Genomic DNA, 57,671 nt, shown 5'->3' on the forward strand with positions numbered 1-57,671 from the left:
GCTGGAAGCGGTGGATACCCGTTTGGAACAGGCAGCCCGCACCTTGGGCGCCAATCCGTGGCGGGTGTTTTTCACCATCACCTTACCGCTTTCGCTGCCCGGTGTGATCGTTGGCGTGGTGCTGGCCTTTGCCCGCTCTTTGGGCGAGTTTGGCGCTACTATCACCTTTGTTTCCAATATCCCTGGTGAAACCCGTACCATCCCGCTGGCAATGTACACCCTGATCGAAACGCCAGGGGCCGAGGCGGCGGCGGCGCGTTTGTGCGTGATTGCCATCGTGCTGGCACTGGCTGCCCTGATGGTTTCTGAATGGCTGGCCCGCTGGGGCCGCAAGCGTATGGGCCTATAGATGTTAGAACTGGATTTCTCCCAGCAGCTTGGCGATCTCAATCTCAATGTGCAGGCTAATCTGCCGGCTCAGGGGATCACGGCGATCTTCGGGCTTTCCGGGGCCGGTAAAACCTCCTTGATCAATGCCATCGGTGGCCTGACGCTGGTGCAGCAGGGGCGTATTGTGCTGAATGGCCGCACGCTGGTGGATACCGCCAGCGGTGTCTGTTTGCCACCGGAAAAACGCCGGGTTGGCTATGTTTTCCAGGATGCGCGCCTGTTCCCGCATTATCGCGTACGAGGCAATCTGCAATACGGTATGGCGGCCAGTATGCGCGGCCAGTTTGACAGCATTGTCGAGCTGTTAGGAATTGCGCCTTTGCTGAACCGCTTGCCTTTGACCCTGTCCGGCGGTGAGAAACAGCGCGTCGCGATTGGTCGGGCGCTGCTGACCGCGCCGGAACTGTTGCTGATGGATGAACCGCTGGCCTCGCTCGATATGCCGCGCAAGCGTGAACTGCTGCCGTATCTGGAACGGCTGGCGCAGGACGTCAACATCCCCATCCTCTATGTCAGCCACAGCATGGACGAGATCTTGCGCCTTGCAGAGCAGGTGATGGTGTTGGATCACGGCCAGGTGCGGGCGTACGGTGGGTTGGAGGAGGTTTGGGCCAGCAGCGCGCTGCGGCCTTGGCTACAGCGTGAAGATCAGAGCAGCGTGTTGAGTGTGAGCGTGATTGAGCATCACCCACGCTATGCCATGACCGCGCTGGCACTGGGCGATCAGCGGCTGTGGGTCGGCGGTATTGAAGCGCCGGTGGGCAGCCAAATGCGTATTCGTATCAACGCCGCCGACGTTTCTTTAGTGTTGCAACCGCCAGCCAACAGCAGCATCCGTAATATTCTGCCCGCCAAGGTGGTGGAGTGTCTCGATGTAGCAGGGCAGGTTGAGGTGAAGCTGACGGTCGGGGAAAACATTCTCTGGGCGCGGATCACCCCATGGGCTCGTGACGATCTGGCTATCAGGCCCGGCCAGTGGCTGTATGCACAGGTCAAGAGCGTGTCGATCAGCCGCGATGGCCCCTCACCCCAACCCTCTCCCACAGGGAGAGGGAGCTATTAGCCCCTGCTCTTTTGGAAGTAAAGAGGTCACCTCAGCAAACTCGATCGCCCCTTCAACCAAGCTGAATCTGCCGGTGCTCATGAAGAATCACGATACTTTCAGTCCAACTCGATCGGTTCCCTCTCCCTGTGGGAGAGGGTTAGGGTGAGGGGTATCTTGCTAATTCAGCACGCGAGAACGGATCACTTCGGCAATCCCCGGCTGCAGGTGATCGGCAATCACCAGATCCGCACGTTCCTTGATGGCATTATCGGCATTCCCCATGGCAACGCCCAGCCCAACGGCTTCCAGCATGCTCAGGTCGTTGTAGTTGTCACCAAAGGCGACCACCTGATCCATGCTCAACCCCTGTGACTCCACCCACTGCTGCAGGCGTTTGCCCTTGCTGTTGCCGCCTTTGGCAATGTCCACCTGATCGTGCCAGGACCATTCGCAGGCCAGGCCCAGCTCTTTTTCTACCATTTCGGCAAAGCTGCGCAGCGCCGGGAGATCGCTATGTGAAGTGGCAAACTTCCAGATGGCCTGCGCGTCATCCGCCGCCTGCATCAGGCTGTTGACCTGCAACAACGTTGGGCGCTGGGCTACCGGCAAAGTCTCTGACCAAGCCAGCGAACGGATCACATGACCGCTTGTCTCCTGATACAGCATGGCGTCGTCCACATACATCAGGCCGTGAATATCGTTTTGCTTGAGCAGTTGCAGTACCTGCTTGGCCTGCTCTTTTGCCAGAGGATCGGAGGCCAGTACCTTTTTCTGCTGGAAGTCATACAGATAGGTGCCGTTACAACAAATGGCTGGCGTATCGATTTGCAGCGCCTGATAGAACGGGTGGATAGCCACGTGATGGCGGCCGGTGACCACCACGACTTTCACTCCGGCGGCACGGGCTTCCTCCAGCGCGGCCAGCGACTGCGGTAAGATACGTTTCTGGTTGTCTAGCAAAGTGCCGTCTAAATCGAGGGCAATAACACGGTAGCTCATAGCGGTCTCATTATAGTTAGCAACAAAATTAGCTCGATGGTACACCGGATAACCATTCGATAAAACCGCGTTGAGGGACGCAGCCTAGGGTTGCCATGTCACAAATGTCGCGTAAGCTAGAACAAACTGAAACCGGTTACCCTTTCTCATTAAGGAGAGCAAATGAAGCAAATCGTTTATGTCGCCAGCCCGGAGAGCCAGCAGATCCACGTATGGCAGTTAGACGACAAGGGCTCACTGGCACTGCTGCAAACGGTCGAGGTGGCGGGGCAGGTACAGCCGATGGCGATCCACCCGGATAAAACCCACCTGTATGTCGGGGTTCGCCCGGCGTTTGGCATTGTCAGCTACCGTATTGCGGAAGATGGCACGTTGCATGAGGCAGGGATGGCACCTTTGCCAGGCAGCCCAACCCATATTTCCACCGATTTGCAGGGACGTTATCTGTTCTCCGCGTCTTACAGCGGCAACTGTGCCAGCATCAGCCCGATTGGTCATGATGGCGTAGTGCTTGCGCCTACCCAGCAGATCGATGGCCTGACCGCGCCGCATTCAGCCAATATTGACCCTACCAATCAATTGCTGCTGGTGCCGTGCTTGAAAGAGGACCGCATCCGCCTGTTTAATCTGAGCCAGCAGGGCCAACTGACGCCACACGGCCAAGAAGCCGTAGCGACGGCAAGCGGAGCAGGCCCGCGCCATATGGCATTCCATGGCAACGATAAATTCGCTTACTGCGTCAATGAACTGGATGGCACGGTGGACGTGTTCGCCATCGAAGCCAACGGTGGCAAATATACGCTGGTGCAAAGCCTGGACATGATGCCTGCCGATTTCACCGGCACCCGTTGGGCGGCGGATATCCACCTCACGCCAAACGGCCGTTTCCTGTATACCAGCGATCGCACCGCCAGCATCCTGACCGTATTCAGCGTCTCGGAAGACGGCGGCAAGATTGCGGTGGTTGGCCACCATGCCACAGAAGAACAGCCGCGTGGTTTCAATATCGATCACAGCGGTCGCTTCGTGATTGCGGCAGGGCAGAAATCTGGCCATATCGGTGTGCATCAGATTGACCAAGACAGCGGTGAGCTGACGGACGTGGCGCGTTACCCGGTGGGGAAAGGCCCAATGTGGGTGAGCGTGCTGGCAAAATAGTGGGTTAAAAAATGGGGCGAAGTGCTTCGCCCCTCAATGTTTCTCAGCTGTATTTTACCGTCAACGTCGCTTTGCCAAGGCTATGGAAGTGGATGTTAAAACCGACCATTGCGCCGCTCGCCTCTGCGTCCACTGGAATGCTTTCCACGTCCAACGCATGCACGGTGAACTGATAACGATGGCTTTCACCCTGCGGCGGAGCCGCGCCACCATAGCCTGCCTTTCCAAAATCGGTACGGGTTTGCACTGCGCCAGCCGGTAGCCCCGGTTTGCCGGAACCTGCACCTTGTGGCAGTTCATGCACGTTTGCCGGGATATTGGCGACCACCCAGTGCCACCAGCCGGAGCCGGTAGGGGCATCGGGATCGTAAACCGTGATGGCAAAGCTCTTGGTGCCCGCTGGTGCATCTTCCCAGGCCAGATGAGGGGAGAGGTTGTCCCCGTGGTAGCCCATGCCGTTAAATACCTGCCGTTCAGGCATTTTTGCGCCGTCTTGCAGATCGTTGCTGTACAAACGAAAAGCCATAATGACTCCCAGTTGTCTGAAATACCGAACCCCTAAGCTAGATCGGTTTGCCGACACAATACAACCTTAAAACCGTTACTCCACCGCAGCGGCGATCGCCGCCGTTAGCCGGGTGAGCTGTTCTGGCGTGATGATATAAGGCGGCATCAGGTAGATCAGTTTACCGAAGGGCCGGATCCACACGCCGCGTTCGACAAATCCGCGTTGCAGCAACGCCACATCCACCGGCTGATACATTTCCACCACGCCAATTGCCCCAAGCACCCGCACGTCGGCCACCTTGGGTGATTTCACCAGCGGTAGCAGCTGCTGTTTAAGCTGTGCTTCAATAGTGGCGACCTGATGTTGCCAGCGATTTTCCTCCAGCAAGGACAGGCTGGCGCAGGCGACGGCACAGGCCAGCGGGTTACCCATAAAGGTTGGGCCATGCATAAAGCAGCCTGCGGCCCCGTTACTGATCGTTTCTGCAATGTGGCGCGTGGTCAGGGTGGCGGAAAGGGTCATATAGCCACCGGTTAGTGCTTTGCCCAGGCAGAGAATATCCGGCACCACGTCGGCATGTTCGCAGGCAAACAGTTTGCCGGTGCGGCCAAAACCGGTGGCGATCTCGTCGGCAATCAGCAGGATTTGGTAGCGATCGCACAGTTCCCGCACGCGTTGCAGATAGGTTGGATGATAGATGCGCATCCCACCGGCTCCTTGCACCACCGGCTCCAGGATCACGGCGGCTATTTCCCCGGCGTGCTGCTCCAGTAATTCGGCAAACGGGACAATGTCCTGTTCGTCCCAAGGCTGGTCAAAACGACACTGCGGTGCGGTAGCAAACAGATGGGTGGCCAAATAGCCCTGATACAGGCTGTGCATGGAGTTATCTGGATCGCAGACCGACATCGCGCCAAAGGTATCGCCATGATAGCCGTGGCGTAAGGTCAGGATCCGCTGCCGCCGTTCGCCACGGGCCTGCCAATATTGCAGCGCCATTTTTAACGCCACTTCAACCGCCACCGAGCCAGAATCTGCCAGGAATACGCACTGCAAAGCCTCCGGCGTCATAGCTACCAGCTTGCGGCACAGTTCAATAGCGGCGGGATGAGTGATGCCGCCGAACATCACGTGCGACATTTTCTCCAACTGTTGCACGGCTGCCTGATTCAGTTGCGGATGATTGTAACCGTGGATCGCCGCCCACCAGGAAGACATGCCATCCACCAGCAGGCGGCCATCGTCCAGTTGCAGCTCGACGCCGTTGGCGGATACCACCGGATAGCAAGGCAAGGGTTGGGTCATGGAGGTGTAAGGGTGCCAGATGTGGCGCCGATCGAATTCAATATCGCAGGGAGAAACAGACATTAACCGTAAACCAAATTTTAATAGAATGGTTGACAGTATAATCGCAAACTTTACACTGACGACACTTTTTTCCCTTTTGGAGACGCCGTAAATGGCCGATCGCATTCGCTGGACAGTGGGGCAAGCCCAGGCCCTGTTTGACAAACCCTTACTCGAACTGCTGTTTGAAGCACAAACCGTTCATCGCCAACATTTTGATCCGCAACAGGTGCAGGTCAGCACACTGCTGTCGATCAAAACCGGTGCCTGCCCGGAAGACTGTAAGTACTGCCCGCAAAGTTCGCGCTATAAAACTGGCCTGGAATCCGAACGGCTGATGCAGGTGGAACAGGTGCTGGAATCGGCGCGCAAGGCTAAAGCGGCCGGTTCGAGCCGTTTCTGTATGGGAGCCGCCTGGAAAAACCCGCACGAGCGCGATATGCCTTATCTGCAACAGATGGTGCAGGGCGTCAAGGCGATGGGGATGGAAACCTGCATGACGCTGGGCACGCTGGATGGTGCGCAGGCCGAACGGCTGGCCGAAGCGGGGCTGGATTATTACAACCATAACCTGGACACCTCGCCGGAATTCTACGGCAACATCATCACCACCCGCAGCTATCAGGAACGCCTGGATACCTTGGATAAGGTGCGTAACGCTGGGATCAAAGTCTGCTCCGGTGGGATTGTCGGGCTGGGCGAAACGGTACGTGATCGCGCTGGGCTGTTGGTGCAATTGGCCAATCTGCCCAAGCCGCCGGAGAGCGTGCCGATCAATATGCTGGTAAAGGTGAAAGGTACGCCATTGGCCGATAATGACGACGTCGATCCGTTCGACTTTATCCGCACCATTGCCATTGCCCGCATCATGATGCCAACGTCCTATGTCCGCCTTTCGGCAGGCCGTGAACAGATGAGCGAGCAGACTCAGGCGATGTGCTTTATGGCCGGAGCCAACTCCATCTTCTATGGCTGCAAGCTGTTAACCACGCCCAACCCGGAAGAGGACAAGGATCTGCAATTGTTCCGTAAGCTGGGCCTGAATCCGCAGCAAACTGCCACCGAACAGGGTGACAATCAGCAGCAGCAGGTGCTGACCGAGCAGTTGCTGCACGCCGATACCGCTGAATTCTACAACGCGGCGCTGTAATGAGCTGGCAGCAACGGATCGAACAGGCGCTGGAGGAGCGGCGAGGAGCAGCCGCTTATCGACAACGTCAAGTGAATCAAGGCGGCAATGGCCGTTATCTGCAACTTGACGGCCAGCGCTATGTGAATTTTTCCGGTAACGACTATCTGGGCCTGAGCCAACATCCTGAGGTGATCGCCGCCTGGCAGCAGGGTGCACAACGGTACGGTGTTGGCAGTGGCGGTTCCGGCCACGTTACCGGTTTTTGCCATGCTCATCATGAGCTGGAGCAGCAACTGGCGGAGTGGCTCGGCTACCCGCGTGCGCTATTGTTTATTTCCGGCTATGCGGCCAATCAAGCATTGCTTGCTGCCCTGATGCAGGCCGACGATCGCATCTTGGCGGATAAGCTCAGCCACGCTTCTATATTGGAAGCGGCCACTCACTCACCGGCGCAACTGCGGCGTTTTCGCCATAACCAGCCCCAGGCGTTGGCCACCTTGCTGCAAAAAACCTGTGCAGGCCAACAGTTGGCGATCACCGAAGGGGTGTTCAGCATGGACGGTGATAGCGCACCGCTGGCCGAACTACATCGGTTGACGCAGCAGGCAGGTGCCTGGCTGATGGTGGATGATGCGCACGGGATTGGTGTTCGTGGCGAGCAAGGGCGTGGCAGTTGCTGGCAGCAAGGTGTACGCCCGGAGGTGTTGGTCGTCACCTTTGGCAAGGCATTCGGCGTCAGCGGTGCGGCGATCCTCTGCGATGAAACGTTGGCTGAGTATCTGCTGCAATTCGCCCGTCATCTGATTTACAGCACCGCGATGCCGCCCGCTCAAGCCTGTGCCTTGCAAGCGGCCTTAAGCTGTATTCAGCAAGGGGATGAATTACGTAGTCGGTTGCAAAAACACATTCAGCATTTTCGTGCCGGAGTGGCGGGTCTGCCGTTAACGCTAACCGCGTCAGATACCGCTATCCAACCGTTGTTGGTGGGGGATAACCAACAGGCGCTGGATTTGGCGCAGCGCCTGCGAGAGCAGGGGTTGTGGGTCAGCGCCATCCGTCCACCGACGGTACCACCGGGGGGCGCGCGGTTACGCATTACGCTCACTGCGGCACACCAGCCACAGGATATCGATCGCTTGCTGGAGGTATTGCATGACGTCTGTCATTGATACGGTGAACAAGCAGGCGGTGGCGGCGGCCTTCAGCCGGGCAGCGGCGAGCTACGATACCGCAGCGGTACTGCAACGGGAGGTTGGTGAACGCTTACTGGGGATGGGGCTGTCTCATCCAGGCCAACAGGTATTGGATGCCGGTTGCGGCACGGGCTATTTCAGCCGTCGTTGGCGCGATCTGGGCAAGCAGGTCAGCGCGCTGGATCTGGCTCCGGGCATGCTGGCTTTTGCCCGCCAGCAGCAAGCGGCGGATCGCTATCTGCTCGGGGATATCGAGCACATCCCTTTGCCGACCGCCTCGGTGGATATCTGTTTTAGCAGCCTGGTGGTGCAGTGGTGCAGCGACCTGCCTCTTGCGTTGGCAGAGTTGTATCGGGTGACGCGGCCCGGTGGACTGATCCTGTTTTCTACTTTGGCTGAAGGGGCTTTACACGAGTTAGGCGACGCCTGGCAGCAAGTCGATGGTGAGCGTCATGTTAATGACTTCCTGCCGCCAGCTCACATCGCCGCCGCCTGTCATCCCTACCGGCACCAGCTTACGGCAGATTGGCAAACGCTTAATTATCCCGACGTGATGACGCTGATGCGATCGCTAAAGGGCATCGGTGCGACTCACCTGCATCAAGGGCGCGAGGCTGGCCTGCTTTCACGCCAAAGGCTTGCCGCATTGCAGGCTGCTTATCCTTGCCGGGACGGGCAGTTTCCTCTCAGTTATCATCTGGCTTATGGAGTGATTTATCGTGATTAAGCGCTGGTTCGTCACCGGAACCGACACCGAAGTGGGCAAAACCGTGGTCAGCAGTGCCTTGCTACAGGCCGCCCGCGCGGCAGGATGGCGCTGTGCTGGTTATAAACCGGTAGCGTCAGGCAGTGAGATGACCGATGAAGGGTTACGTAACAGCGATGCGTTGGCACTGCAGAGAAACAGCAGCGTAGCGCTGGATTACGCCGTAGTGAACCCTTACACCTTTGCAGAACCGACCTCGCCGCATATCGTCAGCCAGGCCGAAGGGCGGCCCATCTCGCTAACACGGCTTTCCACCGGTTTACGTCATCTTGAGCAACGTGCAGACTGGCTTTTAGTCGAGGGCGCAGGCGGGTGGTTTACGCCGCTTTCTGAGCATGAAACCTTTGCCGACTGGGTGCAGCAGGAGCAACTGCCGGTGATCCTGGTGGTGGGCATCAAGCTGGGCTGCATCAATCATGCTCTATTGACTGCGCTGGCGATCCAACAGTCAGGTCTGACCCTGGCAGGCTGGATCGCCAATGACGTCACTCCGCCGGGAAAACGACATCAAGAGTACCTTGCCACTCTTTGCCGCCTATTGCCCGCGCCCCTGTTGGGCGAGATCCCACATTTACCGCAGGTAGAGCAGCAGGCATTGGGACAGTATCTCGATTTAACCAGGTTGAACCCTTAACCTGATGGCCCACGGAGGGGCCAGAATCAGTCCGTCAGATAGGCATCAATCAGCCCCTTATCCAACTGCCCCAGCGTGCCATTGGCCACGTTACGGCCTTTATCCATCAGACAGAAGCGGTCAGCCAGATGGCGGGCAAAGGGGAGTTGGTGCTCAACCAGCAAAATGGTCATGCCCAGCTCCTGATTCAGCTTACGGAGCACCAGGCCGATCTCCGTCGCCAGGGAAGGTGACATACCGGCGGTGGGTTCATCCAGGATCAGCAGTTCCGGTTCCAGCATCAGAGCGCGGCCTAAGGCCAACTGCTGTTGCTCACTTTGGCACAGGTCGCCCGCACGGCGCATACGCATCGCCTGCAGCCGTGGGAACAGATTGTAAATAATAGGGGGCATACGGCGGACCTTGCCACGCCCGGCCAGCAAGGCTACCTGCAGGTTCTCTTCTACGCTCAGTTGGGAAAAGATTTGCCGCCCTTGTGGCACGTAACCAATGCCCAGTAATGCCCGGTTTTCTACCGGCTGTGGCAACAGGTTTTGCGGTGGCTCATCCGCCAACTGCCAGGTCATACTGCCGCTGACGATCGGCAGGTGTCCCATGATGCAATTGATCAGCGTGGTTTTGCCCACCCCATTACGGCCAAGCAACAGGGTGCATTGCCCACGAGGCAACTCAAGGCTGACATCCCACAGCGTATGCTGTTGTCCATAATATTGGTTTACCGCCCGTAAGCTTAACATTTGGCATCTCCTCCAAGACCGATATTCACGTATGGGTAACGTTGACCGCAGCAAGCGGTGTCTCTCCCGGGTGTGGCAAATGCTGTGCTGATTACCTTAATCGCGGCTCAGGCTAAAAAATTGAAAAATGGCCGCTACCGGTCGTTTGGCGGCTCTAGGGGGGCTTTTTGGTATGCAATGAACTTTTTCGCCGAAGATAACCTTGTAGGCTCCAGCCGGTTTTGGCCAAAATTTGCCAGTTCTTCCGCAAGGTCAAGCCCCTGAATAAGTAAATGCAATTACCAGGCCATCAGGCGTTGCGCAACGAAAAAGTCAGTTTGTTACTGTTTTGTTAATTGAATTGAGCCCGGTGAGCAAGGGCTCTGCTAGGGCTTGAAGGTTAACTTGGGCGTTTTTTGCACCGTTACCGTGCGGCAGGGCAAGCTGTTGGTGCAAGCCCTAAAGGTTGTTGCCGCAACTTGCAACCCCTGGCAAGCGAAATAGGTAAAAGAAGAATTTTGTTATCACGGCTTTTAGCATTAATCGGCATAACCAAAGCGATAATATTGTCAAAAAATAACTAAAAAACCGGCTCCGTTGACGTTTCATTGGGAAAAGCGTTCTTTCCGCAACTCCCGCCCCCCGTGGGGTAGTGAGAGTTATCCACTATTCCTGTGGATAACCTTGTGCATTATACTTAGAAAAGCGGTGTGAACAGAGAGCGGGCGCGGGTTGTATGCAGGTTGTCCGCATTCTCGTCTTTTTATTAAATATATTTAATATCAATAAGTTAATTAAAATCAAGCCAACGAATACCGTTAACGTACCGATGGGCGATTTTTTAGCGTATTGACGGCCAAAAGTTAATTCGTGACGCAATCTGGGGATAACAGAGTGATTGACAATAAAAATGTCATGGTATTGTCACCTTGCCGGTGCGTTCGCGCCCCGTTAACGGACGCAATAGCGTAAATCCGCTTGAAGCTGGTTTTATATCCAGTATCATGGGCACTGGCGGAAATCTTCCGGTCTTTCCATAATTAGGCCGCTACCGTCTGGCCGCAAACCTGAAAGATGATGGGGATATGAGCAAACATTTCAAACTGCATTCCGAATTCAAACCGGCCGGCGATCAGCCACAAGCCATCCAAAAGCTGGAAGAGGGCCTGGAAGACGGCCTGGCGCATCAAACGCTGCTGGGGGTTACCGGCTCGGGTAAAACCTTTACCATCGCCAATGTGATCGCCGACCTCAACCGGCCCACCATGGTGCTGGCGCCCAACAAGACTCTGGCGGCGCAGCTGTATGGCGAGATGAAAGAGTTCTTTCCCGAGAATGCGGTGGAATATTTTGTCTCCTACTATGATTACTACCAGCCAGAAGCCTATGTGCCTAGCTCCGATACCTTTATCGAGAAAGATGCCTCGGTCAACGAACATATCGAGCAGATGCGCCTGTCGGCCACCAAAGCGCTGCTGGAGCGGCGTGACGTAGTGGTGGTGGCTTCGGTTTCCGCGATCTACGGCCTGGGCGATCCGGATCTGTACCTGAAAATGATGCTGCACCTGACCAAGGGCATGATCATCGATCAGCGTTCGATCCTGCGCCGTCTGGCCGAGCTGCAATATACCCGCAACGATCAGGCCTTCCAGCGTGCCACCTTCCGCGTGCGTGGCGAAGTGATCGACATTTTCCCGGCAGAATCGGACGAGTTGGCGCTGCGCGTTGAGCTGTTCGACGAAGAGGTCGAACGCCTGTCGCTGTTCGATCCGCTAACCGGCCAGATTGAGCAGGTGGTGCCACGCTTTACCATTTACCCCAAATCTCACTACGTTACCCCGCGTGAACGTATCGTGCAGGCGATGGAAGAGATCAAGGTGGAACTGGCCCAGCGGCGTAAAGTGCTGCTGGAAAACAACAAGCTGTTGGAAGAACAGCGGTTGACGCAGCGTACCCAGTTCGATCTGGAAATGATGAACGAGCTGGGTTACTGCTCCGGTATCGAAAACTACTCGCGCTATCTTTCCGGGCGCGGTGAGGGCGAGCCACCGCCAACCCTGTTCGACTACCTGCCCGCAGACGGATTGCTGGTGGTGGATGAATCCCACGTCACCATCCCGCAGATCGGCGGTATGTTCAAAGGCGACCGTTCGCGTAAAGAGACGCTGGTGGAGTACGGCTTCCGTTTGCCTTCGGCGCTGGATAACCGGCCGATGCGTTTTGAAGAGTTTGCCGCTGCGGCACCGCAAACTATCTACGTGTCCGCCACGCCGGGCAAATATGAGCTGGAGAAATCCGGCGGCGATATTATCGATCAGGTGGTGCGCCCAACCGGCCTGCTGGATCCGATCGTCGAAGTGCGCCCGGTCACTACTCAGGTGGACGATCTGCTTTCCGAGATCCGCAAGCGCGTGGCCATCAACGAGCGCGTACTGGTCACCACGTTGACCAAGCGTATGGCAGAAGACCTGACGGAATACCTGGAAGAGCACGGGGAGCGGGTGCGTTATCTGCACTCGGACATTGATACGGTAGAACGTGTCGAAATCATCCGTGATTTGCGTCTGGGCGAGTTTGACGTGCTGGTGGGGATCAACCTGTTAAGGGAAGGCCTGGACATGCCAGAGGTATCGCTGGTGGCGATCCTGGACGCGGACAAGGAAGGGTTCCTGCGTTCTGAGCGCTCACTGATCCAGACCATTGGCCGAGCGGCGCGTAACCTTAACGGTAAAGCGATCCTGTATGGCGACAGGATCACCGACTCCATGGCCAAGGCGATCGGTGAAACCGAACGCCGCCGCGCCAAGCAGCAGGCGCATAACGAAGCCAACGGTATCGTACCTCAGGGCCTGAACAAGAAGGTTTCGGATATTCTGCAACTTGGGCAACCAAGCAGCCGTGGCAAGCACAAAGGGAAGGGTAAAGCGGCAGAGAGCGCGGCGCAATACAAACTGCTCACCCCCAAAGCGCTGGAGCAAAAAATCCAGGAGTTGGAGGCACAGATGTATTCTCATGCGCAGAATCTGGAGTTCGAACAGGCCGCTGCGGTGCGTGATGAAATCCACCAACTGCGCGAGCAGTTTATCGCGCTATCATAGTGAACCCAAGGGGCGTGGTATGCGCGCCCCGGTAAATTTTCTTGCCGTATGCCCGTTTGCTGATTAAGGTGTGCGCCCCAAGTATTGAGATGAGTAGCCGCCATGACCGCAACCCCATCCAAAGACCCGTTACACGGCATTACGCTGGAGCAACTGCTGAACAAGCTGGTAGCCCAATATGGCTGGAACGGGCTGGCAGAGCGTATTCGCATTAACTGCTTCAGCAGCGATCCGAGCATCAAATCCAGCCTCAAGTTCTTGCGCCGCACCCCGTGGGCACGCAAGCAGGTGGAAGATCTCTACATCGACAGCGTTAGCGATAATCCTTGGCTCCGTGGTCAAGATTAATCGCGGCTAGCTAGCTGCACCAACGCGGTATCCAGCGCCTGGCGTAATAGCTGGCGATCGTGGCGATACGGGATATCGCTGGCTTCCAGCGGTTGTTGCACCACAATGCGATCTTGCATGGCGCTGGTATCCACCGCCGGGCCAACGATCACCGCGTCAATCATTTTACGGCCAATCTTTTCTTCCATCAGCGTCAGTTTGTCTTGCAGCGTCAGTGCGGCTGCGGCGACGCTCAGTTCGCGGCCCAGGTTACCGATATACACCATATTGGCGCTGCTGCGTCGCAGGGCCTGAGTCAGATCCTCAAGCAGCAACAGTGGCATCAGGCTGGTAAGAAAACTGCCTGGCCCGATCAGGATCAGATCGGCCTGCGCGATCGCCTCAACCGCTTCACGGGTGGCGTGTACCGGCGGGGAGAGCATCAGCTCTTGCGGCATGATCCTTAGCTGGTCGATATTCACTTCACCGTAGACCTGGTGCCCTTCATGATCGTGGGCCATCAGATCGACCGGCTGTTCCGACATCGGGATCAGCGCAGCGTCCACTTTCAGCAGGCTACGTACCAGATTGATCGCCTCCAACGGGCGTACGCTCAGGTGATCCAAGGCCTTTAGCATCAGGTTTCCCAGGTTATGCCCTGCCAACTCCCCGTTGCCGCTAAAACGGTATTCAAACATCGCCGAGGCGACGCTAGGCTCGGTAATCAGCTGATTGAGGCAATTACGGGTGTCACCCCAGGCAATGCCGCCTTCAGAACGGCGGATACGGCCGGTAGAACCGCCGTTATCGGTGGTGGTGACAATGCCGGTCAGGCGAGAACCCAACGAGGACAGTGAAGACATCACACGGCCAAGACCGTGACCACCACCTAATGCCACGACGCGATCAAGATCGGCCAGGGTACGGTTGCGCATAAAATTCCTTAACTCAGGGTAGGTAGACTGCCTGCATAAAGTAGCGGATTTGGCACAAAAACGCGATAAAGAGTGCGATTTGCGTGATTCTGGTCAATTCGCTGGCATAACGGTTGTTTATTATGGTTATCCAGACCTGAGAGGGTGAAAAATCGCTGTATACACAAGTATATAGCGTGAATCCACATTGGCTATCGTGGCTGTTTAGCGCTAGAATTCTCGGGAAAACCACGGTTTCGTTCCGGCTACTTGAGGTAGCGGGAATGGGATCAAAACTCCTAGCCTTGGTACCTACGTTGTTCTTTGGAGCGATAGGGTATCCTGGCCGTGGCGAAGTCAGCCACCAGGGTGCAGAGTGGAAACGCTCGCATCTCCCGTATTTGGAAGGTGTTACAGGTGCCGCAACTTATTGATGCTTTTGAGCGCAAATTCTACTATTTGCGCCTATCGATCACCGACGTGTGTAACTTTCGTTGCACCTACTGTCTGCCGGATGGCTATAAGCCGAGCGGAAGCCCCAAGACCTTCCTCTCTCTGGATGAAATTCGGCGCGTCAGCCGTGCCTTTGCCGAACTGGGTACCGAAAAGGTACGCCTGACCGGCGGTGAGCCTTCTTTACGCCGCGATTTTACCGACATCATTGCCGCCGTGCGCGAAAACCCAGCGATCCGAACCCTGGCTGTGACCACCAACGGCTATCGCCTGGCACGTGATGTAGCCAGTTGGCGTGATGCGGGCCTTACGGCGATTAACGTCAGCGTAGACAGCCTTGACGCACGCCAGTTTCATGCCATCACCGGCCAGGACAAGTTCCGCCAGGTGATGGAGGGCATCGATGCCGCCTTTACCGCCGGTTACAGCAAGGTGAAGGTGAATGCAGTGCTGATGCGTGATGTCAATCACCAGCAACTGGGCAGCTTCCTTAACTGGATCAAGGATCGGCCAATCCAACTGCGGTTTATCGAACTGATGGAAACCGGTGATGGCAGCGATCTGTTCCGCAAGCACCATGTGTCTGGCGAAGTGATCCGCCTGCAGTTGGAGCAGCAGGGTTGGCAGCGCCAAGTTCGTGGCCGCAGTGATGGCCCGGCGCAGGTATTCAGCCACCCGGATTATCAGGGCGAGATAGGGCTGATCATGCCGTACGAAAAAGATTTCTGCGCCAGTTGCAACCGCCTGCGGGTTTCCGCCATTGGCAATCTGCATCTGTGCCTGTTTGGTGAGCAAGGGATTACCCTGCGCGATCTGCTGGCGGATGACGGCCAGTTGGAACAGCTGAAAATGCGCATTCAAAGCGGGCTGCAAACCAAAAAGCAGACCCACTTCCTGCATCAGGGCAATAGCGGTCTCACGCAGAACCTCTCGTTTATCGGCGGTTGATACGATTTCCTGTAGCAATGGGGAACGTCAGATGATGAATACCAGCTCGAACGGTCCCCCTCTCACTAAAGGAGAGGGTTAGGGGTGAGGGGCCATCGACAATCAGGAGCACAACACACAATGAGCCAAACCAGCAGTGAATTTATTGCGGCCAAGATTGCCATTCTGACCGTTTCGGATCGCCGCACTGAAGTGGAAGATACCTCCGGGCAATATCTACAAGAAGCCGCGCAGGAAACCGGCCATCAGGTGGTGGCACGTGCCCTGGTCAAAGACAATATTTATCAGATCCGTGCGCAGGTTTCCGCATGGATTGCCAGCGATGACGTGCAGGCCGTGTTGATTAACGGCGGCACCGGCTTTACCTCCGGGGACAATACGCCAGAAGCGCTATTGCCGCTGTTTGACCGCGAAGTGGAAGGGTTCGGCGAACTGTTCCGCATGGTGTCATACGAAGAGATCGGTACCGCGACCATCCAGTCCCGCGCTTTGGCCGGTATTGCCAATCAGACGGTGATCTTCGCCATGCCGGGTTCCACCCGCGCCTGTCGTACCGCCTGGGAGCGTATTATTGAAGAACAGTTGGACGCGCGCCATCGCCCGTGCAACTTCTTACCCCATTTAAAGAAATAATCTATGACGCAGCTAACCCACATTAACGCCGCTGGCGAGGCCCATATGGTCGATGTCTCTGCCAAAGCGGAGACGGTACGTGAAGCCCGTGCCGAGGCTTTTGTTGAAATGCAGGCGGCAACGCTGGCGATGATTATCGACGGCAGCCACCATAAAGGTGACGTATTTGCCACGGCACGTATTGCCGGAATTCAAGCGGCGAAGCGCACCTGGGAACTGATCCCTCTTTGTCATCCGTTGATGTTAAGCAAGGTGGAAGTACAGCTCGAAGCGCAGCCGGAATTTAACCGTGTGCGTATCGAAACCTGCTGCCGTTTGACCGGTAAAACCGGGGTTGAAATGGAGGCGTTGACTGCCGCTTCGGTGGCCGCACTCACCATCTACGACATGTGCAAAGCGGTGCAGAAAGATATGGTAATTGGCCCGGTGCGGCTGCTGGCAAAAAGCGGCGGCAAGTCCGGTGATTTTAAGGTGGAATCATGATCACTATTCTGTTTTTCGCGCAGGTGCGTGAACTGGTCGGTACCAATATGCTGAGCCTGCCGGCGCAGTACCTTACGGTTGAAGAGTTGCGTAAATCGCTGTGCGAGCGTGGCGATCGTTGGGCGCTGGCGCTGGAGCCCGGTAAATTGCTGACGGCGGTCAACCAATCGCTGGTGGCCGCAGAGCATCCGCTGCAAGCCGGTGATGAAGTGGCTTTCTTTCCACCGGTAACCGGAGGTTAACAGTGGAAAATACTCGTATCCGCGTTGGCCAGGCAACCTTTAGCGTAGGTGAAGAATACCAGTGGCTGGCACAGTGTGATGATGACGGCGCAGTGGTGACTTTTACCGGCAAGGTACGTAATCACAATCTGGGGGATGAGGTCAGCGCGCTGTCGTTGGAGCATTACCCTGGCATGACTGAAAAAGCCCTTGAAGAGATTGTTGCACAAGCGCGGGCCCGTTGGCCATTGCAGCGGGCAACGGTGATCCATCGCATCGGTGATCTCTTCCCTGGTGATGAAATTGTGTTTGTCGGCGTGACCAGCGCCCACCGCAGCATGGCCTTCGAGGCGGCACAATTTATTATGGATTACCTGAAAACCCGAGCTCCCTTCTGGAAACGTGAGGCGACCGGGCAGGGAGAGCGCTGGGTAGAGGCTCGTGATACGGATAAACAAGCCGCCAAACGTTGGTAAATCGAGCTTCAACAGCGGAAATAAATCAATACCTTTGCCCGTTTCGCGTAGCGTTTTCTGTGATACGCTTACTGTTGGCAGGGGAAGTTCCCCGAAACTTGGCTCACATGTAAAAGGTAACCGTCATGGACCGATATCCACGTAATGGTTCGATCGTTGAACGTGCCAACAGCGGCATTCAGGCTTATATGGCGCAGGTGTATGGCTGGATGACCTGTGGCTTGCTGTTGACCGCATTTGTTTCCTGGTATGCAGCGCATACGCCTGCGATCATCAACTTTATTTTCTCTAGCCAGATCACCTTCTTTGGGTTGATTATCCTGCAGTTGGGCCTGGTGTTTGTGATTTCCGGCATGGTTAACCGCCTGAGCGGAACCATGGCCACTGGGCTATTTATGCTCTACTCGGCGCTGACCGGGCTAACGCTATCGAGCATCTTCATTGCTTACACCTATAGCTCTATCGCCAGCACCTTCGTGGTCACTGCGGGGATGTTCGGTGCGATGAGCCTGTACGGCTACACCACCAAACGCGATTTGAGCGGTTTCGGCAGCATGCTGTTTATGGGGCTGATTGGTATTGTGCTGGCGTCACTGGTGAACATCTGGCTGAAAAGCCCGGCGCTGATGTGGGCAATCACCTATATCGGCGTGCTGGTATTTGTGGGCCTGACGGCGTATGACACCCAGAAACTGAAAGCGATGGGTGAACAGCTGAATGCCGATGATAAAGACAGCTTCCGCAAATACGCCATCGTTGGCGCATTGACGCTGTATCTCGACTTTATCAACCTGTTCCTGATGCTGTTGCGTATCTTCGGCAACCGCCGCTAAAAGCGGAAAGTCGGTGTCCTCGCCCTAACCCTCTCCCTCAGGAGAGGGAACCGAAGGTGCCTCAGTTTTACTCTCGTAGTTAGCTCTAGCGCTGTACTAGCTCCCTCGCCCTTTGGGAGAGGGTTGGGGTGAGGGATAAAACGGGCTGGATCACCAATAAAACGCGATCCCCCAGACGCGAATATTAAAAGCCGGAGAGTGGTTAACTCCCCGGCCTTAGCTACGTTTCCACCATCATCAATCGATGAACCGGCGGATCCGTTCAGGCAATCTTGCGCCGGAACATGGCATAGGCTGCGCTACCGGTGGTGGCGGTAATCACCAACAGTGGCCATAGGCTGTGCCAGATGATGCTGAAACCGGCATCCTTGAGGTAGATCTGCTTGGTGATATCGGTGAAGTGGCGGATAGGGTTGGCCCAGGTGAGATGCTGAAGCCAAACCGGCATATTTTCCACCGGCGAGACATAGCCAGAAAGCAGTATCGCCGGCATCATAAACACAAACACCCCGATAAACGCCTGCTGCTGCGTCGCGCACAGCGAAGAAATCAGCAGCCCGAAGCCCACCAAAGACAACCCGTAAACCAGCATGGTGCCGTAGAACAGCAGCAACGAACCGGCAAACGGGATCTGGTAGGCAAAGATACCGATAAACAGCACGATCGAAGCCTGGAAGGTGGCAATGATCAGGGCCGGTACCGCTTTGCCGATAAAAATCTGCCAGGTGGTTAAAGGCGAAACCAACAACTGCTCTAACGTGCCTTGCTCACGTTCACGCGCGACGGAAAGCGAGGTAACGATCAACACGCCGATGGTGGTGATCATCGCGATCAGCGAAGGCACGACGAACCATTTGTAATCCAGATTCGGGTTATACCAGTTGCGTACCACCAGTTCGCTGTTGTTGGGCTTGGTACGCTGCCCAATCAGCTCATTCTGGTAGTCCTGGACGATCTGCTGCACATAGTTGGCGGCGATCTGCGCGCTGTTGGAGTTACGGCCATCGAGGATCAGCTGCAACGGCGCGGTATTACCGCTGGCGATATCCCGTGAGAAGTTGGCCGGGAAGCGGACCAGCAGCAGCGCTTTCTGATTATCAATAGTGGTTCTTATCTCCTGCGGGCTGCGCAACAACAGCACGTGAGAAAAGGCTTTGGCCTTGGCAAGGCGTTGAGTCAGCTCAATAGAGTGCTGGCCGCTGTCCTCACTGTACACCGCGATGGTGGCGTTGGTGACTTCCAGCGTGGCGGCGAACGGGAACAGCACCACCTGCAACAACACTGGCATAATCAGGATCGCGCGGGTCTGCGGATCGCGCAGTAGAGACTGCATTTCTTTAACGATCAACGTCCAGAGACGGTGAAACATGGCTTCCCCTTAATCCAGCCGCCGCTGGGTTTTCCAGGCCGTCAGGCCGATAAACACCACCGCCGAAGCGATCAAAAACAGCAGGTTAATCACCAGCACGGTGCCGATGTTGCCTGCCAGGAACAGCGTTTGCAGCGTACTGACAAAGTAGCGCGCCGGAATGATATAGGTCACCGCACGTACCACGGCGGGCATGCTGTCGATCTGGAAGATAAACCCAGACAGCATAATTGAAGGTAAAAAGGCGGCGTTCAGGGCCACCATTGCCGCGTTAAACTGGTTGCGGGTAATGGTCGAGATTAACAGCCCCATGCCGAGCGTGCTGGCCAGGAACAGGCTGCTGATCACGAACAACAGCAGCAGGGAGCCACGGTAGGGCACGCCGAGTACAAATACCGAAACCACCATACACAGCACCATGGCGATCATGCCCAGGAAATAGTACGGCACCAGTTTGGACAGCAGCAGCTCGCTGCGCGTGACCTGGGTGGAAAGCAGCGCCTCCATGGTGCCACGCTCCCATTCGCGGGCGATGACCAACGAGGTAAGAATGGCACCGATGACCGTCATGATAATGGTGATGGCCCCTGGAATAATAAAGTGCTGGCTGATGGCCGCCGGGTTAAACCAGTAGCGCATCTGGACTTCAATCAGCGGCTTGTCATCACGCCCCAGATCGGTGGCGCGCTGTTGCTGCCAGATTTGCCAGATCCCTTGGGTATAGCCTTGCACAAAGTTGGCGGTATTGGGTTCGCTGCCATCGGTAATCACCTGCAACGGAGCGCGGTCGTTGGGTCTTGCCAGATGCTCGGCAAAATCATTAGGGATCACCACCAGGCCACGGATACTGCCAGCCTGCATCATCTGGATCAGTTGCTGGCGATTATCGCTGACGGTGGGTTCGATATAGGGCGAGCCGATAAAGGCATTGGCCAGATCTCGTGCCTCTTCGCTTTGCTGTTCCATCAGGATCCCCAGCCGCAGCTTGCTGGAATCCAGGTTGATGCCGTAGCCAAAGATAAACAGCAGCATCAGTGGAATGACAAAAGCAATCAGCCCGCTGCTGGGATCACGCAGGATCTGCCGGGTTTCTTTCAGGCATAACGCCCGCAGTCGCCGCCAGGAAAAGCCGTTGTCGCTGCTCATGTTGTCTCCTCCCGATCGTAGCCCTGCACCAGTTCGATAAACGCCTCTTCCATCGAAGGGTTGGGGTTTTGCTCGCTGACTATCTGCTGTTTGAGATCGTCTGGTGTACCGGCGGCGATAATTTTGCCGCGATATACCAGGCCGATGCGATCGCAGTATTCCGCTTCATCCATAAAGTGGGTGGTGACCATCACCGTCACGCCTTTATCCACCATGCCGTTGATGTGCAGCCAGAACTCGCGCCGGGTCAGCGGATCGACGCCCGAGGTGGGCTCATCAAGAAACAGAATGTCTGGCTCATGCATCAGCGCGCAGGCCAGCGCCAATCGCTGTTTGAAACCGAGCGGTAGCGAATCCGGCGTTTGGTTGAGGATCGGGGCGAAGTTGAAGGCGCGAGACATCTCGTCAATTTTATCGCGCTGGCTCTTGCCACTCAGCCCATAAACGCCGGAGAAAAACTTCAGGTTCTGCGCCACCGTCAGGTTGCCATACAGCGAAAATTTCTGGGCCATATAGCCCAGGTGCTGGCGCGCCTTGCCCGAGCTGGTTTTTAGATCCATACCGAGCACCAGCGCTTTGCCATCGCTGGGCACCAGCAGGCCACACATCATCTTGAAAGTGGTGGATTTACCTGCGCCGTTGGGGCCAAGCAGGCCAAAGATCTCGCCGCGCTGCACTTTGAAATCCACATGGTCGGTGGCCGCAAAGTCGCCGAATTTTTTGGTCAACCCTTGCGCTTCGATCACCGTTTCCGAGCTGTCTCCCGTTACCGTGGGCATGATCTCGGCCAAGGCTGATTTACTGTTCGGGCCGCCGCCTAACAGATCGATAAACGCATCCTCAAAACGCGGTTCGGCCTCGGTTAATTCGGCCTGAGGTAGATCCAGATCCCGCAATACTTGCTGATGATCTTCGCCCTGTTTGAGGATCAACCGCAGATATTTCCCCTGGATCACACCGTCGCTAACCGCAGGCAGACAGATCGCCCGTTGCAACAGCGCCCGGTGGCTACCCGCTGGGGTATCGATCAAGATGGTACGGCCAGCCATACGCTGGGTAAGATCCTGTGGCGCACCGCTAAATAGCAGTTCGCCTTCGTTCATCAGCAGCACTTCGCGGCACTGCTCAGCTTCGTCAAGATAGGAGGTACTCCACAGGATCAGCATGCCGTCGTTGGCCAGCTCATGCACCATTCGCCAGAGTTCACGACGTGAAATGGGATCGACGCCGACGCCGGGCTCATCCAGCAGCAATACCTGGGGTTGGCCAAGCAGCGTACAGGCCAGCCCGAGCTTTTGTTTCATCCCGCCGGAAAGCTTGCCCGCCAGCCGTTCGGTAAAGCGGGTCAGATCGGTAAACGTCAGCAACCGCTCAAAGGTTTGCTTACGCAGATCGCCGGTGACTCCGCGCAGATCGGCATACAGCGTGAGATTTTCCATTACCGTCAGATCTTCATACAGCCCGAACTTTTGCGGCATGTAACCGAGAATGGCGTGCAACTGGCGATCTTGTGCGATCGGATCCAACCCCGCGACGGTCAGCTTGCCGCTGCTGGGGAGCAGCAAACCTGCCAACATGCGCAGCAGGGTAGTTTTGCCTGCGCCATCGGGGCCAACCAGTCCGGTCACCGCGCCACTGCGCAACGTGGTCGTCAAGCTGGCCACCGCCGGTTTATCGAGTGATGGAAAGCGTTTTTCCAACGCCACCAGTTCAATCGTATGTGCCTGTGCCATCACGGTTCCTTACGGTTTTGTGAAATGGACGGTTACCGGCATCCCCTGACGCAAGGCGTCATCGGCATCGTTGACAATGATCCGCAAGCGGTAGACTAGGTCGGTACGCAGATCCGGCGTTTCTACGCTTTTGGGGGTGAACTCCGCAGTGGGGGAAACAAAGCCGATCTTGCCGTGATAAGGCTTGCCAGGGCGGCTGTCGGTCTCGATCAAAACTTCGGTACCTGGCGTAGCGCTACCCAGGCTGGTTTCATTGATGTAGGCACGAACCCATACCGGCCGGGTCAACGATAGGGTAAACACTGTGCTGCCAGCGCTGAGCATGGTGCCTGGCTCCACGGCTCGCGTCATAACCGTACCAACGGACGGAGAGAGCAGGGTGGTGTCATGCAGATCCAACTGGGCTTGCGCCAGTGCCGCCTCGGCTAGTGCCAGATTGGCATTGGCCTCTTCGATTTCCTGCGGGCGGTTACCGGTCAGGTATTGCGACAGTTTGTCTTTCGACGCCTGCAAATTTGCCTGCGCCTGATTACGCGCGGTGCGGGCATCTTCCAGGGCGTCGGCTGAGGTGGCCTTTTTCGCCCATAGCCCCTGCTGGCGTTGGAAGAAGCTGTCGGCATAGCTGAAGGCCGACTGGCGTTGCGCAACTTCGGATCGCACCTGGGCAATCTCCTCATTGCGGTAGCCTGCCTGCAATAAATCCAGCTTGGCTTTGGCGCTGGCAACGTTGGCCTGTGCCTGTAGCAACGCGTTCTGGTAAGGCGCATCGTCCAGTTTACCCAGCAACTGCCCCTGTTGCACGCTGTCCCCTTCGTCTACCGCCAGCGAGGCCAACCGGCCATTAACGCGGAAGCCCAGGTTTACCGTGCGGATATCCACATTGCCATACAGCATCAAAGGCTTGTCCTGCTGGCGTTGATAAGACCAGAAACCATAGGTCGCAGCGGCGATCAGCACGATCGCTACACCCACAATGGCAACTCTTTTCTTGTTCATAATATTCCTTGACTGCAAGACGGAAAGTTAGACGGCATAACGCTGGCGTAGCCCGTTAACCAGAATGTCGATATGTTCGGCCAGCACCTCGCTAATCTGCTGGGCTTCTTCTGCCGCGATCTGATGCCAGCCTGCCTGTCGTAGCAAGGTTTCACGGCCAACGCGGAATGCCAGTACCTCACCGATCAGCGCATGGGTATGCAAGACGATTTTGGTGGAGCGCTCATCGATACCGGTGTAGCCCGCTAACAGGCGACAAAGTACGTGATGCAGCGGGGCTATCACCTGCTGGTGGATCAGCGGATAGGCATCCGTTGGCGAAAGCTGTTCGCGAGACATGATCTTGCTCAGGTTGAGCGTGTGGGGTTGAGTCATCAGTTGGCTGAAGGCCAGCAACCCGCTTTTGAGATGGTATAGGTAGTGTTCTGGCTGGCGTTGCTCCGCGGGCAGCAGGTAGAAACGTTCGATTTCTTCGCTCAGTGGGCGGAAGTTTTGTTGGATAAAGTCGGCAATCCATTGTGCTACCGCCAGATATAACCCCTCTTTCGAGTTGAAATAATAGGTGATGGCGGCAATGTTTTGCCCCGCACGCTGGGCGATTTGCCGCGTGGTGGCGCCCGAAAGGCCATATTCGCCGAACACTTCAATCGCGGAGGTGAGCAGTTGTTGGCGCGCTTGCTCACCACGTTTGAGAGGGCTTAGCGGCGGATTTTCTGCAGTGGACATAGGTTGACCCAATAAGTTAATCAATCATATGATTAACTTTAGGCCGGGCGGGCTAAAATGTAAACCACAGGCCAGAACATTTTGCTTTTCCGTGAGCTTGCTCGGCGAAAAGTGCGGTGAACACGTAAAATTGCCTATTCTTGTTCAATTTCTGCTACACTCTCGCGCTTGGTGCACTGCAGTTTGTGCCAATCCCTCGAGGTCATGCCGAGGATCTGCCGCAAAAAAGTGCGAGCACTTCCTTATGCCCCGTCTGATAATCCTCCCGGAAACTGCACCGAACATTTGTTTAGGTTAGGGGGGATCTGGAGTTTTTCTCTACTATGTCATTTGAAACCCTCGGCTTAAGTGCTGAAATTCTGCGCGCTGTTGAAGAACAGGGCTATCGCGAACCTACGCCAATTCAACGCCAGGCAATCCCGGTGGTATTGGCAGGCCGTGACCTGATGGCCAGCGCCCAGACCGGTACCGGTAAAACAGCTGGTTTTACCTTGCCGCTATTGCAGTTGCTGAGCAAACACGATCACCCAATCAAAGGCCGCCGCCCGGTGCGCGCGTTGATCCTGACGCCAACCCGTGAACTGGCTGCGCAAATCGGTGAAAACGTTGAGGCTTACAGCAAACACCTGCGCCTGCGTTCGCTGGTGGTGTTTGGTGGTGTGAGCATCAACCCGCAGATGATGAAGCTGCGCGGCGGCGTCGATATCCTGGTGGCAACGCCGGGTCGCCTGCTGGATCTGGAACATCAGAACGCGGTTGATCTGTCTAAAATTGAAATTCTGGTGCTGGACGAAGCCGACCGCATGCTGGATATGGGCTTTATCCATGATATCCGCCGCGTGCTGTCCAAGCTGCCTGCCAAGCGTCAGAACCTGCTGTTTTCTGCGACCTTCTCCGATGAGATCAAAGGGCTGGCCAGTAAACTGCTGACCAACCCGGCCTCGGTAGAAGTGGCTCGCCGCAACACCGCTTCCGAGCAAATTGAACAGAGCGTTCACTTTGTCGATAAGAAGCGCAAGCGTGAACTGCTTTCCCAGATGATCGGCGAAGGTGACTGGAAGCAGGTGCTGGTATTTAACCGTACCAAGCACGGTGCCAACCATTTGGCCGAACAGCTGAATAAAGATGGCATCACCGCTGCGGCTATCCACGGCAACAAAAGCCAGGGCGCACGTACCCGCGCATTGGCAGACTTTAAAGACGGCAAAATCCGCGTGCTGGTAGCTACTGATATCGCTGCACGTGGCCTGGATATCGATCAGTTGCCACACGTAGTGAACTACGAATTGCCAAACGTACCGGAAGATTACGTCCACCGCATTGGCCGTACCGGCCGTGCCGAACGTACCGGCGAGGCGATCTCGTTGGTCTGTGTGGATGAACACAAACTGCTGCGTGATATTGAGCGCCTGCTTAAGCGTGAGATTCCACGCATTGCCCTGCCAGGCTATGAGCCGGACCCAAGCATCAAAGCCGAACCGATCATCAATGGCCGTCAGGCTGGTGGTGGCCGTGGTGCTCCACGTGGCAACGGCGGCGGCGCTCCGCGTACCGGTAACGGTGGCGGCCAGCGTAGTGGCAATGGTGGCGGTCAGCGTGAAAATCGCGGCGGCGGTAGTGCTCGCCCACAGGGTGAAGGCAAACCACGTTCAGGTGCTCCATCGCGCCGTCCGCATAGCCGTAAACCGTCTGAGTGATCCTCGATTGATGATCTATACTGAACCGCCATTTATTGGCGGTTTTTTTTCGCCTGTTTCAGGAGATCCAGATGAAATTGAAGTGTGCAATTCTTGATGATTACCAAGGTGTAGCGCTGAAGATGGCGGATTGGTCCGTCCTTGGCGAGCAGGTTGAGGTTTTCTCCCTGCGTGAGCATATTGACGATGAAGACCAACTGGTGAGCCGCATCAAAGACTGCGAGATCGTGGTGATAATGCGAGAGCGCACGCCGTTCACCGCCGCATTGCTTGCTCGTTTGCCGAAACTGCAACTGCTGATCACCTCAGGCATGCGTAACGCTTCGATCGACTTGCCAGCGGCAACCCGGCAAGGCGTCACCGTTTGCGGCACCGCCAGCGGTTCTGAAGCGCCGATGGAACTGACCTGGGCGCTCATCCTCGGTTTGGCCAAGCATCTGGTGGCTGAAAGCAGCGGATTACGTGCCAACGGACCTTGGCAGCAACATGTTGGCATCACCTTGCATGGCAAAACGTTAGGCCTACTGGGGCTGGGCAAGATCGGCGGCCAGATGGCGAAGGTGGCTCAGGCATTTGGCATGAACGTCGTGGCCTGGAGCCAAAATCTGACGGCTGAAAGGGCACAGGAATTCGGTGTGCAACTTGCCGGGTCAAAACAGGCGCTGTTGGCAGCGAGTGACTTTGTTTCGGTGCATCTGGTGTTAAGCGATCGCAGCCGTGGGCTGATCGACCGCCAGGCGTTGGCACAGATGAAAAACAGCGCCTTCCTGATTAACACCTCGCGCGCAGCGATTGTCGATCAGCAAGCTTTGGTTGAAGCGCTGCAAACCGGGCATATCGCCGGTGCCGGGCTGGACGTGTTTGAAGTAGAGCCACTGCCCGCCGATCACCCATTGCGCCGCTTGCCCAACGTGCTGGCTACGCCGCATGTGGGTTACGTCGCGGATGATAACTACCGCACCTATTTCCGGGAAGCGATTGCCGATATCCAGGCGTTTATTGCCGGTGAGCCGGTGCGTAAGCTGGGGTAATTTTATCGGCGGGAGGCTTGTTGGCACCGCCTTTCGCCCGTATCATTGCGCCCTCTTTGATTGCAGGGGTAGGCATGCGCGTATTATTGGCTCCAATGGAGGGGGTACTCGACTCTCTGGTGCGGGAATTGCTCACCGAGGTGAACGATTACGATCTCTGCATCACCGAATTCCTGCGGGTCGTCGATCAACGGTTGCCGGCCAAATCCTTCTACCGGCTGTGCCCGGAACTGCACCATGCCAGCAAAACGCCATCTGGCACCCAGGTGCGGGTGCAACTGCTTGGCCAGTATCCCGAATGGCTGGCAGAAAACGCCGCTCAAGCAGTCGAACTGGGTTCTTACGGTGTCGATCTGAACTGCGGTTGCCCGTCCAAACATGTCAACGGCAGCGGCGGCGGGGCCACCTTGCTCAAAGATCCCGAACTGATTTATCAGGGGGCCAAAGCGATGCGCGCTGCGGTGCCAGCGCATCTGCCAGTGACGGTAAAAGTGCGCTTGGGTTGGGATTCAGATTCCCGCAGCTTTGAAATTGCCGATGCGGTGCAGCAAGCGGGCGCGACCGAAATCACCATCCATGGCCGTACCAAAGAGGACGGTTATAAAGCCGATCGCATCAACTGGCAGGCGATCGGTGAGATCCGCCAACGTTTGAGCATCCCGGTGATCGCCAACGGGGAAATCTGGGACTATCAAAGTGCGCAGGCGTGTATGCAGGCCACCGGCTGCGACGCGGTAATGCTGGGGCGTGGCGCGTTGAACATCCCCAACCTGAGCCGGGTGGTGAAATATAACGAACCGCGTATGCCTTGGCCGCAGGTGGTACAGCTATTGCAAAAGTACGTGCATCTGGAAAAGCAGGGCGATACCGGTTTATACCACGTCGCCCGCATCAAACAGTGGCTCAGTTACTTGCGCAAAGAGTATCAGGAAGCCACGGAGCTGTTTACCGAGATCCGCACGTTAAACAACTCCAAGGATATTGCGCGGGTGATTTGCCGCTAACTACTGAGTTCAATGGCAAAATAGTGCCGCAACGCTTCCAGCCGTTCTTCTTCTGAATGCAGCGTCGACTCCTTACGGTGATGGTTTTGGGTCACGATCAGCTTTAACTCGCTGAGGGTGATGCGGCCATCTTCTGTGGGGCGGGAGCACACCAGCTTTTGGGTAAAGTGCGACTGTGGCGAAGTGCTGTGATAGTGGCACATGTCGTTAAATTCTTCTGGCTGCCGGGGTTGCAGGGTAAAGCGATACAGCGTCTTGGCGTGGGAGGTCCGATCGCCGTTGCGGCGCTCCAGATGATACCACTCGCCATCTTGCTCAAGATGAAAGGTGCCGCTGGCCTGTGGTTGTTGCTCGGTAGTGGTGATTTTCAGCGGGGCGAGGAAAGAATCGCCAAAGCCTACATCGACCAGATACGGCTGATCCAAGGTCACCATTAGCGCCATATGGTCAAACGGCGGGCCAAAAGAGCCATCTCTTGCGTGGACTTCCCCGGATATAAACGCCACCTTAAAGCCGATCTGCTGCAACAGCAGGGCGAATATCCGGTTCAATTCATAACAAAACCCCCCGCGATTATGCTCGACGATTTTGCTGAACAGCCCGCCCTCGCTAAGATCGATCCTCTGATGATAGATAATGCTTAAATTCTCGAAGGGCACCGCCAGCATATGGCAGCGATGCAGCTGTTGCAGCGTTTGCAGATCGGCCTGTGGTGTGCCTGTGAAACAGATGTGTTGCAGATAGCGTGGTATGTCCACCAGAATTCTCGCTATACGGGAAATTTTGCATAAATTAGCGGGAATTGTGGCCGTCGGGGAAGCAATATGTGCGGTGCTGAAAATCGCTGGCGTAGAGCCGCTTGTGCAAATTCATTACACTCGTCTTCCTGACTGGTCGTGGCCACCGAGCTTGCAAGCATGTGAAAGCCGTCTGTAATTAACCAGAAAGACAAATGCGTATCGATTTCAGTCCGTTTAAAATGAGCGATTTAGCCAATAAACGTATGTTGTTAAAAACAGTATTGACATAGTTTGAAAAAGTCGTAGATTAGTATCCAGCAGCAGGAAATTGATAGTTAGCTGCTTAGCTAAATAACAGATTGAAAGGTTATCTTTAATAAGTTGTTTAGTGATATTGCGATAAAGGCCACGAAGTTCTGTTGTATGGGGAAGTCGTCGTTGAGGAGCCAGTTCGGACTCAAGGACAATGCTTTAAGGCCACGTAGTCAGTACCGATGATCGCAGGGTGTGTACCATACGCGATGATGTAAGGCTCTGTTTCTCAAGTGTTAATGTTGCAACTTGTTAATTTTATCCTGTAAGTTTGTTGCAATGAAAGTAAAGCCATGCGTCAATAGTTTATATCGCGAGGGGGAATGTACCAGTTTAGCTTGCTTTACCTTGGCTAATTATTATGAGGTAGGTGAGTCGAAATTTGTAAATCAGTCAGTATAGGGGAGGATGTAGTTAGCTTTTTAATACCCAATATTATCTGTGATAAACAAGTACATTTTAAGCAATATCGAAAGTAGTACCCAGTTAGTAAGTTGATTAATGTTGAATTTTAAATATGCAGTAACCTAAAAGCCCTGGCAAATATTGTCAGGGCTTTTTCGTTTTATCCTTTTGCCATTGGGGTGATGCTTCAGCATTTTTGGAGGATAGCCACTGCCAGAAACTGTCATGCCCAAGCCTTAGCCTGAACGCCTAACTCAAAGCGATCGGGAGGCGTTATGCAAGATTTTACGGGTAAAGTGGCATTGGTGACCGGTGCTTCCACCGGTATTGGTGAAGCTATTGCTCAAGAGTTGGTCGAACGAGGGGCGAAGGTAGCGATCACCGCCAGAAATCGCGCAAGGCTGGCAGCAACGGCGCAACGTATCGATCCGACAGGCAAATCGGTATTTCCGTTGGTTATGGATGCTCGCGATCCTGAATCGGTGCGCAGTGCGGTAGCGCGGACGCTGGCCCTTGGCGGGCAATTGCATCTGCTGGTCAACAATGCCGGTATTACCGGGCCGCACGATGTGCCGCTGAATGAATATTCCATTGATGATTGGCTCGCGGTGATTGAAACCGATCTCAGCGGCACTTTCTATGGGATGAAGTACGGGTTGCCCGCTATTGTGGCAGCAGGCGGTGGCGCGGTAGTGAACCTCTCTTCCGCCAATGGCATAGTCGGCATTGCCGGTATTGCGCCTTATACCGCGGCCAAGCACGGCATTATCGGTTTGACGCGGGCCGCAGCTCTAGAGTTTGCCAATAAAGGGATACGCATCAACGCTGTCGGGCCTGGCTATGTCGATACGCCTTCGATGGCCAGATTACCCACCCAGGTGCGGGAAAAAATGGCCGCTTCCCACCCGATGGGGCGTATGGCTACGCGTGAGGAGGTGGCGAAAACGGTGGTTTTTTTGCTTTCTACAGACAGCAGTTTCACCACCGGGGCTTTTTACAGCATTGATGGCGGCTATACGGCGCAGTAAACCGCTGGTGGGCGGGCTTGCGTCCTTGCAAGAAATCGTTAACAGAGCCCATTCTGACTTGCTATAGGTGAACTATAATTTTCATTAATTTAGCTTGGTAACTAATTAATGAGTGGTCCTGCCGTCGATGACTAAACCTTCGCTATCCCGTTGTATGGCACTGTGGCTGCTGGCTATAGCCACTCCGAGCGTTGCTGCACCGCTGCCTGCGGTGACCGTGGCGATGATTGAACAAAGCCAACCCGAACGCGCATTGCACTATCTTGGCCGCATCGAGGCCATTCAAACCGTGGAGGTGAAGACCCGTACCGAAGGGTTTATTGCCAAACGGCCGTTTACCGAAGGGCAGATGGTCAAGGCCGGTGACCTGCTGTACGAGATTGAGCCGTCCTTGCACCATTCTGCCGTGGCACAGGCTCAGGCGCAGCTGGATAGCGCCACGGCAGCGGCAAATCTGGCGCAGGTAAACCTGACGCGTCTGCAACAGCTAGGTAATAACCGTGCGGTCAGCAGAGCGGATATTGACACCGCGGCAGCCGAACGGGATACCACCCGGGCAGCAGTGGCCCAAGCTCGGGCAACGCTAAATACGCAGCAGCTACAGCTCAGCTATACCCGTATTTATGCGCCGATTGCCGGGCGCATCGGCCACAGTCGCTTTCATGTGGGTAGCCTGGTCAACGCGGCAAGTGGTGCACTGGTCAACATTATTCAGCTCGATCCGATCCGCGTGGCGATCTCTATCAATGAGCGGGACTATATTACCGCCGCCTATCAGCGTCAGCGTGGGGAGGGGAAGCTCGCCGAAGGGCAGTTTTCCGCCCGTCTTGAACTGGCCAACGGCAAGTCCTACCCAGAGCTGGGCAGTTTTGAATCGGTAGATAACCAGATTGATGCCCATACTGGTACCGTTACGTTGCGCACCCGTTTTGCCAATCCAAATCATCTACTGCTGCCCGGGGGCGTGGTGAACGTGATCCTGACCGCCGAGCAACCGCAGACGGTCACGCTGGTGCCCATTGCTGCGCTTCAGCAAAACCAGCAGGGCCACTTTGTGCTGGTGGTCACGCCTGAGAATATTGTGGAAGTTCGGCCGGTGACGCTGGGTGAACAACATCAACAATATTATCAGGTGAGCGCCGGGCTCAGCCCAGGTGAAAGGGTGATTATCGCCGGTGTACAGCACGTCAGGCCCGGTATGCAGGTGAACGCCATTCTCTCCAGCGCCAACGCGCAACCATAAGGGGACGTTGATGCTGCATTTCTTTATCCGGCGGCCAAAATTCGCCATCGTGATTGCGCTGGTGATCACTCTGGTGGGGATCGTTTCCCTCAAGGTGATCCCGGTGGAACAGTACCCCGATATCACACCACCGGTCGTTTCCGTCAGCGCGCTCTACCCTGGAGCCAGCGCCCGCGACGTGGCTCAAGCGGTGGCATCGCCCATCGAGGCTCAGGTCAACGGCGTCAGCAACATGCTGTACATGGAATCGACCAGCGCCAACAACGGCGGTTATCAACTGAGCATTACCTTTGCCAGCGGCACCGATCCGGATATGGCCGCCGTGGAGGTGCAAAACCGTATTTCACAGGTTAGCGCGCAGCTACCGGCGGAGGTGAATAACAACGGGGTTTCGGTGCGCAAGCGGGCCTCGAATCTGCTGTTGGGCGTAAGCGTGTTCTCTCCCAAGGGCAGCCGTGACACGCTGTTTCTGAGCAATTACACCAGTATCCAACTGCGTGATGCCTTGGCCCGCATCAGCGGTGTGGGGGATGTGCAGGTGTTTGGTGCCCGCGATTACAGCATGCGTGTCTGGCTCGATCCGCAGCGTATGGAGTCGCTCAATATCAGCGTGCAGGACATCGTACAGGCGTTGCAGCAGCAGAACGTGCAGGCCGCAGCAGGCCAGATCGGTTCCGCGCCTTCTCCTTCCCGACAGCAGCAAACCTTGACCATCAGTGGGCAGGGGCGTTTAACCGATCCGCAGGAGTTTGCCAGAGTGATTATCCGCAGCGGTGCCAATGGCGGCACGGTGCGGGTGGGCGACGTGGCGCGGGTCGAGTTGGGAGCGCAAAACTATCAGGTCAATGCTTCGATGAACCAACAGGAATCGGCATTTTTGGTGGTTTACCCCACGCCGGGAGCTAACGCGCTGAATGTTGCCAATGCGGTACGCCAGGAGATGGCACGCCTGTCGCAATCCTTCCCCAGCGATATGAGCTATGACATCAAATATGACTCCACCCGCCCGGTAACGGCAACGCTGCATGAAATTGCCCTCTCGCTGGCGTTAACCTTGGCGGTGGTGTTGCTGGTGGTTTATCTGTTCTTACAGAGCCTGCGGGCCACCTTTATCGTGGCGCTGACCATTCCAGTATCGCTGCTCGGTACCTTCGCCGTGCTGTACGCTGTCGGCTACTCCGCCAACACCTTGAGCCTGTTCGCCATTATCCTGGCGCTGACCATTGTGGTGGACGACGCCATCGTGGTGGTGGAAAACGTAGAGCGTCTGCTGGCTCAAGATCCCTCTCTTAGCCCGGCAGAAGCGACCCGCAAGGCGATTAGCCAGATTGCCGGGCCGATCGTCGCCACGACGTTAGTGCTGATGGCGGTGTTTGTGCCGATTGCTGTGCTACCGGGCATTACCGGTGAGCTGTATCGTCAGTTTGCCGTGACCCTATCGGCGGCGGTGATCCTGTCGAGCATCAACGCGCTGACGCTGTCCCCGGCGCTTTGTGCCACGCTGATCCGGCGGCGTGAGCTGGCGCAAACCGGTTTTTTTGGTGGTTTCAACCGGGGTATGGACCGGATGCGCGATGGCTATGTTCGCTTGGCCGCATTGGCCAGCAAGCGGGCATTAACCACGGTGATTGCACTTTTGGTCGTTGGCTTGGCTACCTGGTATGGCTACAGCCGTCTGCCAACCTCTTTCCTGCCGGAGGAGGATCAGGGCTACTTCTTCGTCAACGTACAACTGCCGGATGGGGCTTCCCTTGAACGTACCCAGGCGGTGATGGATCAGATGCATCAACAGGTGATACAAAACCCGGCGGTGGAAGATGTGATCAAAATTACCGGCTTCAGTCTGCTGAGCGGGGGGAATTCACCCAATGCGGGGTTCGCCATCGTGATGCTTAAACCCTGGGGCCAACGCGAGCATGTTGACCGGGTGTTAGCCGATCTTCAGGGCAGGCTGGCGGCGATCCCCTCGGCGATGATCATGGTGGTTAATCCACCGGCCATCGCCGGGCTAGGCAACGCCGCCGGTTTTGATTTACGCCTGTTGGCGCTGGAGGGGCAAACGCCGCAGCAGATGGCTCAGGTGGCCCAGGGGATTATTTTTGCGGCTAACCAGCGGCAAGAGCTGAGCCGGGTATTTACTACTTTCAGTGCCGTGGTGCCGGATATCGACCTGGCGGTCGATCGTGAACGGGCCGCGCTGTTGCAGGTGCCGGTCAGCCGGATCTTCAATACGCTGCAAGTTTCGCTTGGCGGCCTGAACGTGGGGGATTTTTCGGTTAATAACCGCATGTTCCGGGTGCAGTTGCAAAACGATATGGATTTCCGGCAACGCACCGAACAAATTAATCGCCTAAACGTGCGCAGCGATACCGGTGCTTTGGTGAGCCTTGCCAATCTGGTGCGGCTCACGCCTTCTATCGGCGCGCCTTTTATCAGCCAGTTCAACCAGTTTCCGGCGGTATCAGTGAACGGTTCTGCTGCTGAGGGGGTTAGCTCCGGGCAGGCGATGAAAACCATGGAGTCTTTATTGGCCGAGCAGTTGCCAAAGGGTTACGGCTACAGTTGGAGCGGCCTGTCCTGGCAGGAACAACAAACCGGTGACCAAGCCTTGCTGATTTATCTGGCGGCGCTGGTGTTCGCCTATCTGTTCCTGGTGGCTCAGTATGAAAGCTGGAGCGTCCCGCTGGTGGTGATGCTGTCGGTGATATTCGCGGTGGCGGGGGCGGTCGCGGGGTTACGCATGATGGGGTTCGCCAACGACGTTTACGCCCAAATCGGGCTGGTCCTGTTGATCGGCCTGGCGGCCAAGAATGCCATCCTGATCGTTGAGTTCTCCAAGGCGCGGCGTGAAGAGGGGGCCAGCATTCGCGAAGCCGCGCAGGACGGTGCCCGGCAACGTTTCCGGGCGGTGATGATGACGGCCATTTCGTTTATTCTCGGGGTGATGCCGCTGGTGTTTGCCACCGGAGCCGGGGCGATGAGCCGCCAAATCATCGGTATTACCGTGTTTGGCGGGATGTTACTGGCAACGCTGGTCGGGATCTTCTTTATTCCTGCGCTGTACCTGCATATTCAACGGCTGCGCGAATGGATGAAATCACGCTTTGCCTAAATAACGATGCTACTGGTAGGTCTGTGACGTGTCGTCGTCAGGTTTACCCAGCGAAAGTGCTGGGTAAACCCGATAAGTTAACCTTTATTGGCCGATCTGTTGCTCGTGAGCCTGTTGTTCCAGTTTCACCTGTGCGGCACGCTTGCGCAGGCCAAACCAGCCAAGTAGCAGTAGCACGGCCAGCACTGGGATGGTGGCAATAGTCCAGGTGCCGTTCGGGTAATCAAAGGCCATCATGATCACCACCGCTAACAGGAACAACAGCGTCAGCCACGAGGTGACCGGTGCTCCTGGCATTTTAAACGCCACCGGTTTGGCTTTCCCTGCCTTGATCGCCTTACGCAGTTGCATCTGACAAACGATAATAAATGCCCAAGAGCAGATGATGCCCAGTGAAGCGATATTCAGCACGATCTCGAACACCTGCGATGGCACCAGATAATTCAGCACCACGCCAATCACATAGATACCGCAGGTCACCAGAATACCGGCGTAAGGTACTTGCTGGCTGCTCATTTTAGCCATCAGCTTCGGTGCTGACCCCCCCATGGAAAGTGAGCGCAGGATACGGCCTGTTGAGTACAGACCAGAGTTGAGGCTGGAAAGGGCGGCGGTCAGCACCACGATATTCATGATGGTACCGATGTAGGGTACGCCAAGCTTGGAAAAGAAGGTGACAAACGGGCTTTGCCCAGCCTGATAGGCATTCCAGGGTAACAGCAGAACCAGCAGTACCACCGAGCCGACATAGAACAAACCGATACGCCAGATCACGCTGTTGATCGCTTTTGGCATCATTTTTTCCGGATCTTTACACTCGCCAGCGGCGGTGCCTATCAGCTCGATACCGGCAAAGGCGAAGATCACCCCTTGTACCAATACCAAAGCAGGCAACAGACCGTGAGGGAACATGCCGCCGTTATCGGTGATCAGGTGGATACCGGTTGTATTACCCGCTACCGGTGTGCCGACGCCAAGGAAGATGACCCCCACGACCAGGAACAGAGAGATGGCGGCGACCTTGATCAGCGCAAACCAGAACTCCATTTCGGCGAACCATTTCACGCCGATCATATTCATGGTAGCCACAATCCCAAGCGCACCCAGGGCAAACAGCCACTGGGGAACCTCGGCGAAGGTACCCCAATAATGCATATACAGCGCTACGGCGGTGATATCGACAATGCCGGTCATTGCCCAATTAAGAAAGTACATCCATCCTGCAACGTAGGAGGCCTTTTCACCGAGAAATTCGCGCGCATAGGAAACGAAACTGCCGCTGGATGGGCGGTGTAATACCAGTTCGCCCAAGGCGCGTAGGATGAAAAAAGAAAACACGCCACAGACCAGATATACCAGCGCCAGTGCCGGACCAGCCATCTGAAGACGCGCGCCGGTGCCAAGGAATAGGCCAGTGCCGATTGAGCCACCAATGGCGATCATCTGTATCTGCCGTTTACCCATGCTTTTGTGGTAACCGGACTCATGCGAGTCCAACCAACGTTTTCTCGCCGCCTGCTTGTCATGTGCAGTCGTTTTGTCTGAGTGCATTATTCGTCCTGTTCCTGTCTGTTTGCATCATGGGAATGAGGTCATGGCAACATTCCGCAGTTTATGGTTGATACCAACGTCGTTAAATAACGGCGAAGCATGCTACCCGTTCTGTGTAATCGAGGCAAAAAAACTGCGGTTCCATTGGCGATTTATCCTGCCTGCTTTCTGCTCATACCAAAAAAGCAATATTCAGTTGGATAGGTTTGAGAGCGTCTGGAGAGGAAGTGAGAGGTGATTGTGGCTATTGAATTATAAGGTTTTTTATCTTATTGACTGTTTGGGAATAGGTTAGCCAATATGATCTCCCCCTGCCCAACGGATATTTTATCCAGGCAGAAGGAGAGGGTTTCACTCAGGCCGATTCGGCAGCAGGCAGGGCGGAGGTCGGCAGCCCGAATATTTTGTCGAAGGCCCAGTTAAACACAAAGGTATAGCAGGGGATAATCACGATCAGCGCCATATCCAGCAGCAAGGCCTGTACCAGGGAAATCTCCATCCACCAGGCGATCAGCGGGATCAAGTAAACCACCAGCGTTAATTGGAAGCCCACCGCGTGCAGAATGCGGCGTTTTAGCGTGCGGGTGCGTGAAGCCTGGCGGCTTTCCCAGAATTCGTACAAGTAGTTGTAAATCAGGTTCCAACTTACGGCAATGGTGGTGATGATCACCGCCAAAGGCCCGGTGCTGCTGGGGGCTGAGCCGGACAGTAGTGCCAAACCAAGGGCCGAAATGACCATACCGATAACTTCATAAGCGGTCACATAGACCAGTTTGCGCTTCACGCCTTGCATGTCTTTCTCCTGCTTCATTTTTCGTGCCTGATGACGTCCGGCAATCCGATGCGTAAGATAACGTCAATACTATTGATAGAAAAAGTCAGGAGCTGTCAGTTTTACTGACAGGTGGGGCGATGAATTTTTCCAGTGACAATATCGAACTGTTTTTGGCCGTGTTGGATCGCGGCTCATTCTCGGCGGCAGCCAGGGCATTGCGGCGCGTGCCTTCGGCGGTCAGCATGGGGATCGCCAATATGGAAGCAGAGGTGGGCTTTCAGTTGTTTGACCGCTCGCATCGCGAACCGGTGCCCACCGCACTAGCATTGGCACTGGCTCCCCACGCGCGCTTGATCGCCGAACAGCTCAAGCAGCTGCAGAACCACGCCATTGAGCTTTCTCAGGGGCTGGAAAGCAGGCTGTCGATTGGTGTGGCGTCTGATATCAACAGCAGCGGTCTATTGGCGGCGGTGAAAGCGCTGGCGGAACGCTACCCGTTGTTGGATATCGAGGTATTGACCGCCCCGCAGGATGATGTTTTGCATATGCTTCATCAACAGCGGGTCAGCCTGTGCCTGGCATTCGGCGGGCTGGACGTTAACAGCCAGGAACATTTTCACTATGTGGGTAGCGAGTCGTTGGTGGCAACCATTGCGGCGCAGCATTCAGCCCTGGGTGCTGGCGGTGCCGAGTTGTTCCTGGAGGAACTGGTCAACGTGCGGCAGATCATGGTGGCCAGCCGGGATTTGCCTATGGCCGATAAACGCCCACAAGTAGCGGAATCCTTCTGGCGTACTGACAGTTTGCCGATGGCGCTAAGCATGGTGGAAGCCGGGCTGGGGTGGGGCAACTTTCCGCTGTCGTTAACTGCGCCATTGCTGGAACAGGGCCGGTTGATCCGCCTGAAATTTAAAAATACCAAAAACGAACTGCGCCTGCCGGTGCACCTGATTTGGCTGAAGCACCAGCCGCAACAGAAGGCGGCCAGGGAGTTGGTGGCGTTGATGACTGGCCCCTCACCCTAACCCTCTCCCACAGGGAGAGGGGACCGATCGAGCCACAAATTAACAACGGTATTCATCCTCAACATCAGCCATGCCACAGACTAGCTTCTGTACCTGACGACAACACCGAACTAGCTCAATATCAACCCAAACTCTGTACCTGACGGCAACACCGAGCTAGCTCCCTCTCCCTGTGGGAGAGGGTTAGGGTGAGGGGACATTGCTGCGCACTCGCCGAAGTTTTACTCACGTATCCTTACGTTTCTATTGCTTTTATTTTGGCCAGCGCGTTAATTTGATTAACGGAACCAGGCAAGGGGAAAGGGCATGATCAACGAAACGTTATTATCGGTACTCAGCATTACCGGGGCTATTACACTTGGTGCGATGAGCCCAGGGCAAAGCTTTATTCTGGTAGCGCGAACGGCGGTGGCTTCGTCACGGCGCGATGGGATGGCGGTGGCATTGGGGATGGGGATCGGCTGTTTTATCTTCGCACTCATTGCCTTGTTGGGGCTGCAATCGCTGCTGCTTGCGCTGCCTTGGCTGTATACCACGCTGAAAATGCTGGGGGGGGCCTATCTGATCTATCTGGCATTCAAAATGCTGCGCGGAGCCCATCAGCCGTTGATGATCGAAGCGGTTGGCGGCCAGCAGCTAGGCTTTCGCCGTGCATTCACCACCGGGCTGCTAACCCAGTTGGGCAACCCGAACACCGCTATCGTATTCGGCAGCGTGTTTGCGGCGTTGCTTAGCCATAAGATCCCCATGGTGCTGTATATCGTGTTGCCGCTGATTGCTCTGGCCGTCGATCTGCTGTGGTATGCCTTTGTGGCGTTTGTGCTGTCATCACCGCGCCCGCGCCGCGTCTACCTGCGTTTCAAAGCCTGGTTCGATCGCCTGGGCGGCAGCGTGCTGGCCTTACTGGGCCTGAAGCTGATGCTCAACAAATAGTCTTATTGTGCATGACGACGCCGCCACCAGTAGCGAAGCAGCAGAATAACGGCGATCGTCACCACGCAGAACAGCAGGCTATACAGCTTTTTGTCACTACCGCTGACAAAACTGCTGATGGCCTGGCCACCAAAATAGCCGAGCAGTACAAATAGCGTTGCCCACAGGATAGCCCCTAGAATATTCAGCGGAATAAAGTGCGATGGTGGCAGCTTACTGGCACCGATCAGCACCGGGCCGATAATCCGGAATCCGTACATAAAACGTACGCCAATCACAAATAAAACCGGGTGGCTGGCAATCAGCTTTTGGGCGCGTTCAATGCGGGCTTGTTGGCTTTCGATACGGGCAAGCACCCGCCCACCAAAATGGCGCCCGGTAAAATAGAGCACCTGATCGCCCAAGGCGCCGCCGATGGCGACCACCGCAATCACCAGCGGCAGGCGCAGCAATCCGTTGTGTGCCGCAATTCCTCCCAGTAGAGTGATGGTTTCCCCTTCGAGCAGGCAGCCAATCAGCAGTGCCCAGTAGCCATATTGGGTAATGTAGTGGGCCAGATCTGTCATTGTTGTTCCTTTATCGCGATGAAATAGGATTATAACACCCTGTTCCGGCAGCGGGAGATGAATTGAAACGGCCCGAACTTAATAATAGATTCTTGCATTCGCATAGTGTTTAATCCGCTATTAATAAACTCGTCTGCCAATGACATGGAGATATTATGCTCAAGGTTGCTCTCTGGTTGGTTTTATCTCTGTTTTCAGGGGGCGGGGTGATAATTTATGCTTTGCAACAGCAATATGAAGAGCAATCAGTCACCTATCGTATTTTATATCGTGAGGTGACGGTTAAATTATCCCAGCTTGAGACGGTGCTTTCCTTACTGTCGGTGTCCAGCGATCCCACCATCGTTCAGCAAAAATTCCCGCAGATTGTGGCATGGAAGCGCATGCCACAGGCACAGCCAATCCCGACTTTAACGCCAACGGGAGAGGGAACTTACTGGCTGACACACCAGTATTTTGCGCTGTTGATCGATCCTGCGCTGCTATTTGCGGACATTCCCCAGCGTCATGATTTCCGGCAGATCGGCCTGAGTTGGCAAAATAAGCCTTTATTTGAGCAGGGGGATCATGCTGAACCGGCGTATTGGCAATGGGACAAGGGGATCAACAACACCTTACAGCCCTTTGAATTATCCGCTCGAAACGACCCTGATTGGGCACGTATGCCTTGGTTGCTGTTATTGCTGCTGCCGGTTTTCTGGGCTGGCGTCGTCTATTTTATCGCCCAATACCGTATTCAAAAACGCCAACGCAATATTGCCGTTTTGCGTGAACACTTCTCGCAATTGACGCGGCTTAACGCTATGGGGGAAATCACGGCCAGTATGGTTCACGAGCTCAACCAGCCGCTGACTGCGGTGTTAAGTTATAACCAGGCCGCCCTGCGTCTGTTAGACCAACAGCAGCAGGATAAAGCCGTGCCCTTGCTTGATGCGGCAGTGATACAAATCAAACGCATCAGCACGTTGCTGCTGCAATTTCGGCAAAAGTTGGCGCACGAGCAGGTGTTATTGCAAGAGGTCGATCTGCATAAGGTCTGGTTGCGTGTCACTATGCTGCTGGAAGATGAGATCAACAAGGGCAAGGTCAGGATCGTTAACCGGATGCCCGATGCGTTACCTCCTCTGCGAGCCGATCCTCTCTGGGTTGAACAAATCTTCCATAACATAGTGACCAATGCCATTCAGGCACAACAGCCCAATCAGCCGGAGCCAGGCTGGGTGGCAATCGATGCTGAATACTCGGCTCAAGGGATCCAACTGATGATTACCGATGGTGGGCCAGGGCTTTCTGAACCAGCATTACAACAGGTCTTTATTCCCTTCTTCACGACTCGTCAGGAGGGATTGGGGCTGGGCATGGCGCTGACAGAAACTCTGGTTCAGCGCCTGAACGGCACTATTACGGTGGAAAATATGGCCGGTCAGGGAGCGCGTTTTATCCTATGGTTCCCGTTTAACACTCAGGAGGAGTGATGGAACAGTTTATTTATTTGATTGATGACGATCGGGCCATCCGTAGTTCACTCAGTTCACTATTGGCCACCATGGGGTGGCAAACGCTGGCTTATGAAAATAGTCTGGATTTTCAACTGCGGATGGGGGAACCGCAGGCGCTGTGCGGTTGCTTGCTGCTGGATATTCGCATGCCGGGCAAAAGCGGTATCACGCTACTGGAAGAGTGGCAACAGCAGGGCCTGGAGATCCCCGTTATCATCATGACTGGCCACGGGAATATTGATTTATGTCGGCGGGCCTTCAAAAACGGGGCTTTTGAATTTCTGACCAAGCCCATTGATGCCGATCTGTTGATTGAAACGGTCGCTGGAGCCTTGGAGCATCAGCGTATTTTTCAGCAACAGCGGCAAGCCACCGCCGAGTTGCAAGAGAGGCTCAATGCGCTGTCAGCACGGGAACTGGAGGTCACCGGGTTGATTATGCAAGGGAAATCCAGCAAGGAAATTGCTCAGGAACTGGAGCTTTCGCCGCGCACGGTAGAAGCCCATCGCGCCAATTTATTTGCCAAATTGGCGATCAACTCGTCGGTGAAGTTAATGAAAGTCTATGGTGAGCTGTTTTCTTCAACAAGAGTTAAGTAAAAACACCTAGAGCCTTAGGTATTCAACCGAATTGCGACACCGCTGCGCGCTGGTTATTTTAGCTGAACCTTCATTGTTTATCATAAATAACCTTTCAAGCGAGGATCGCATGAATATTAAACCTCTGGTACTGCTGGTTTCCCTCTCCGTTGTTTCCGGTAATGTTTTAGCCGATGATTATTTAGAGGGATACTATGGGGCGATAAAACTATTGCACGCCAGACAGTCGGCAGAAGATATGGATACCAGCAGCCGTCCTGGCGTGGGTGATTTTGTCAGCGGTGACGAAAAGCATAATTTCTATAACGGGGCTATCGCCGCAGGCTATCAATTTGGCAATGGCTGGCGCAGTGAGGCAGAGTATGTGTTCAAAAAGAAAAGCGAATACACCAGCGGCTCTACCACCTTTGCCAGTAGCTACAATCACCACAAAGTGGACGCTGAGCGCCTGATGCTCAATGCCTATCGTGACTACGCGCTAGGGTATGACTTCTCGCTTTATGGCACGGTCGGCCTGGGTATCGCCAAAGTGAAATCCGACGGCTGGCAGGGTAATACCTCGCGCCAATACGCGGCAAGCACGCAAAATAATCTGGCTTACTCCATTGGCGCAGGGATCAGCTATGCGGCCATGGAGCGGCTCAATCTTGATTTGGGCTACCGCTACGTGGATATGGGCAAGATTGAAAGTGGTTACAATAACTTTACCAATGCCCGTGGGTTAAAAGATGAGCAAATGAAAGCACGCCTGGTTTCCAGTGAGTTTGCTTTAGGCGTGCGTTACCTGTTCTAACCTTATCATTGATACCGGGCCGTGAGTTGCACCATCGCGGCCCGCACCTGCTGAACAATCCCTTCGAAGGTTCCTCCCCCTGATAGATCGGAAAAACCATCACTCATGCTGCTGCCATGATAGTCACCTCGGTTTTTTGCGGTGAGATAAGTGATAATAGCCGCCATGCGATGCAGATTAATCATTCTGCCATGCCCTGGCGGCGTGGCGTAGTAGAGGAGTAAGCGATGTATCAGGATTTTGACAGTGAGTTGAAGTGGGCCATGCGCCATATGCCACGTACCCGCGCGGCAGTAGCGGCTTTACCGGACCTGCATGGCGTGCGCCTGGCGTGTAACATGCACCTGGATCTGAAAATGGCCCCGCTGGTAGCCGGGCTGCTGGATAAGGGCGCGGCCATTTATCTCACCACCTGTAACCCGACGACGGTACAGGATGATGTAGTGGCCTGGCTGGAGCGTCACGGTGCCCAAGCGCACGCCTGGCGTGATATGAGCGATGCCGACTGGTCTGAATCGTTCGACCGTGCGCTGGCCTGGGGGCCGACTCATCTGTGTGAGATGGGAGCCGATCTGACCACTCGCCTGCATCAATCTGCCAATGGCCCGCAGATCAAGGCTGGGCTGGAAGCGACCGGTTCAGGCATCAGCCGCTTGGGGGGCATTGCGCCACGTTACCCGATCTTTAACTGGGATGACCTGCCGGTAAAAGAAGGGCTGCATAATCGCCACATGGTTGGGCTGACCGCCTGGCATACCTTCTTCCAGACCACTCATCTGACGCTGCATGAAAAATGTGTGGTGGTGATTGGTTATGGGCTAGTGGGACAGGGCGTAGCCGCTTCTGCCAAGGCTTATGGTGGGCAAGTTATCGTAGCGGAAATCGATCCGGCCCGTGCTTTGCAAGCACGCTACGATGGCTGGGCGGTAGTCGATCTAGCCACTGCCGTAGAGCAGGCGGACGTGATTGCCACGGCCACTGGAGCCAAAAACGTGTTGTCAGCACGGCATCTGGAGCGGGCCAAGGATGGGGTGTTCATCCTCAACGTTGGGCATGTGGCGGAAGAGATTGACGTCGGTTTCCTGCAGGCTCTGCCGCACAGCGAGCCAATGCCATTTGTGAATGCTTACCAACTGGCAGACAAAACGCTGTATCTGCTGGCCAACGGGTCGATGTTCAACCTGACGGCAGGTTACGGCGACAGCCTGAATGCCTTCGATGTGACCCTGGCCGTGATGGCCGCCGGTATCGGGCATATCGTGGGGGCCGGTGAGCAGCATGTTGCCGGATTGTACCTGTTGCCACAGTCTGCCTGGCAGCCAGCGCTGTAACTTTTACCTTGCGGGCGTACAACCCAGTACGCTCGCGGGTTGCATAAATTTCGCGCCGATAGATTTTGTCACAAATAGCTACTCACAATCACAGTGCAATTCTATATCCCTCACTTATAATTCAACGCAGTCGGTTCTCTCCTCCGTTACAGAGTAATACATGTGAAAATCCGTGTTTTGGTTCTAACCCTGCTCGCGTTGCAAGCCGGTTCTGGACTGGTGCCGAGTGCATTAGCCAGCAATAAAACCGCCGCAGTGCAGGCCTCCCAGCCTGAGCTGGCTTCTGGCAGTGCCATGGTGCTGGATATGCAAACGCATCGGGTGATTTATTCACGTAACCCCGATGAAGTGGTGCCTATCGCCTCGATCACCAAGCTGATGACGGCGATGGTGACGTTGGATGCCCACCTGCCGCTGGATGAAATGCTGTCGGTTGATATCAGCCAGACGCCAGAAATGAAAGGGATCTACTCCCGGGTGCGGTTGAACAGCGAAATCAGCCGCAAGGATATGCTGCTGTTGGCGCTGATGTCGTCGGAAAACCGTGCTGCGGCCAGCTTGGCGCATCATTATCCAGGGGGCTATAACGCCTTTATCAAGGCGATGAATGCCAAGGCGAAAGCGCTAGGCATGACCAATACGCATTACGTTGAACCGACCGGGCTATCGATTCATAACGTGTCAACCGCGCGTGACCTGACCAAGCTGATGTTGGCGACCAAGCAGTACCCGCTGATCGGCCAGTTGAGCACCACTACCGAACGGATGGCGACCTTCAAGGATCCCAACTATACGCTGCCGTTTCGCAATACCAACCATCTGGTCTACAACCCGAAATGGAATATCCAGCTGACCAAAACCGGCTTTACCAATCAGGCCGGGCATTGTCTGGCGATGCGTACCGTGATCGGTAACCGTTCCGTTTCGCTGGTGGTGTTGGACGCCTTTGGCAAATATACCCATTTCGCGGACGCCAGCCGTCTGCGCACCTGGATTGAAACCGGCAAAGTAACGCCGATCCCGGCGGCAGCGCGGGACTATCGCCGCCAGAAAGATGCCGCCCTGGCGAAGAACGACACGGAATAACGCGTTATTTAACCTGCCGCCAGTCGCGGCAGGTTATCCTTTCCCTATGGTGCAAAATTCACCACTTAAGCCCGCAGCTACAGTAAAATCATTAGGATTTCCCCTCTTCAAGTTTTCAACCCGCTATGCTAAACCGGTATGGCTATCCCACCCTTTGATAAGGAAAGTGCATTTTGGCAGGCAGTAGCTTATTAACCCTGATCGACGACATCGCTTCGTTACTGGATGATGTTTCACTGATGACGAAAATGGCGGCCAAAAAGACCGCCGGGGTATTGGGAGACGATCTGGCGCTAAACGCCCAACAGGTCAGCGGTGTTAAGGCCGATCGTGAAATTCCCGTGGTATGGAAGGTGGCCAAGGGCTCGTTTATCAACAAGGCGATCCTGGTACCGCTGGCATTGCTGATCAGCGCTTTCGCCCCTTGGGCGATTACGCCGCTGCTGATGGTCGGTGGGGCTTACCTCTGCTACGAAGGGTTTGAAAAGGTTTACCACAGCCTGACACACCGCAAGAGTGCAGAGGCAGAGGAGAAAGCGGAACCAGATACCACTGAAGATGTCACGGTCTATGAACAGCGCAAAGTCAAAGGTGCCATTCGTACCGACTTTGTACTCTCTGCCGAGATTATCGCCATTACGCTGGGTACCGTAGCCGGAGCCACCTTTAGCCAGCAGGTGATTGTACTGTGTGGCATCGCCATTGTGATGACGGTTGGGGTGTACGGCATCGTGGCGGGCATCGTCAAGCTGGACGATCTGGGGTTCTACCTGGCCCGTAAGCGTAGCACGCTGGCACAATCGATAGGGCGCGGTATTGTCAGTGCGGCACCTTATCTGATGAAAACGCTGTCGGTGGTGGGTACCTTGGCCATGTTTATGGTGGGCGGCGGGATTTTGACCCACGGGCTACCGCCTGTGCATCATCTGTTCACCGACTGGGCTAGTTATTCTATGGTGGTACCGGGCGTAGGTGCGATCCTGGGGGGGCTGACCCCTATGCTGTTGAATGCAGTGTTCGGCCTGATCGCCGGTGGCGTTGTGATGCTGGTGGTCTCTGGGATCGGTTCGGTGCGGGCTCGTTTTAAGGCTTGATGCAAAGAGGATACGGCAGACCCTTCTCAATCAACTCTCTATCCACCATCGGGCGCATTGAAGCGCCCAATGGTGGTGAGAACTAGAAGATCAGTTTGAACACACCGGTAATGGTCAGTAGGCCAACAATAAAGATAATCGCAATAATCCACAGAAAAATTTTCATCCGTCTCTCCCGACTGTTTATGTTTAGTGAATGCGTGAATGCACGCTGAGATCGCTAAGCCACGACAGAATTAACTATAGATGAAAATCAGCAGCTTGCCCGGAAAGGGCCTAAGGCAGCGTATGGCTGCCGCCATTCAGTGGCCGCTGCATAATGTGGGTATCCAGCCAACCGCCAAATTTAAACCCGACGCCGCTTAGGGTACCGATGCTGGTGAAGCCCAGCTTGCGGTGCAGGGCAAGGGAGCCTGCATTGCCAGCAGCATCGCCAATCGTTGCCAGCATCTGCCGCCACGGGCCGTGTTCACAGCGGGCAATCAATGCGCCGAGTAACGTCTTGCCAATACCGTGCCCTTGCAGGCCTTCGGCGACATAGACCGAATTCTCGATGGTATAACGATAAGCGGGTCGTGGCCGATACGGTGTGGCATAGCAATAGCCCACAACGCGGTCTTCCATCTTCGCCACCAGCCATGGCAACCCCGCAGCCAAGACGTTATGGCGGCGCTGTTGCATCTCTTCCAGCGTTGGAGGCGTTTCTTCGAACGAGGCTGGCCCGTAAAGCACGTGATGAGCATAAATCTGTTGAATGGCCGCCATATCCTCAGTGCTGGCATCGGAGACGCTTAGCGTTGCCAGCGGTGGGGTTGCAAGTGACATAGTGCTCCCTTTTATGATGATAAATCAGAGTACCAAGGCATTATGCACCGCGCCTGGCGACAAGATAAATTGGCTTTTTGTCTGGCGGGGATAAGAAAAAATGATGGTATTTTTCATGCAGAGAAATGTGTTAGGTGAAGAAAGGTATGTCATTGCGTTAGGTGTTGCCCCTCACCCTAACCCTCTCCCACAGGGAGAGGGGACCGAACGTGCCACAAATCTGTTTCCGTGCCTAACTTCGGCTTCCTATTAGCGAATGGCAACTTACGTGCTACAGATTAACGTCCGCATCTGACTCAAATCATGCCTTGTTAGGTGAAGTTACAGACCATCTCCCACACCTGACGACGACCCTGCTCTAGCTCCCTCTCCCTGTGGGAGAGGGTTGGGGTGAGGGGACACGGGTTACCGCCGCATCAATTGCGCGACGCACTGGCGTAGATAGTCCAACAGCGCGGGGGTGAGCCAGGTGCCTTCGGTCAAGGTCGGCTCTTGCTCCATTGCCTGGCGGATCTTCATCTGGGTGGCCGGATTGTCACTGGCATAGGACTGGAACAGTTCCAGCCAACGGGCCGCCAACTGTTTAGCCTGTGTCGATGCAGGAGCAACCTCCTGCTGCATCGCTTGCTGGAATTGGGCAATCAGCGCTGGCCATTCCTGAATGCGATCAAAATAGTGCGTGCGGACATAGGCATATTCGGTATCAGACAGGTATTTTTGATAGATCGCCAGCTTGGTTTCGGCAAAGGCACGGGTGATGTAATCGGTCATTGCCGGTGTGATCCCCGTTTGTTCGCGCATCGAAGGCTCATCGGCGTGCATGGCGTTGAGGCGGGTCAGAAATGCCGGATTGCCTGCGGTATCACGCTCCAGTGTACACATCCAGCGGCGCGCAATAGCCTGAGCACGCGGATCTTCGGCGCTTGCCCCACCGTCCATCAGCGTTTGCACCGTGCTCACCATCTCCTGCCATTCGCGATTACGCGCTTCGTCGGCCTGATAGAACGGCAGGTGTGCCAGTTCATCGGCGGTAAAGTATTTATCGTACATGGTCATCATCTCCAACGTGATCAGCCAATCATTCAATTCGGGTTCACTGCCATGGGTCAATTGGGTGTGCATATGCTGTAAGCGGCTGCGCAGCGTGGTTATCTGCGTCAGTTGACGATCGAGCATGGCAATTTGCTGTTCAATAACCGCGGGTAACGCCAGCCCCGAGTGCGCCAGAATCGAGTCGATTTCTGCCAGTGCGACTCCCATTCGCCGCAAGGCTTGAATATGGTGCAGGCGAGTAATATCTTCCCGATTGTAGAGGCGATATCCGGCATCAGAACGTGCAGAGGGGATCAGCAGCCCAATGCTGTGATAGTGATGCAAGGTTCTTACGGTTATTCCCGAACGGCGGGCCAGTTCGCCGACTTTCAGTAACATGCTGGTTTTCTCCCTGGTGTGAGCTGAGATACTACAGCCTGACGTTACGTGAGGGTCAAGCAGGGAGGTGGGGATTTTTGTGAAGTGTTGCAGGCACCAACAACCGGCACCTGCAACCGATCGTGGGGGAAGTTACCAGCCTTTGACGGCCCCGCCGTTGAAGATCTTCTCTGCCGCTTTGGCGACTTCATCGGACTCGTAGGCTTTCACGAAGTTCTGCACGTTCTGCGCATCTTTATTATCTTCGCGAGCCACCACGATATTGGTGTACGGCGAATCTTTATCCTCGATAAAAATCCCGTCCTTGGTCGGCGTCAGGCCTATCTGGTTGATATAGGTGGTGCTGATCACCGCCACCGCGACTTTAGGATCGTCCAATACGTGGGGCAACTGCGCGCCTTCCAGCTCCATAATCTGGTAGTTGTGCGGGTTGGCACTGATATCCAGCGAGGTTGGCAGCAGGCCTTTACCCTGCTTTAGTTCGATCAGCCCAACCTTTTTCAACAGCAACAGGGCGCGGCCCAGGTTGGTGGGATCGTTCGGGATGGCAATTACTGCGCCGTCCTGCAACTCTGACAGCGATTTGATCTTTTTCGAATAGCCAGCCATTGGGAACACAAAGGTATTGCCTACCACCACCAGTTTGTAGCCGTGATCTTTATTTTGCTGTTCCAGGAAGGGGCGGTGCTGGAATACGTTGGCATCCAGTTCGCCTTTGTCGGTGGCATCATTGGGTAGCAACGAACCGCTAAAACCAATCAGCTCAACGTCCAGGCCATATTTCTCTTTGGCCACCCGTTTGGCGACCTCCGCCACGTCCTGCTCGGCACCGTTAATGACGCCAACCTTGATATGGTTTTGATCGGCCTTCTGATCGCACCCTTGTAATAACAACGTTGCTGCTAATGCTGCGGCCAAGGCGGTGCAGCGCCAAACAATTGCCATGAGTGACTCCCTGTAAAAACAATAAGATCGGTCAGTGTTGTGCCAACAGCTAAACCTATGACCGTAGCCAAGTCAAATCCTGGTTAAGCACAATTTCTTATAGCTCATAACACGGCGATCAGCGTGGCCGTAACACCACGATACCCGGCGTATTCAGTACATAGTTGGCAAACGCCGAGTCTATCACTTTGTGGTTTTCCGGGCGTGAGGAAGCATGGCGCAGCACCGGCCCATTTTGGGTCATGATAAAGAAGCCGGTATGGGTAACGTCCAGCCCTGCCAGCTTGGTATAGATGCCGATATAGTCGCCGGTCTGTAATTGGCTAATCACCTGCTCATCAATAAATTCGCTAGGGATATAGGTGATGTTGCGCTCGGTGACCGCGATGCCAGGCAGATAGAGCTCGCCATCCGCTTTGCGGTTGAGCTGTTTGACCACGGTGATGGCATGCGGGCTGAGCTGCGCGGTGACGTCATCGGCAAGGATCTGGCGGGTGTGCGCCCAGTCGGTGAAGAAATGCTTGCGCTGCTGGAAACTGACATCACCATTGATATAGCGCGTCTGAATCACATTTTCGACGAAGTCGTTTTCGCTGGTGGCGGTTCTGAGCGCCTGCACGTAATCCAGATAGGTAAAGCAATCTACCCCACGGAAATCGATCACTAATTGTTCCGCTGCGGTGGCGGAACCGATTAGCCGGTTGGCTAGGTAAGGGGTTTCCAGGAAAGTCTGCGAGAGCAGATCGATGGCCCGCCCTTTATCGATTTCCGGTACCGCCGCATGCAGAGCCAGCGCTGCCTGCAGTTTGTTTACTGTGTAATCGTCCATTACTGTCGCCATTGTCAGAGGTTTCACCTGTTGCGGTAGGGATTCTACCGGGATTTTGGCCGGTTGTTTACCGCTGCAACCCATCAGCGTCGTACTCAATATTATCAGGGCCAAGCCACGCATCCCTCTCTCCCAAGCGATTATTGGTTTGGCCAGTATGGCGTGCGCAAGGTAAACCCAGTGTCACCCAAAAGCGGTAAATCAATAGCCCACTTCATTATTGAACGGCAGATACCAGAACAGTGCGATCTCATGATCGGCAATGTCCGGTTGCCCACGATAGAGTAAATGATCGATGCCACCCAGTACAAAGCCATAGCGCTGATAGCAGCGGCAGGCAATCAGATTATTGTTCTGAGTTTCCAGCATCAGCCCGGCGGTGTTCTGTTCCCGTGCCCAATGACGTGCGGCATCCAAAAGCGCTGTGGCTATGCCTTGGCGGCGAGCGTGGCGGCTAACGGCAATCTCCTCGATCAGCGTATAGTCGTTCCAGTTTTTGCTGAGAGTGATATGCCCCACGGCTTCCCCTTGGTAACGAGCGAGGAAGGTTTCCCCATCGTCATTGAGGAAGGGGGCCAGCGGGTAGACTTTATTGAAAGGAACCACTGGCTGTGTTGGCCACTGCTCGACCGGCTTATCAAAACAGGGTTGTGCGTAACAGGCGACGGCAAAGGAAAAGTCACCGTATTCCAGGTAACCGAAGGGGAGTTCGCTGATAATTTCGATGCCGATCGCCTGATGCAATTATTCCAGCTCCCTTAGCAGCCTGGCGGGGTTGCCCGCATAAATGCCTTTGCGGGTAATGCTCTTGCTGACTACCGCACCGGCACCAATCACCACGTCATCGCAGATTTCCACGGCCAGTATGGTAGCACCAGAACCTACAGAAACCCGGTTGCCGAGCCGCGTGTGTCCCCAGCTTGCCGGGTCGGCGTTAGGGGCGCCCCCTTTGAACAGATCGTTGGCAAACATCACGCCGTGGCCAATAAAGCAATCTTCGCCCAAGGTCACGTATTCACAGATAAAGCTATGCGACTGGATCTTGCTGCGCGCGCCCACGCAGACGTTCTTCTGGATCTCGACAAACGGGCCGACAAACACATCGTCCCCCAACTGGCAGCCATACAGGTTGCTGGGTTCGATCACCATCACGTTCTGTCCGGCCTGCACGTTATTAATCCCGCTTTGGCGGGTGCGGATCTTGGTTGTCATGGTCTCCCTCCATCAAGTAACGCAACATATTGATTATAGTGCAGAGTAACCCACAGGCCGCTGACAGCGTACGTTTTTTCAACCAAAGACTATAATTGATGCAGGGCCGAGAGCCTGATAGCCGCAACCCTTGCGCGGTGTCTGAACCGCCAGTGGTGTGTTTTCCGTTCGCCGATCGCGGTTGGCGGCGAAATGAGGAGGTGTCTCATGGTCAATCATGTCTGGGGTCTGCTGGCGCATCCCAACGCCGAATTCAAACAGATCAAAAGCGAGAATGAATCCGTCTCGCACTTGTATACCCACCACGTGCTGCTAATGGCGTTGATACCGGTGGTCAGCGCGTTTATCGGTACCACGCGGCTAGGCTGGCTCTCTGGTGAAGGGCAGGCAATCCGCCTGGATATGTTCACCGCTTTCTACACCGCCGTCGCATTTTATCTGTTGATGCTGGCTGGCGTGGCGATCATGGGCAAGGTGATCCACTGGATGGCGCGGCGTTATGAATCACGGCCAAGCCTGCACCTGTGTATGGTCTTTGCGGGCTATGTTGCGACCCCGATGTTTCTCAGCGGATTAGTGGCGCTGTACCCGTTGGTCTGGCTGTGTCTGTTTGTCGGCATTATCGGCCTGGCGTATTCGGGCTATCTGCTGTATCTCGGCATTCCACACTTCCTGAATATCGATCGCAAAGAGGGGTTTATCTTCTCCAGCTCAACCTTGGCGATCGGCATCCTGTTACTTGAATTGCTACTTGGACTGACTGTATTGCTGTGGGGGTATGGTTTCTGGTTATTCTGAAGTTAGCGTGATCGTTGCCCCTCATACCCTGTGGTATGGGGGGCTTTTGTTTAAATAAGCTGAACTCGACCCTCTGGATTTGTTACTCCCCCCTGCTTATTATCAACTCATTAAATGATACCGACTGGAATAATTGATGGCGACAATGAAAGAGGTGGCGCAGCGAGCCGGGGTTTCCGCTGCGACGGTCTCTCGGGTGATTAACAATACCGCCTATGTTGAGCCAGTGACCCGCGAGCGTGTCGAAAAAGCGATGCGCGAGTTCAATTACCACCGCAATGCGGCGGCGCTGGCGTTAGCCAAACGTAGTGGCAACATGCTGGGGTTGCTGACCGGGAATCTGGCCGATCCCTTTTTCTCGCGCCTGGCGCGTGGGGTGGAAGAGGTGACCCGCAAAGAAGGAGCGAAGCTGATGGTGTGCAGCGGTGGGCACCAGGCGGAGCGCGAAAAGGCCGGGTTGGATTTTCTGATCAATCAGGGCTGTGAGGCGATTGTCGCTCACATCACCCGTATGAGCGATGCCGATGTGCTGCGCTATGCCGCTCACTCCCCCGGTTTGGTGATCATCAATCGCTACTTTCCTGCCATTGCCAACCGCTGCGTGTGGTTGGATAACGTCAGTGCGGCTCAGGCCTCGACCGAACATTTGCTGCAACAGGGGCATCGGCGCATTGCCTGTGTGACCGCCGATTTACCCATTGACGATCGCAAGCTGCGTTTACAGGGCTACCGCAATGCGATGGCACAGGCGGGGATCGACGTTCCGGGGGAGTGGGTGATCAGCGTGCCCTTTGATGAAGAGGGGGGAGAATTGGCCGCAGTGACGTTTAATGACGTAATGGCCGCCGGCATGATGCGAGCCCTGCACCAGCGTCAAATCCCCTTGCCGCAGCAACTGTCGATTATCGGCTTTGATGATGTGGTGCTGGCACGCTATCTGTATCCCGCGTTAAGCACCATGCATTATCCCATCGAGCGCATGGCCAAACGGGCGGCCAAGCTGGCGCTGTTGAGCCAGCAACAGCAAGGGTTGCCGCCGCAAAATAACATGTTTAGCGCTGAACTGGTGCTGCGTGACTCGGTCACTCGCTGGCAGGGATAGCTTGTCCAGAGGTTGTTCTGAGAGCTGCATCACAAAGTTACCCGTCATGAAAGCGGTTACATGGCTTGAGGCGCTAGCTCACACCCCGGTAAACCAGGATTCACTACGCTAGCGGCACATCAATAACAACTCGGGGTGACCTATGGATGGTAAGAAAACGCTCAACCTTTGGCTGGCTTTGCTGCCGATCGTTGCCATGCTGACGCTGTTGATCGTCGGCTATGGGGTGTGGGAATTACGTATTGAACCGCTGTTACTGCTTTCGGCGGCCGTTGCTGCCGGATTGGCACTGTGGCAGGGCTACAGCTGGGATGACATTATAAACTCGATCGTCAGCAAGCTGGCGAAGGCCATGCCGGTGATCATGATCCTGATCTGTGTCGGCGGCCTGATTGGTACCTGGATGATCAGCGGCACCATTCCTTACATGGTGTACTGGGGGCTGAAAGTGATCAGCCCGCAATATATTCTGATCGCGGCCTTCTTCCTCACCAGCGTGATTTCCGTCTGTACCGGCACTTCATGGGGATCTGCGGGGACAGTTGGTGTTGCGCTGATGGGCGTTGCGGCGGGGCTGGATGTGCCGTTGGCGGCGGCGGCGGGCGCGGTGGTTTCCGGTGCCTATTTCGGCGATAAAATCTCTCCGCTGTCGGATTCGACCAACTTTGCCGCTATCGTGGCCGAAACCGATCTCTATGCACATATCAAACACCTGATGTATACCACGCTGCCCAGCTTTGTGCTGGCAGCCACCGTTTACCTGATCGCCGGTCATAGCAGCGTGGTGGGAACGGTTGCTACGCCACAGCGGGTCACTGACATCATTGTTGGGCTGGAAAGCCTGTATCATTTCAACCTGCTGCTGATCCTGCCGCCGGTGCTGGTGCTGTAGGGCGCGGTGACCAAACGGCCGGTGATCCCGGTCATGCTGGCTGCCTGTGTGCTGGCGATCGGCCTCGCCGTGGTGATGCAGGGCTTTAGCCTGAAACAGGGCCTGAACGCGCTGATGGACGGCTTCAACCTGTCGATGTTTGCTGAACGCGGGCATGATATCAGCGGCGTGATCGCCGATGTTCCGCGCTTGCTTAACCGGGGGGGCATGTTCTCAATGATGAGCACCATCCTGCTGGTTCTGTGTGCCTTCTCATTTGCCGGTGCGCTGACGGTGATTATCAACCGGTTGCTGAAAGTGGTGCGCACCACCGGCCAACTGATTGCCGCTACGGTGGGTACCACAATTCTGGTCACCGGCGCGACCAGCGATGGCAAGCTGGCGCTGCTCATTCCGGCAGAGCTGTATAAGGACGCCTATCGTCGCATGGGATTGGACAACACCAACCTGTCACGCACCATCGAAGATGCCGGTACGGTGATTGAGCCCCTCATTCCCTGGACGGCGGCCGGTGTTTATATGGCGACCACGTTGGGAGTGAGCACGCTGGATCTGCTGCCTTGGGCGGTGCAGTGTTACGCGGCGGTCTTCTTCGCTTTGATTTACGGTTTTACCGGTTTTGGCATCGCCAGAGTGAAGCCAGAGGCTCAACAACAGGAGATGCCAAATGAAACAGCCTGATTTCAACCAGGTGGTCGATCGCCACCATACCAGCTCGGTAAAATGGGATTTCATGGGGCATTATCTGCAATTGAATGAAACCGACCTGTTGCCGATGTGGGTATCAGACTTTGACTTTGCTTGCCCGCCAGCAGTGCAGCAGGCTTTGCATGCGCGTGTCGATCATGGCGTATTTGGCTATAGCGAACGTGATGAAGATTACTACCGGGCGGCTATTGAGTGGTTTGCCCAACGCCACCAACTGCCGCTGCAACGGCAATGGTTTACCTCGATCGAAGGGGTTGTGCCGGGGATTGCGCTGCTGATCCAGATGCTCAGCCAACCCGGTGATGGCGTCGTGGTGCAGGGGCCTTATTACGGCTCCTTTAAGAAGGTGATCACCCTCAATGGTCGTCGGGTACTCGAGAACCCACTGCAGGAGCGGGAAGGGGAGTATCACTTTGACTTTACCCAGTTGGCCGAGCTGTTGCAGCGGGAGAAGCCGCCGTTGCTGGTGTTGTGCAATCCGCATAACCCAACCGGCCGCTGCTGGAACCAGCAGGAACTGACGCAATTGCTGACGCAATTGCTGACGCTGTGCCAGCAACACGGGGTGACGGTGATCTCTGATGAGATCTGGGCGGATTTGATCCTGCCGGAAGAGCGCTTTACCTCGGTTTTACACCTGGGGTCGCAGTGGCACGATAGGGTGATTGTGGCAACCTCTGCCAGTAAAACCTTTGGTCTGTCCTCGCTACGCATCTCCAATTTCCTGATCCCGAATGCGGCGCTGCGTGAGCAATTTGTCGAACGGCTCAATGCGCACGGGCTAGACGTTTTCAACGCGCTTGCCATGACGGCAGCGACGGCGGCTTACCAGCAGGGTGGCCCGTGGCTAGATGCTTTGTTGGCTTATTTGGCCGAGAACCGGCGCTGGTTTGCACAGGCGTTGGAGCAGGCGGCTCCCTGGTGCCGGATGATATCAGCACAAGGCACTTATCTGGCCTGGCTGGATTGCCGTGCGCTCGGGTTGGATGATGAAGCTTTGCAGCTGGCCATGCGTCAACAGGCCAAGATTGCGCCTTCGATGGGCTATGGATTTGGCGAGCAGGGGGAGGGGTTTATCCGCATCAATCTCGGTTGTCCGCGCGCCTATCTTGAAATGGCCGTCGCAGGGTTGGCTAAACTAACCAATTGATTTTATAGTGGGCGCAGCATGCTGCGCCCACTTAGCGCCCCTCCAGTATAAAACCTCAGCTATGGCTAACCACCACCAGTTTCTGGTTCACAAACTCCTTAATCCCCAGATCTGACAGCTCGCGGCCAAAGCCGGAACGTTTAATACCGCCAAACGGCAGCTCAGGTGCGGTATCGGTCAAGGAGTTGATATACACCATGCCGGTTTCAATGCGTGAGGCCAGCTTTTTGGCTCGTTCAATATCGGTGCTGAAGATGGCCCCGCCAAGCCCGTAGTGGGAGTCGTTGGCCAGCTTGACGATCTCCTCGTCATCGCTCACCACATAGACCTGCGCCACCGGGCCGAAAAACTCGGTGAAATAAGCCGGGTTATCGCGGCTGATATGCGTGAGGATGGTGGGTTCAAAGAAGTTACCTTCGTGCTGTAACGCCTTGCCGCCCAGGTGCAGTTTGGCCCCTTGCTTCACCGCCTCATTGACCTGCTCGGTCAGCCCTTCCAAGGCAGACTTGGAGGATAGCGGCCCTAAGGTGGTGGTTTCATCCAGCGGATCGCCCATTTTCACATTCTTGAAATGCTCGGTGAGCTGTTGCAGGAAGGCTTTCGCTACTTTCTCCTGCACGATAAAACGCTTGGCGGCGGTACAGACCTGCCCGGCATTGTTGAGCCGTGCCTCTGCACCCACTTTGACGGCCTTCTCGAGATCGCAATCGTCGAGCACGACGAAAACGTCGTTACCTCCCAGTTCCAACGTGGCCTTTTTCAGCTTCTTGGCCGCCTGAGCCGCCACGATGCTGCCCGCTTTTTCCGAACCGGTCAACGCCACGCCTTGCACCCGATCATCGGCGATGATGCTGGCCACCTGATCCTGGGAAATATACAGGTTGGTATAGGCCCCTTTGGGCGCTCCGGCCTCATGCACCAGCTTCTCGAACGCTTCGGCGCAGTGCGGCACGATGCTGGCATGCTTGACCACTACCGGATTCCCGGCTGCCAGGTTAGGGGCGAGCACGCGCATCAGTTGGTAAAAAGGGAAGTTCCAAGGCTCGACCGCCATCAACACCCCGATGGGATGATGCTCGACCCAGGCCTCACCCAGGCTGGACTCATAGCTCACCGGGGCCAGGAATTTTTGCGCATTGTTGGCGTAGTAACGGGCAATCTGGGCACACAGCTTCACTTCGCCACGGCTTTGCTCGATCAGCTTGCCCATCTCAACGCTGGCAATGTTCGCCAGTTCCTCCACCCTGCTCTCCATCAGCTCGGCCAGCTTATGCAACACGGGTAGGCGCTGGATGATTTCGCCTTTGGCCCAGTCGGAATGATAAAGCGCATCGGCCTGGGCTAGCGCCAGTTCGACCTGATCGTCGTTATGCGGGGTATATTCTTTAATCAGCTGATTGTTAAAGGGGTTTACTGTCTGGTATGGCATGAAGTGCTCCTTTCGTCGCTCATGTTGACGCCTGACAGACGCCTTATTCAGAACGTTAAGTTTAGACGACAGGGCTGCGAAGGAGGGGCATAAAGGGCGATCGTGCGCCAGTGCCGCGCATGCAGAGGCTTAATACGAGTGTGCCGAGATGATCCTTTGCTCCCAAAGGGCAAGCTCTACCAGCCCCCTCTGCCTGTGGGAGAGGGGGCTGGTGAGGGGGGTAAGATAAAATGTTACTGAATGTTGTTACCCCAGTGTTTTTGCTTGCTGGTTTTGCCAATG

At 55.4% G+C, this 57,671-nt stretch carries 55 protein-coding genes, 1 pseudogene and 1 riboswitch (1 of these 57 running past the window's edge); of the genes and pseudogenes, 33 read left to right on the forward strand and 23 right to left on the reverse strand.

Features of this window, described 5'->3' with window-relative positions; all coding sequences use genetic code 11:
• On the forward strand, positions 1-349 hold a 349-nt coding region (locus JHD74_RS15355), incomplete at its 5' end, for an ABC transporter permease subunit (RefSeq protein ID WP_199063016.1).
• Positions 350-1,453 carry a molybdenum ABC transporter ATP-binding protein ModC gene (gene modC / locus JHD74_RS15360; RefSeq protein ID WP_024530540.1) on the forward strand — a complete coding sequence of 368 codons (1,104 nt, stop codon included), beginning with the start codon at positions 350-352 and terminating at the stop codon, positions 1,451-1,453.
• A 159-nt stretch (positions 1,454-1,612) separates the two neighbouring features.
• Here the strand turns inward: modC and JHD74_RS15365 are convergent, their stop codons facing one another.
• Positions 1,613-2,434 carry a pyridoxal phosphatase gene (locus JHD74_RS15365; RefSeq protein ID WP_074027957.1) on the reverse strand — a complete coding sequence of 274 codons (822 nt, stop codon included), beginning with the start codon at positions 2,432-2,434 and terminating at the stop codon, positions 1,613-1,615.
• A gap of 162 nt (positions 2,435-2,596) precedes the next feature.
• On the opposite strand from JHD74_RS15365, the gene pgl reads away from it, so the two are divergent.
• Positions 2,597-3,592, forward strand: coding sequence for a 6-phosphogluconolactonase (gene pgl, locus JHD74_RS15370; protein WP_024530542.1), 996 nt, complete (start codon positions 2,597-2,599; stop codon positions 3,590-3,592).
• A 43-nt stretch (positions 3,593-3,635) separates the two neighbouring features.
• Here pgl and JHD74_RS15375 read toward each other — a convergent pair whose 3' ends face one another.
• Positions 3,636-4,118, reverse strand: coding sequence for a kinase inhibitor (locus tag JHD74_RS15375; RefSeq protein WP_024530543.1), 483 nt, complete (start codon positions 4,116-4,118; stop codon positions 3,636-3,638).
• Positions 4,119-4,193: 75 nt separating this feature from the next.
• Entirely contained in the window at positions 4,194-5,468 is a 1,275-nt protein-coding gene (gene bioA, locus JHD74_RS15380) for an adenosylmethionine--8-amino-7-oxononanoate transaminase (RefSeq protein ID WP_024530544.1), read from the reverse strand.
• A 91-nt stretch (positions 5,469-5,559) separates the two neighbouring features.
• Here bioA and bioB point away from each other — a divergent pair, with 91 nt between their 5' ends.
• From bioB to bioD, 4 genes are read left to right on the forward strand one after another with little or no spacing between them, the layout of a single operon-like run.
• Positions 5,560-6,597: a biotin synthase BioB gene (gene bioB, locus JHD74_RS15385; protein ID WP_024530545.1), complete on the forward strand. Its 1,038-nt coding sequence runs from the start codon at positions 5,560-5,562 to the stop codon at positions 6,595-6,597.
• On the forward strand, positions 6,597-7,748 hold the full coding sequence (gene bioF, locus JHD74_RS15390) for an 8-amino-7-oxononanoate synthase (RefSeq protein WP_199063017.1): 1,152 nt from the start codon (positions 6,597-6,599) through the stop codon (positions 7,746-7,748). The genes bioB and bioF overlap by 1 nt, the downstream gene beginning before the upstream one ends.
• On the forward strand, positions 7,732-8,499 hold the full coding sequence (gene bioC, locus JHD74_RS15395; protein WP_199063018.1) for a malonyl-ACP O-methyltransferase BioC: 768 nt from the start codon (positions 7,732-7,734) through the stop codon (positions 8,497-8,499). Before bioF ends, bioC begins: the two co-directional genes overlap by 17 nt.
• The gene (gene bioD / locus JHD74_RS15400; protein ID WP_199063019.1) at positions 8,492-9,172 is read left to right on the forward strand and encodes a dethiobiotin synthase; all 681 of its coding nucleotides are present in this window, start codon (positions 8,492-8,494) and stop codon (positions 9,170-9,172) included. The genes bioC and bioD overlap by 8 nt, the downstream gene beginning before the upstream one ends.
• A gap of 26 nt (positions 9,173-9,198) precedes the next feature.
• Here the strand turns inward: bioD and JHD74_RS15405 are convergent, their stop codons facing one another.
• The gene (locus tag JHD74_RS15405) at positions 9,199-9,909 is read right to left on the reverse strand and encodes an ABC transporter ATP-binding protein (protein ID WP_199063020.1); all 711 of its coding nucleotides are present in this window, start codon (positions 9,907-9,909) and stop codon (positions 9,199-9,201) included.
• Positions 9,910-10,973: 1,064 nt separating this feature from the next.
• Here JHD74_RS15405 and uvrB point away from each other — a divergent pair.
• Positions 10,974-12,986: an excinuclease ABC subunit UvrB gene (gene uvrB, locus JHD74_RS15410; protein ID WP_024530550.1), complete on the forward strand. Its 2,013-nt coding sequence runs from the start codon at positions 10,974-10,976 to the stop codon at positions 12,984-12,986.
• 102 nt (positions 12,987-13,088) lie between these two features.
• A complete protein-coding gene (locus tag JHD74_RS15415; protein WP_021180393.1) occupies positions 13,089-13,334 on the forward strand; it encodes a VF530 family DNA-binding protein in 246 nt (81 codons plus the stop codon).
• Here the strand turns inward: JHD74_RS15415 and yvcK are convergent.
• Positions 13,331-14,248 (reverse strand): uridine diphosphate-N-acetylglucosamine-binding protein YvcK, encoded by a 918-nt coding sequence (gene yvcK, locus JHD74_RS15420; RefSeq protein WP_024530551.1) that lies wholly within the window; start codon positions 14,246-14,248, stop codon positions 13,331-13,333. The two genes, JHD74_RS15415 and yvcK, sit on opposite strands and share 4 nt — an antisense overlap.
• Before the next feature lie 263 nt (positions 14,249-14,511).
• Positions 14,512-14,654: riboswitch (molybdenum cofactor riboswitch) on the forward strand.
• Here yvcK and moaA point away from each other — a divergent pair.
• The 6 genes from moaA to JHD74_RS15450 all read left to right on the forward strand — a co-directional run bounded on the left by moaA (position 14,645) and on the right by JHD74_RS15450 (position 18,274).
• Positions 14,645-15,628 carry a GTP 3',8-cyclase MoaA gene (gene moaA, locus JHD74_RS15425; protein WP_021180395.1) on the forward strand — a complete coding sequence of 328 codons (984 nt, stop codon included), beginning with the start codon at positions 14,645-14,647 and terminating at the stop codon, positions 15,626-15,628. (Overlaps the previous riboswitch by 10 nt.)
• Positions 15,629-15,748: 120 nt before the next feature.
• Complete coding sequence (moaB, locus tag JHD74_RS15430; protein ID WP_199063021.1) at positions 15,749-16,261, forward strand: molybdenum cofactor biosynthesis protein B; 513 nt, start codon at positions 15,749-15,751, stop codon at positions 16,259-16,261.
• A gap of 3 nt (positions 16,262-16,264) precedes the next feature.
• Positions 16,265-16,744: a cyclic pyranopterin monophosphate synthase MoaC gene (gene moaC, locus JHD74_RS15435; protein ID WP_024530554.1), complete on the forward strand. Its 480-nt coding sequence runs from the start codon at positions 16,265-16,267 to the stop codon at positions 16,742-16,744.
• Positions 16,741-16,986, forward strand: coding sequence for a molybdopterin synthase sulfur carrier subunit (moaD, locus tag JHD74_RS15440; RefSeq protein ID WP_024530555.1), 246 nt, complete (start codon positions 16,741-16,743; stop codon positions 16,984-16,986). Before moaC ends, moaD begins: the two co-directional genes overlap by 4 nt.
• Before the next feature lie 2 nt (positions 16,987-16,988).
• Positions 16,989-17,441: a molybdopterin synthase catalytic subunit MoaE gene (moaE, locus tag JHD74_RS15445; protein WP_199063022.1), complete on the forward strand. Its 453-nt coding sequence runs from the start codon at positions 16,989-16,991 to the stop codon at positions 17,439-17,441.
• 125 nt (positions 17,442-17,566) lie between these two features.
• On the forward strand, positions 17,567-18,274 hold the full coding sequence (locus JHD74_RS15450; RefSeq protein WP_021180400.1) for a Bax inhibitor-1/YccA family protein: 708 nt from the start codon (positions 17,567-17,569) through the stop codon (positions 18,272-18,274).
• Positions 18,275-18,536: 262 nt separating this feature from the next.
• Here the strand turns inward: JHD74_RS15450 and JHD74_RS15455 are convergent, their stop codons facing one another.
• The 5 genes from JHD74_RS15455 to cecR are packed head-to-tail and all read right to left on the reverse strand — an operon-like array spanning position 18,537 to position 24,244.
• On the reverse strand, positions 18,537-19,643 hold the full coding sequence (locus JHD74_RS15455) for an ABC transporter permease (protein ID WP_024530557.1): 1,107 nt from the start codon (positions 19,641-19,643) through the stop codon (positions 18,537-18,539).
• A 9-nt stretch (positions 19,644-19,652) separates the two neighbouring features.
• Entirely contained in the window at positions 19,653-20,789 is a 1,137-nt protein-coding gene (locus JHD74_RS15460) for an ABC transporter permease (RefSeq protein ID WP_024530558.1), read from the reverse strand.
• Entirely contained in the window at positions 20,786-22,522 is a 1,737-nt protein-coding gene (locus tag JHD74_RS15465) for an ATP-binding cassette domain-containing protein (RefSeq protein WP_199063023.1), read from the reverse strand. Before JHD74_RS15465 ends, JHD74_RS15460 begins: the two co-directional genes overlap by 4 nt.
• Positions 22,523-22,531: 9 nt before the next feature.
• On the reverse strand, positions 22,532-23,518 hold the full coding sequence (gene hlyD / locus JHD74_RS15470; RefSeq protein ID WP_199063024.1) for a secretion protein HlyD: 987 nt from the start codon (positions 23,516-23,518) through the stop codon (positions 22,532-22,534).
• Between the two features lie 27 nt (positions 23,519-23,545).
• Entirely contained in the window at positions 23,546-24,244 is a 699-nt protein-coding gene (cecR, locus tag JHD74_RS15475; RefSeq protein ID WP_074027968.1) for a transcriptional regulator CecR, read from the reverse strand.
• 323 nt (positions 24,245-24,567) lie between these two features.
• Between cecR and rhlE the strand changes: the two genes are divergently transcribed.
• From rhlE to dusC, 3 genes are all read left to right on the forward strand, one after another.
• Positions 24,568-25,941, forward strand: coding sequence for an ATP-dependent RNA helicase RhlE (gene rhlE, locus JHD74_RS15480; protein ID WP_024530562.1), 1,374 nt, complete (start codon positions 24,568-24,570; stop codon positions 25,939-25,941).
• A gap of 71 nt (positions 25,942-26,012) precedes the next feature.
• The gene (locus JHD74_RS15485; RefSeq protein ID WP_199063025.1) at positions 26,013-26,972 is read left to right on the forward strand and encodes a D-2-hydroxyacid dehydrogenase family protein; all 960 of its coding nucleotides are present in this window, start codon (positions 26,013-26,015) and stop codon (positions 26,970-26,972) included.
• A 74-nt stretch (positions 26,973-27,046) separates the two neighbouring features.
• Complete coding sequence (dusC, locus tag JHD74_RS15490) at positions 27,047-27,976, forward strand: tRNA dihydrouridine(16) synthase DusC (RefSeq protein WP_024527396.1); 930 nt, start codon at positions 27,047-27,049, stop codon at positions 27,974-27,976.
• Here the strand turns inward: dusC and JHD74_RS15495 are convergent.
• Positions 27,973-28,734, reverse strand: a complete 762-nt coding sequence (locus tag JHD74_RS15495; RefSeq protein ID WP_199063026.1) for an arylamine N-acetyltransferase — start codon at positions 28,732-28,734, stop codon at positions 27,973-27,975. The two genes, dusC and JHD74_RS15495, sit on opposite strands and share 4 nt — an antisense overlap.
• Positions 28,735-29,708: 974 nt before the next feature.
• Here JHD74_RS15495 and JHD74_RS15500 point away from each other — a divergent pair.
• From JHD74_RS15500 to JHD74_RS15510, 3 genes are all read left to right on the forward strand, one after another.
• On the forward strand, positions 29,709-30,461 hold the full coding sequence (locus tag JHD74_RS15500; protein ID WP_199063027.1) for an SDR family NAD(P)-dependent oxidoreductase: 753 nt from the start codon (positions 29,709-29,711) through the stop codon (positions 30,459-30,461).
• 127 nt (positions 30,462-30,588) lie between these two features.
• Positions 30,589-31,704 (forward strand): efflux RND transporter periplasmic adaptor subunit, encoded by a 1,116-nt coding sequence (locus JHD74_RS15505; RefSeq protein WP_199063028.1) that lies wholly within the window; start codon positions 30,589-30,591, stop codon positions 31,702-31,704.
• A 10-nt stretch (positions 31,705-31,714) separates the two neighbouring features.
• The gene (locus JHD74_RS15510) at positions 31,715-34,816 is read left to right on the forward strand and encodes an efflux RND transporter permease subunit (protein ID WP_199063029.1); all 3,102 of its coding nucleotides are present in this window, start codon (positions 31,715-31,717) and stop codon (positions 34,814-34,816) included.
• Between the two features lie 84 nt (positions 34,817-34,900).
• Here the strand turns inward: JHD74_RS15510 and ansP are convergent, their stop codons facing one another.
• Positions 34,901-36,367 (reverse strand): L-asparagine permease, encoded by a 1,467-nt coding sequence (gene ansP / locus JHD74_RS15515; protein ID WP_024527403.1) that lies wholly within the window; start codon positions 36,365-36,367, stop codon positions 34,901-34,903.
• Between the two features lie 355 nt (positions 36,368-36,722).
• A complete protein-coding gene (locus JHD74_RS15520) occupies positions 36,723-37,160 on the reverse strand; it encodes a PACE efflux transporter (protein ID WP_065686760.1) in 438 nt (145 codons plus the stop codon).
• 119 nt (positions 37,161-37,279) lie between these two features.
• Between JHD74_RS15520 and JHD74_RS15525 the strand changes: the two genes are divergently transcribed.
• Together JHD74_RS15525 and JHD74_RS15530 are read left to right on the forward strand one after the other, a co-directional pair.
• Positions 37,280-38,167: a LysR family transcriptional regulator gene (locus JHD74_RS15525; protein ID WP_199063030.1), complete on the forward strand. Its 888-nt coding sequence runs from the start codon at positions 37,280-37,282 to the stop codon at positions 38,165-38,167.
• 306 nt (positions 38,168-38,473) lie between these two features.
• Complete coding sequence (locus JHD74_RS15530; protein ID WP_074027975.1) at positions 38,474-39,100, forward strand: LysE family translocator; 627 nt, start codon at positions 38,474-38,476, stop codon at positions 39,098-39,100.
• Positions 39,101-39,102: 2 nt separating this feature from the next.
• Here JHD74_RS15530 and JHD74_RS15535 read toward each other — a convergent pair whose 3' ends face one another.
• Positions 39,103-39,666 (reverse strand): DedA family protein, encoded by a 564-nt coding sequence (locus JHD74_RS15535; RefSeq protein WP_024527406.1) that lies wholly within the window; start codon positions 39,664-39,666, stop codon positions 39,103-39,105.
• A 206-nt stretch (positions 39,667-39,872) separates the two neighbouring features.
• Here JHD74_RS15535 and JHD74_RS15540 point away from each other — a divergent pair, with 206 nt between their 5' ends.
• The 3 genes from JHD74_RS15540 to JHD74_RS15550 all read left to right on the forward strand — a co-directional run bounded on the left by JHD74_RS15540 (position 39,873) and on the right by JHD74_RS15550 (position 42,557).
• Positions 39,873-41,141 (forward strand): sensor histidine kinase, encoded by a 1,269-nt coding sequence (locus JHD74_RS15540; RefSeq protein WP_370592654.1) that lies wholly within the window; start codon positions 39,873-39,875, stop codon positions 41,139-41,141.
• Positions 41,141-41,764: a response regulator transcription factor gene (locus JHD74_RS15545; RefSeq protein ID WP_199063032.1), complete on the forward strand. Its 624-nt coding sequence runs from the start codon at positions 41,141-41,143 to the stop codon at positions 41,762-41,764. Before JHD74_RS15540 ends, JHD74_RS15545 begins: the two co-directional genes overlap by 1 nt.
• A 109-nt stretch (positions 41,765-41,873) precedes the next feature.
• Complete coding sequence (locus tag JHD74_RS15550; protein WP_024527409.1) at positions 41,874-42,557, forward strand: outer membrane protein; 684 nt, start codon at positions 41,874-41,876, stop codon at positions 42,555-42,557.
• Positions 42,558-42,562: 5 nt separating this feature from the next.
• Here JHD74_RS15550 and JHD74_RS15555 read toward each other — a convergent pair whose 3' ends face one another.
• Positions 42,563-42,742, reverse strand: coding sequence for a hypothetical protein (locus JHD74_RS15555; RefSeq protein ID WP_199063033.1), 180 nt, complete (start codon positions 42,740-42,742; stop codon positions 42,563-42,565).
• A gap of 42 nt (positions 42,743-42,784) precedes the next feature.
• Here JHD74_RS15555 and JHD74_RS15560 point away from each other — a divergent pair, with 42 nt between their 5' ends.
• From JHD74_RS15560 to JHD74_RS15570, 3 genes are all read left to right on the forward strand, one after another.
• On the forward strand, positions 42,785-43,888 hold the full coding sequence (locus JHD74_RS15560; protein ID WP_199063034.1) for an adenosylhomocysteinase: 1,104 nt from the start codon (positions 42,785-42,787) through the stop codon (positions 43,886-43,888).
• Between the two features lie 156 nt (positions 43,889-44,044).
• A complete protein-coding gene (gene pbpG, locus JHD74_RS15565) occupies positions 44,045-44,974 on the forward strand; it encodes a D-alanyl-D-alanine endopeptidase (RefSeq protein WP_074027980.1) in 930 nt (309 codons plus the stop codon).
• A 173-nt stretch (positions 44,975-45,147) separates the two neighbouring features.
• The gene (locus JHD74_RS15570; protein ID WP_024527413.1) at positions 45,148-46,068 is read left to right on the forward strand and encodes a DUF808 domain-containing protein; all 921 of its coding nucleotides are present in this window, start codon (positions 45,148-45,150) and stop codon (positions 46,066-46,068) included.
• A gap of 276 nt (positions 46,069-46,344) precedes the next feature.
• Here JHD74_RS15570 and JHD74_RS15575 read toward each other — a convergent pair whose 3' ends face one another.
• The 6 genes from JHD74_RS15575 to JHD74_RS15600 all read right to left on the reverse strand — a co-directional run bounded on the left by JHD74_RS15575 (position 46,345) and on the right by JHD74_RS15600 (position 51,310).
• Complete coding sequence (locus tag JHD74_RS15575) at positions 46,345-46,893, reverse strand: GNAT family N-acetyltransferase (protein ID WP_024527414.1); 549 nt, start codon at positions 46,891-46,893, stop codon at positions 46,345-46,347.
• A gap of 405 nt (positions 46,894-47,298) precedes the next feature.
• Positions 47,299-48,324, reverse strand: coding sequence for a MerR family transcriptional regulator (locus tag JHD74_RS15580; protein WP_199063035.1), 1,026 nt, complete (start codon positions 48,322-48,324; stop codon positions 47,299-47,301).
• 132 nt (positions 48,325-48,456) lie between these two features.
• The gene (locus JHD74_RS15585; RefSeq protein WP_024527416.1) at positions 48,457-49,269 is read right to left on the reverse strand and encodes a MetQ/NlpA family lipoprotein; all 813 of its coding nucleotides are present in this window, start codon (positions 49,267-49,269) and stop codon (positions 48,457-48,459) included.
• 118 nt (positions 49,270-49,387) lie between these two features.
• Entirely contained in the window at positions 49,388-50,221 is an 834-nt protein-coding gene (locus tag JHD74_RS15590) for a DUF1460 domain-containing protein (RefSeq protein ID WP_199063036.1), read from the reverse strand.
• A gap of 78 nt (positions 50,222-50,299) precedes the next feature.
• Complete coding sequence (locus tag JHD74_RS15595) at positions 50,300-50,842, reverse strand: GNAT family N-acetyltransferase (RefSeq protein ID WP_074027985.1); 543 nt, start codon at positions 50,840-50,842, stop codon at positions 50,300-50,302.
• Entirely contained in the window at positions 50,843-51,310 is a 468-nt protein-coding gene (locus JHD74_RS15600; RefSeq protein ID WP_024527419.1) for an acyltransferase, read from the reverse strand.
• A gap of 207 nt (positions 51,311-51,517) precedes the next feature.
• Here JHD74_RS15600 and JHD74_RS15605 point away from each other — a divergent pair, with 207 nt between their 5' ends.
• The 4 genes and pseudogenes from JHD74_RS15605 (at position 51,518) to JHD74_RS15620 (ending at position 55,960) form a co-directional block, all read left to right on the forward strand.
• Complete coding sequence (locus tag JHD74_RS15605) at positions 51,518-52,108, forward strand: Yip1 family protein (RefSeq protein ID WP_065686771.1); 591 nt, start codon at positions 51,518-51,520, stop codon at positions 52,106-52,108.
• Positions 52,109-52,244: 136 nt separating this feature from the next.
• Entirely contained in the window at positions 52,245-53,210 is a 966-nt protein-coding gene (locus tag JHD74_RS15610) for a LacI family DNA-binding transcriptional regulator (protein ID WP_199063037.1), read from the forward strand.
• Positions 53,211-53,352: 142 nt separating this feature from the next.
• Positions 53,353-54,783, forward strand: a pseudogene (gene nhaC / locus JHD74_RS15615) (Na+/H+ antiporter NhaC).
• Complete coding sequence (locus JHD74_RS15620; protein WP_199063038.1) at positions 54,770-55,960, forward strand: MalY/PatB family protein; 1,191 nt, start codon at positions 54,770-54,772, stop codon at positions 55,958-55,960. The pseudogene nhaC and the gene JHD74_RS15620 overlap by 14 nt, the downstream one beginning before the upstream one ends.
• A gap of 55 nt (positions 55,961-56,015) precedes the next feature.
• On the opposite strand, the gene JHD74_RS15625 is transcribed toward JHD74_RS15620, so the two are convergent.
• Positions 56,016-57,389 (reverse strand): NAD-dependent succinate-semialdehyde dehydrogenase, encoded by a 1,374-nt coding sequence (locus JHD74_RS15625; protein ID WP_065686775.1) that lies wholly within the window; start codon positions 57,387-57,389, stop codon positions 56,016-56,018.
• A gap of 233 nt (positions 57,390-57,622) precedes the next feature.
• Positions 57,623-57,671 carry the final stretch of a D-lactate dehydrogenase gene (dld, locus tag JHD74_RS15630; protein WP_370592655.1) on the reverse strand. It continues 1,649 nt past the right edge of the window, so only the last 49 of its 1,698 coding nucleotides appear in the window; the start codon falls outside the window, past its right edge; its stop codon occupies positions 57,623-57,625.

The sequence above is a fragment of the Serratia sp. ASV30 genome (assembly GCF_016428815.1).
Classification (GTDB): Bacteria; Pseudomonadota; Gammaproteobacteria; order Enterobacterales; family Enterobacteriaceae; genus Chania; species Chania fonticola_C.

Coding starts and splice junctions, on each gene's coding strand:
- JHD74_RS15535 (WP_024527406.1), bottom strand. CDS start 39,666: ATGACAGATCTGGCCCACTACATTACCCAATATGGCTACTGGGCACTG.
- JHD74_RS15545 (WP_199063032.1), top strand. CDS start 41,141: ATGGAACAGTTTATTTATTTGATTGATGACGATCGGGCCATCCGTAGT.
- JHD74_RS15455 (WP_024530557.1), bottom strand. CDS start 19,643: ATGTTTCACCGTCTCTGGACGTTGATCGTTAAAGAAATGCAGTCTCTA.
- JHD74_RS15555 (WP_199063033.1), bottom strand. CDS start 42,742: ATGATTAATCTGCATCGCATGGCGGCTATTATCACTTATCTCACCGCA.
- JHD74_RS15575 (WP_024527414.1), bottom strand. CDS start 46,893: ATGTCACTTGCAACCCCACCGCTGGCAACGCTAAGCGTCTCCGATGCC.
- JHD74_RS15625 (WP_065686775.1), bottom strand. CDS start 57,389: ATGCCATACCAGACAGTAAACCCCTTTAACAATCAGCTGATTAAAGAA.
- dusC (WP_024527396.1), top strand. CDS start 27,047: ATGCGCGTATTATTGGCTCCAATGGAGGGGGTACTCGACTCTCTGGTG.
- JHD74_RS15550 (WP_024527409.1), top strand. CDS start 41,874: ATGAATATTAAACCTCTGGTACTGCTGGTTTCCCTCTCCGTTGTTTCC.
- JHD74_RS15465 (WP_199063023.1), bottom strand. CDS start 22,522: ATGGCACAGGCACATACGATTGAACTGGTGGCGTTGGAAAAACGCTTT.
- moaD (WP_024530555.1), top strand. CDS start 16,741: ATGATCACTATTCTGTTTTTCGCGCAGGTGCGTGAACTGGTCGGTACC.
- modC (WP_024530540.1), top strand. CDS start 350: ATGTTAGAACTGGATTTCTCCCAGCAGCTTGGCGATCTCAATCTCAAT.
- JHD74_RS15405 (WP_199063020.1), bottom strand. CDS start 9,909: ATGTTAAGCTTACGGGCGGTAAACCAATATTATGGACAACAGCATACG.
- JHD74_RS15530 (WP_074027975.1), top strand. CDS start 38,474: ATGATCAACGAAACGTTATTATCGGTACTCAGCATTACCGGGGCTATT.
- JHD74_RS15500 (WP_199063027.1), top strand. CDS start 29,709: ATGCAAGATTTTACGGGTAAAGTGGCATTGGTGACCGGTGCTTCCACC.
- JHD74_RS15510 (WP_199063029.1), top strand. CDS start 31,715: ATGCTGCATTTCTTTATCCGGCGGCCAAAATTCGCCATCGTGATTGCG.
- bioC (WP_199063018.1), top strand. CDS start 7,732: ATGACGTCTGTCATTGATACGGTGAACAAGCAGGCGGTGGCGGCGGCC.
- JHD74_RS15525 (WP_199063030.1), top strand. CDS start 37,280: ATGAATTTTTCCAGTGACAATATCGAACTGTTTTTGGCCGTGTTGGAT.
- JHD74_RS15590 (WP_199063036.1), bottom strand. CDS start 50,221: ATGCGTGGCTTGGCCCTGATAATATTGAGTACGACGCTGATGGGTTGC.
- JHD74_RS15460 (WP_024530558.1), bottom strand. CDS start 20,789: ATGAGCAGCGACAACGGCTTTTCCTGGCGGCGACTGCGGGCGTTATGC.
- ansP (WP_024527403.1), bottom strand. CDS start 36,367: ATGCACTCAGACAAAACGACTGCACATGACAAGCAGGCGGCGAGAAAA.
- JHD74_RS15520 (WP_065686760.1), bottom strand. CDS start 37,160: ATGCAAGGCGTGAAGCGCAAACTGGTCTATGTGACCGCTTATGAAGTT.
- bioA (WP_024530544.1), bottom strand. CDS start 5,468: ATGTCTGTTTCTCCCTGCGATATTGAATTCGATCGGCGCCACATCTGG.
- JHD74_RS15375 (WP_024530543.1), bottom strand. CDS start 4,118: ATGGCTTTTCGTTTGTACAGCAACGATCTGCAAGACGGCGCAAAAATG.
- yvcK (WP_024530551.1), bottom strand. CDS start 14,248: ATGCGCAACCGTACCCTGGCCGATCTTGATCGCGTCGTGGCATTAGGT.
- JHD74_RS15610 (WP_199063037.1), top strand. CDS start 52,245: ATGGCGACAATGAAAGAGGTGGCGCAGCGAGCCGGGGTTTCCGCTGCG.
- JHD74_RS15485 (WP_199063025.1), top strand. CDS start 26,013: ATGAAATTGAAGTGTGCAATTCTTGATGATTACCAAGGTGTAGCGCTG.
- JHD74_RS15605 (WP_065686771.1), top strand. CDS start 51,518: ATGGTCAATCATGTCTGGGGTCTGCTGGCGCATCCCAACGCCGAATTC.
- uvrB (WP_024530550.1), top strand. CDS start 10,974: ATGAGCAAACATTTCAAACTGCATTCCGAATTCAAACCGGCCGGCGAT.
- pgl (WP_024530542.1), top strand. CDS start 2,597: ATGAAGCAAATCGTTTATGTCGCCAGCCCGGAGAGCCAGCAGATCCAC.
- JHD74_RS15560 (WP_199063034.1), top strand. CDS start 42,785: ATGTATCAGGATTTTGACAGTGAGTTGAAGTGGGCCATGCGCCATATG.
- rhlE (WP_024530562.1), top strand. CDS start 24,568: ATGTCATTTGAAACCCTCGGCTTAAGTGCTGAAATTCTGCGCGCTGTT.
- JHD74_RS15505 (WP_199063028.1), top strand. CDS start 30,589: ATGACTAAACCTTCGCTATCCCGTTGTATGGCACTGTGGCTGCTGGCT.
- moaC (WP_024530554.1), top strand. CDS start 16,265: ATGACGCAGCTAACCCACATTAACGCCGCTGGCGAGGCCCATATGGTC.
- bioF (WP_199063017.1), top strand. CDS start 6,597: ATGAGCTGGCAGCAACGGATCGAACAGGCGCTGGAGGAGCGGCGAGGA.
- moaB (WP_199063021.1), top strand. CDS start 15,749: ATGAGCCAAACCAGCAGTGAATTTATTGCGGCCAAGATTGCCATTCTG.
- JHD74_RS15600 (WP_024527419.1), bottom strand. CDS start 51,310: ATGACAACCAAGATCCGCACCCGCCAAAGCGGGATTAATAACGTGCAG.
- JHD74_RS15450 (WP_021180400.1), top strand. CDS start 17,567: ATGGACCGATATCCACGTAATGGTTCGATCGTTGAACGTGCCAACAGC.
- JHD74_RS15585 (WP_024527416.1), bottom strand. CDS start 49,269: ATGGCAATTGTTTGGCGCTGCACCGCCTTGGCCGCAGCATTAGCAGCA.
- hlyD (WP_199063024.1), bottom strand. CDS start 23,518: ATGAACAAGAAAAGAGTTGCCATTGTGGGTGTAGCGATCGTGCTGATC.
- JHD74_RS15365 (WP_074027957.1), bottom strand. CDS start 2,434: ATGAGCTACCGTGTTATTGCCCTCGATTTAGACGGCACTTTGCTAGAC.
- cecR (WP_074027968.1), bottom strand. CDS start 24,244: ATGTCCACTGCAGAAAATCCGCCGCTAAGCCCTCTCAAACGTGGTGAG.
- JHD74_RS15580 (WP_199063035.1), bottom strand. CDS start 48,324: ATGTTACTGAAAGTCGGCGAACTGGCCCGCCGTTCGGGAATAACCGTA.
- JHD74_RS15415 (WP_021180393.1), top strand. CDS start 13,089: ATGACCGCAACCCCATCCAAAGACCCGTTACACGGCATTACGCTGGAG.
- JHD74_RS15620 (WP_199063038.1), top strand. CDS start 54,770: ATGAAACAGCCTGATTTCAACCAGGTGGTCGATCGCCACCATACCAGC.
- bioB (WP_024530545.1), top strand. CDS start 5,560: ATGGCCGATCGCATTCGCTGGACAGTGGGGCAAGCCCAGGCCCTGTTT.